This window comes from Streptomyces sp. NRRL B-24484, assembly GCF_000717715.1.
Classification (GTDB): Bacteria; Actinomycetota; Actinomycetes; order Streptomycetales; family Streptomycetaceae; genus Kitasatospora.
Map to the genome: position 1 here is coordinate 1 of NZ_JOAI01000053.1, position 43694 is coordinate 43694.

Sequence of the window (43694 nt, forward strand, 5' to 3'; positions counted from 1 at the left end):
AGAGTGCAGTCGCGAGGGTGTCCATCTCGGTCGTCACAAACTGAGCCTGGACACTCTCGCGCCATCTGCGCAGCTATCCCTTGGAATCAATCATCTAGGCTGGGCCGGGCCAGCACCAGCCCCCACCGGCCCTCTGGAGCCCCTCCCGTGCGCATCGACCTGCACGCCCACAGCAATGCCTCCGACGGCACCGACAGCCCGGCCGAGCTGGTCGCGGCGGCCGTCGCGGCCGGCCTGGACGTGGTCGCGCTCACCGACCACGACACGGTCGCCGGGCACGCCGAGGCGGCGGAGGCCGTCCGGGGCACCGGTCTGACCCTGGTGCCGGGCGCCGAACTCTCGTGCCACGTCGACGGCATCAGCATGCATCTGCTCGCCTACCTGTTCGACCCGGCCGAGCCCGCCTTCGCCGCGGAGCGGGAGCTCGTCCGCACCGACCGCTTCCGGCGCGGCCGGGCGATCGTCGAGCGCTGCCGCGAGCTGGGTGCGCCGATCAGCTGGGAGCAGGTGGAGCGGATCGCCGGGACGGGCTCGGTGGGCCGTCCGCACATCGCCAGCGCCCTGGTCGAGGCGGGCGTGGTGGAGACGGTCTCCGACGCGTTCACCGCCGAGTGGCTGGCCAACGGCGGCCGGGCGGACGTCCGCAAGCACGAGACCGACCCGGTCGTCGCCGTCCGGCTGGTGCGGGCGGCGGGCGGCGTCCCGGTGTTCGCGCACCCGGGCGCGGTCAAGCGCGGCCGGACGGTCTCCGACGCGGTGATCGCCGACCTGGCCGCGGCGGGGCTCGGCGGCCTGGAGGTCGACCACACCGACCACGACGGGCCGACCCGCGATCACCTGCGCGGCCTGGCGGCCGAACTGGGCCTGTTCACCACCGGATCCTCGGACTACCACGGCCACCGCAAGACCGTCCGGCTCGGCGAGTACACCACCGACCCGGCCGCGTACGAGCGGCTCGTCGGCCAGGCGACCGGGGCGGCCCCGATCGAGGGCTGACGCGGCGCCGGCAGGGGCCGCCCGCAGGCCACGGCGGTGTGCTTCTCGTCACATCCCGGTCCCGGTCCGGAGCGGTCGGCGCCGGCGGTGCGACCGGTCGGGAACGGCGTCCTCACCCCGTCGGGCCGCACGCCCGACCGCCCGTCGTCCGGGCCCCGGTCAGTCGAGCGGGACGGCCCTGCGGTTCGGGTCGCGCAGGTCGGTGCCGTGCCGCAGCCACCGCTCCTGGAGCTCGGCGGCGCCGTGCACGCGCTTGTGCCCGGCCTCGTTCGGGGTCATCGGCAGCAGCGGCAGGAAGCGCACCGGCTCGGCCGGTTCGGCGAGTTCGACGTCCTCGACCAGACCGCCCGGCTCGGCGACCAGCACGGAGGTGAAGGGTGCGCCCTCCCACAGCGGGGAACCCAGGTCGAGCGAGCCGCCCGGGGCCACCACCAGGCCCTCGACCTGCGGCGTCGCGGCCAGGGTGGCCAGCGCGCGGAGCACGTCGTCGCGCCCTCCGCGGACGGTGAGCACCAATTCGGCGCGGGGGCCGCGCACCGGGTCGGCGACCGCCGCGGTGGGGTCGGCCATCGGGCTCGCGGCCATCCCGAGGGTGGCGTAGCGGACGAGTCCCTCGGTGTCCGGGCCGAAGCGCAGCACCTCGATCCGCTCGGTGCCGAGGAAGGTGACCGAGGCCCGGCCGGTGCTCTCCCCGAAGGTGGTGAGCAGGCGCGCCTCGACGGCCGCCAGCACGGCCGTGCGGGAGAGTTCCGCGGAGCCGCCGGAGGGGTCGGAGAAGTCGCCGAACAGCGGGAAGTCGTGGGCCATGCACGCGACCTTAGCGCCCGGGGAGTTGTCGCTTCGCGCACACCCCGGCAGCGGCACGCCGGCAACTGTTAGTGTGGGGGGCTGGCTACCGGGGATGCTGACCCTTGGGGCCGCGGCATGAAGGAGGTGGTTGTGGTGGATACCAGCCGACCATGCAGTACCGGCAGCTCTGCCCGGCCTGACCTTCTCCGCCGCACCCGCCCCTGACGGGGTAGTTGAGGCGGCGTCACACCCGGCCGGGAGAGCACCTTCCCGGGCGCCGGGGCGCCCAAACCGAAGTCTTGCCGATTCCTTGGCGATTTCTTGGTGAGCCCCGTTCGACCTGGGCGTCCATCGGTGTTCCTCGCCGTCGCACCACGGCCGTCACCGCCTGCCGTGCGGCGGTTCCTGCCTTCAGGAGCCTGCCATGTCGATGATCAACAACATCCGTGCGGCCGTCCGTCCGCACCGCCGCCGCGACACCTCCTTCGACACCCTCCGTCCGGGCCACGCCCCTTCGGCCGTGGTCGACTGCGCCGTCTACCAGGACGGCAAGCGGGTCGGCGAGAGCTGCAGCCCCCGCGAGGCCGTGGCCCGGGTCAAGCTGTGCCGCCAGCAGGACGCCGGCTCGTTCAGCTGGATCGGTCTGCACGAGCCCACCGAGGCCGAGTTCGAGGGCATCGCCCAGCGCTTCGGCCTGCACCCGCTGGCCGTCGAGGACGCGGTGCACGCGCACCAGCGGCCCAAGGTCGAGCGGTACGACGACGTGCTGTTCGCCGTCTTCAAGACGATCCGCTACGTCGAGCACGACCAGCTCACCCCGACCAGCGAGGTCGTGGAGACGGGCGAGCTCATGGTCTTCGTCGGCCAGGACTTCGTCATCACCGTCCGGCACGGCGGGCACGGCGCGCTGCGCGAGCTGCGGCGCCGGCTGGAGGGCGACGCCGACGGCGCCGGCCTGCTCGCCAAGGGCCCGTCCGCGGTGCTGCACGCGATCGCCGACCACGTGGTCGACAACTACCTGCTGGTCGCCGAGCGCCTGCAGACCGACGTGGACGAGGTGGAGTTCGACGTCTTCGCGGGCAAGGCCGGCCGCGGCGCCGACGTCGGCCGGGTCTACCAGCTCAAGCGCGAGGTGCTGGAGTTCAAGCGGGCGGTGACGCCGCTGCTGCGCCCGATGCAGCTGCTCTCCGAGCCGATCCAGCGGCTGATCGACCCGGACATCCAGAAGTACTTCCGGGACGTCGCCGACCACCTGGCCCGGGTCACCGAGCAGGTGCACGGCTTCGACGAGCTGCTGAACTCGCTGCTCCAGGCCAACCTGGCGCAGGTGTCGGTGGCGCAGAACGAGGACATGCGCAAGATCACCGCCTGGGCGGCGATCTTCGCGGTGCCGACCATGATCACCGGCATCTACGGCATGAACTTCGACTACATGCCGGAGCTGCACCACAAGTACGGCTACCCGATGGTGCTGGGCAGCGTCGTGGTGATCTGCATCGCCATGTACCGCGGGTTCCGGCGCAACGGGTGGCTCTGACGCCCGGTCGGGCGGCGCGGCGACCCGTCAGCGTTCGTTCCGGCCGCCCCGGGCGACCAGCACCAGTCCGAGCAGGATCAGGCCGACCGCCGGGTACGCGGCCGCCGGCGGCCACTGGCCGAGCCACACGGCCGCGATCAGGGCCGCACCCGGGGTCTCCAGCAGGATCGCCGTCGAGGTGACCGAGGGGCCCAGGGTGCGGACCACCCGGTTGCTCAGCGAGTGGCCGAGCAGCTGGGCGGCCACCATCAGCAGCACAATCTGCCACCACACCCCGGCCGGCCAGCCCGACAGCGGGGAGTCCGCCACCAGGCAGACGCCGAACAGCACCGCGGCGGTGGTGGTGTAGCAGACCAGCGTGTAGGCGGTGGTGCTGACGGTCCGCCGGACTTCGGCGCCGAGCAGCACGTAGCCCGCGGCCGCCGCTCCCGCGCCCAGGGCGAGCGCGTCGCCCAGTAGCGCCCGCGGGGAGAGCGACAGGTCGACCCCGGTGAGCACCAGCACCCCGGCGAAGGCGACCGCCACACCGATCCGCACCAGGCGCGGTGCCCTCTCGCCCATCAGCCGCAGCAGCAGGATCGTCCACAGCGGGGTGGTGGTGACCAGCGCGGTCGCCGAGGCCACCGAGGTCATCCGCAGGCTGGGCATCCACAGCGCGAAGTGCACGGCCAGCAGCACCCCCGCGGCGACCGCCAGCAGCAGCGCCCGGCATCCGATGCCGCGCAGTTCGGCGCGGTGCCGCAGCAGCGCGTACGGGCCGAGCACGCCGACCGACATGAAGTTGCGCCAGAAGGCGATGGCCAGTGGCGGCGCGGCGGTGGCGCTGATCAGCGGGGCGGAGAGCGAGATGCCGGCGATGGAGACGGCGAGCAGCATCAGGTCGACCCGCGGCAGCGTCGGCCGGCCCGGTGCGGGGACGGCGGGACGGAGGTCCGCGGGGGCGGCGGCGGTGGCGGCGGGCCGGGCGGGCACGGCTCTCCTTGGGGCGGGTCGGGTGCGACCGTCCTACCGTAAGGCCTCAAACGCCCTCATGGCGCTGTCGTCCCGGGTGGTGGGACGAAGGCCGAGCGCCCGCGGACGGCCGGCCCGCCAGGCCGTACGCTGTGGGCCATGGAGCGTACGACGACCCCTGCCGAGGACTTCCTGGACCGCGCCCTGCTGGAGGAGGCGGCGAAGAAGTCCGGACTGCTCTGGGTCCGCCCGGAGGGTGCACCGGGCGGCCGGGCGCTCTGGCACGCCTGGCACGACGGCGCCGTGGTGGTCGTCGGCGACGGCGGCGAGCAGCCGCTGCACGGGCTGGCCGCGGGCGCCCGGGCCGAGGTGACCGTCCGCAGCAAGGACAAGGGGGGACGGCTCACCGGCTGGCTGGCCGCCGTCACCGAGCTCGCCCCGCGGAGCGAGGCCTGGCAGGGCGCCGTCGAGGAGCTGAAGTCCAAGCGCCTCAACGCCCCCGACACCGACACCATCGGCGACCGCTGGGCCCGCGAGTGCCGGGTGCTCCGGCTGGAGCCCGTGGGCGCGCTCACCGAGCGCCCCGGCGCCATGCCGGACGGCTCGCACGCGGCCGTGCCGATGCCGACCGGCGCCACCACCCGCCGCCCGATCCCGGCCGGCCTGCCCAAGCTGCTGCTGGGACGCCGCAGGGGCTGACGCGCCGGGCCGCGGCGGGCCACCGCGGGCTCCGGCCCACTCCCGCAGGTATCTTTGGCGCCGGAGGACGCGCCGGGCGCAGCCGTGCGGACGCAGCCGTGCGGACGCAGCCGTGCGGACGCAGCCGTGCGGGCGACGGCGCGACGGGCCGCGGGCCGTACCGCGGCCGCACCGTCACCAGTGCACCGGCCCGCACCCCGCGGGCCCCGTCCGGAGAGAGGGAGCCGATGGCAGGCGCAGGCAGCCGGGTCTTCATCTCGCACCTCTCCGGGCTCCCGGTCTTCGACCCCAACGGCGACCAGGTGGGCCGCGTCCGCGACGTGGTCGTCTCGCTGCGGATCGGCGGGCGCCCGCCCCGGGTGCTCGGCCTGGTGGTCGAGGTGATCGGCCGCCGCCGGATCTTCCTGCCGATGACCCGGGTGACCAGCCTGGAGTCCGGCCAGGTGCTCGCCACCGGCGTCATCAACCTGCGGCGCTTCGAGCAGCGCCCCTCGGAGACCCTCGTCCTCGCCGAACTGCTGGACCGCACCGTCGTCCGGACGAAGACCGGCGAGGAGGTCACCGTCCTCGACGTGGCCATGGTGCAGGCCCGGCTGCGCGAGTGGGAGATCCGCAAGGTCTTCGTCCAGGTCGGCCGGGTCGGCCGGCTGCGCAAGGCGCGCGGCGAGTCGCTGACCCTCGACTGGTCCGAGCTCACCGGCTTCTCCCTCACCGAGGAGGGCCAGGGCGCCGCCAACCTGCTCGCCACCTTCGAGCAGCTCCGCCCCGCCGACCTCGCCAACGTGATGCACCACCTGTCGGCGAAGCGCCGCGCCGAGGTCGCCGCCGCCCTCGACGACGACCGGCTCGCCGACGTCCTGGAGGAGCTGCCCGAGGACGACCAGGTCGAGATCATCGGCAAGCTCAAGGAGGAGCGGGCCGCGGACGTCCTGGAGGCGATGGACCCGGACGACGCCGCCGACCTGCTCTCCGACCTCCCCGCGGAGGACGCCGAGCGGCTGCTGCGGCTGATGGAGCCGGAGGACGCGGCCTCCGTCCGCCGTCTGCTCTCCTACGAGGAGGACACCGCCGGCGGTCTGATGACGACCGAGCCGATCGTGCTGGAGCCGGACGCGACCGTCGCGGAGGCGCTCGCCCGGGTGCGGATCGCCGAGAACAAGCCAGCCCTCGCCGCACAGGTCTACGTCTGCCGGCCGCCGAACGAGACCCCGACCGGCAAGTACCTGGGCACCGTGCACTTCCAGCGGCTGCTGCGCGAGCCCCCGTTCACCCTGGTCGGCTCGCTGGTCGACGACGACCTCGACCCGCTGCCGCCGGACACCCCGCTGCCGCTGGTCACCAGCTACCTGGCCGCCTACAACCTGGTCGCCGCACCGGTCGTGGACGAGGCCGACCACCTGGTGGGCGCCGTCACCGTCGACGACGTCCTGGACCACCTGCTGCCGGACGACTGGCGCGAGGCGTCCCTGCACGCGGCCGAGAGCGAGACCGTCCATGGATGACCGCAAGCGCGAGGACCGCAAGGGACGCCGCGACGACAGCCCGCGCCAGCGCATCCAGGGCGAGCTGCGGGAGCTGCGGCAGCTGCGCGAGCTGCGGACCCGCGAGGGCGGCCGCCCGCAGCGGCCCGAGGGCAGCACCGGACGCAGCCGGCTCGACCAGCCGCGCACCGTCCGCCGCGCCCTCATCCCGATGCCGACCTACGACCCGGAGGCCTTCGGCAAGCTCTCCGAGCGGATCGCGCGCTTCCTCGGCACCGGCCGCTTCATCGTCTGGATGTCGGTCGTCATCGTCGCCTGGGTGGTCTGGAACACCCTGCTGCCGACGACCGTCCGCTTCGACGAGTACCCCTTCATCTTCCTCACCCTGATGCTGTCGCTGCAGGCCTCGTACGCGGCGCCGCTGATCCTGCTCGCGCAGAACCGCCAGGACGACCGGGACCGCGTCAACATGGAGCAGGACCGCGCCCGGAGCGACCGCAACATCGCCGACACCGAGTACCTGACCCGGGAGGTCGCCGCGCTGCGGCAGGGCCTCGGCGAGGTCGCCACCCGCGACTTCGTGCGCTCCGAGCTGATGGCGCTGCTCAAGGAGCTGGACGACCGGCGGGAGAGCCGCGACCTGGTGTGAGGCGGGGTGCGCCGGGCACCCGCAGCGCCCGTGACCTCGTGTGACGGGCAGCACGCTACCGGCGAGTCGGGGGCCGCCCGCGGCGCCGTACCATCAAGGCATGGCCAACGAGACCGAGATTGCCGCAGGCGTGACGGAGGAGTCCGTCCGCAGGGCGCTGGCGACCGTCAACGACCCGGAGATCAACCGCCCGATCACCGAGATCGGCATGGTGAAATCCGTCGAGATCGCCGAGGGCGGCGCCGTGAAGGTCGGCGTGTACCTCACCGTCTCGGGCTGTCCGATGCGCGAGACGATCACCAACCGGGTGACCGACGCGGTCGCGAAGGTGCCCGGTGTCACCGGTGTCGAGGTCGAGCTCGACGTGATGAGCGACGAGCAGCGCAAGGAGCTCTCGCAGCTGCTGCGCGGCGGTGCGCCGGAGCGCGAGATCCCGTTCGCCAAGCCGGGCACGCTCACCCGCGTCTACGCCGTCGCGTCCGGCAAGGGCGGCGTCGGCAAGTCCTCGGTCACGGTCAACCTGGCGGCGGCGATGGCCGCGGACGGCCTGAAGGTCGCCGTGGTCGACGCCGACATCTACGGCCACAGCGTGCCCCGCATGCTCGGTGTCGAGGGCCGGCCCACCCAGGTCCAGGACATGATCATGCCGCCGTCGGCGAACGGCGTGAAGGTCATCTCGATCGGCATGTTCACCCCGGGCAACGCCCCGGTGGTGTGGCGCGGCCCGATGCTGCACCGCGCGCTGCAGCAGTTCCTGGCCGACGTGTACTGGGGCGACCTCGACGTCCTGCTGCTGGACCTGCCGCCCGGCACCGGCGACATCGCGATCTCGGTGGCCCAGCTGGTGCCCAACGCCGAGATCCTGATCGTCACCACCCCGCAGATGGCGGCCGCCGAGGTCGCCGAGCGGGCCGGCACCATCGCGCTGCAGACCCACCAGAAGATCGTCGGCGTCATCGAGAACATGTCGGGCATGCCCTGCCCGCACTGCGACGAGATGATCGACGTCTTCGGCACCGGCGGCGGCCAGACCGTCGCGGACGCCCTCACCCGGAGCGTCGGCGCCACCGTGCCGGTGCTCGGCTCGATCCCGATCGACGTCCGCCTGCGCGAGGGCGGCGACGACGGCCGGCCGGTCGTCCTCTCGAACCCCGAGTCCCCGGCCGGCGCCGCCCTGCGGGCCGTCGCGGGCAAGCTCGGCGGCCGCCAGCGCGGTCTGTCCGGCATGTCCCTGGGGCTCACCCCGAAGAACAAGTTCTAGCGAACGGCACGAGGGGCGCAGGGCCTGCGCACTGCGGAGGGGCACGCACCGTGCCCTCCCGTCGTGCGGGCCCCGCGCCCCTCTGCCGTACCCGGCCGGCCGCCGGTCAGCGGCCGTTGTAGGCGGTGAGGTCGGGGACGACGCCGAAGCCGACCCCGTAGGCGCTGATGCCGCGGCCGTAGGCGCCGAGCAGGACGCCCGGGGCCTCGCCGGCCAGCACCCAGCCGTACTCGGACTCGCGGTAGCGGAAGGGCTGCGGCAGGCCGTTCACCGGCAGGGTGAGGGCGGACCAGCCGGGGCCCTCCAGGTCGTCCGCGAGGTCCCAGGCGAGGGCGGTCTGCTGGTCGAGCCAGTCCTGCCGCAGCGAGCGGTCGAGCTGGCCCGGCGGCACGGTCGCGATCAGGCCGGAGCCGGCCAGCCAGGCCGCCGAGGAGGCGGAGGTGGCCTCCAGCGTGCCGGTGTTGTCGGCGCTGCGGCGGCCGGGACGGCGGGCGACGGTCACCACCACGGCGAAGCGGCCGGCCTCACGGGACTCGTACGGCCGGGCGGGCTCGTCGCCGTGGCCGAGCGAGCCGTAGTCGGTGCCGGCGCCCTGGCCGGCGCGGCCCGCCCCGACCGGGAACGGCCAGCGGCGGCCCGTCCAGCCCTCGTCGAGCCCGTACCAGGGGAAGTCGGCCTCCAGGTAGGGCGCCAGCGGGTCGGCGGTGCCGGCCTGGGCGCCCACCGCGGGCGTCGTCCGCCCGCCCGGGGCGACCGTGTCGCCCACTCGGCTCGTCACGTCCATCGCCGGCCTCCTCCATGCACCTGTCTTCTGCGGCGGCGTTCCATGGTGGCGCACCGGGCGCGCCGCCATGGTGCGGTCGGGCCGCCGACACGTCGTGGCGTGACCGACGGCACAGTGGATCCGGCGTGCGGTCAACCTGAACACCATAGCGGCGCGGACGCCGACGCCCCGCCCGGCGGAGCGGCCGGGCGGGGCGTGGGGAGCGTGCAGCGGCGCGCGGCCGCACCGGGTCGCGTCAGGTCGCGTCCAGGTCGAACGGCGGGCGCTCACCGGCGGCGAGCGGCGCGCCCGTCCCGGTGGGCGCGCTCTTGGTGAGGTCGGGGGCGGCCGCGACCCGCCGCGGCGGCTCGTGGTTGAGGGCGGACTTGAAGTCGAGGCCGTCCTTGAGCTCCTTGAAGCCCAGCGGGTCCTCGTTGCCGCCCATCAGCTGCTTGCGGACGAAGGTCTTCGGGTGCAGGTCGGTGAACTCGAAGTCCTGGAAGTCCGGGCCCAGCTCGCTGCGGATGTCGTCCTTCGCGCTGTCCGCGAAGGAGCGCACCTTGCGGATGAAGCCCATGGTGTCCTGGATGAGCTTCGGCAGCTTGTCGGGCCCGAAGATCACGATGGCCATCACGGCCAGCGCGACGACCTCCAGTGGGCCTATGTCACTGAACACGTACGCTCCCAGCTCCTGATGGACAACCCGACGAGCTCGGCGGCAGCCGTCGCCACCAGGGTAATGGCCACCGGCCCGTCTGTGACCCCGCCACCTGCGGATTGCGGTCCAGACCACCCGGCGGGCCGGTGCCTGCGTCCCGACGGCCCAGAGCCCGTGCCCCGGCGGCCCGGCGCGCGGGTGCGCTAACGGAGCAGGTTGTGCGGGCCGAGGCGGTTCGCACCGGCGTCGGCCGGGCCGGGCTGCGGCAGCGCACCGGGCGGCACCGAGGCCAGGGCCGGGACGGGGAAGTCGGCCGGCAGCTGCGCGTTGACCGGGACGGCGGCGCCGCCCGGGTTGCTCACCGGGCTCACCCGCGTGCCGTGCTGCTCCTCGCCGCCGACGGCCGAGGGGCCGCCGACACCCGCCAGGGTGACCGCGGCCACCGAGAAGGCACCGGCCGCGGCGAACACGAAGCGGCGGCCGAACGGCGTCGGGCCGGGCCGGGCCGCGGCCGCGGCGGGCTCGGGCAGCAGGCCCGTGCGTCCGCGGGAGGGCTGCTCGGCGCGGCGTCCGCGCGGCTCGGTGAGGCTGCGCAGCGCGGCCGCCGGACGAGCGGCGGAGGGCACCAGGGAGAGCCGGTTGCCGGGCGTCGGCAGCACCGGGCGGCCGGCCCGCGGGTCGACCCCGGGGATCGGTGTCTCGGCGCCGAGCGCACCGGAGCCGAACGAGGCGCCGGCGCCGCGGCCGAAGGAGCCGCCGGTGAGCCGGCTGCCGCCGAGGGTGCCGGGGACGGCGGGCAGGCCGCCGCCCGGACCGGAGCCGTCCTCGTCCTCGGGCAGGGCGGCGACGGCCATCAGCCGCGCCATCAGCGTCGAGGAGGGGCCCGGGGTGTCGGTACGGGTCAGCAGGTGCTTGACCGCGCGGCCCTCGTCGGCCTCGGCGAGGCAGTCGGGGCAGGTCGCCAGGTGGGCCTGGACGCGCTCGCGGGAGTCGTGGCCGAGTTCGCCGTCGAGGTAGGCGGAGAGGCGGTCCCCGAGATGGTGCTCCTCCGCGGGCTCGGCGGGGCGGACGGCCACGGCCCGCGGTGCGGCGGGCTCGGCGGCGGGGTGCTCCACCGGGGCGGCGGCGGGGGCCTGCGCGGCGTCGCCGCGGCGGCCGAGCTGGGGCCAGGAGGGGCCGCGCCGGGACCGGCCGGTCGGCTCGGGCCCGCCCTGGTGGGCTCCGGCGTTCACGAGCCCCTCCGGTCCAGACCGCCGGCGGAGCCGGGATCGGCGCCGACCGGGACAGGCTCCGCGGAACCGCCGCGGCGCAGCCGGCCCGGGGCCACGCCCGGCGCACGGTGCTTCAGGGCGGCGCGCAGGTGCGAGCGCCCGCGGTGGATCCGGCTGCGGACCGTCCCGAGCTTGACCCCGAGGGTGGCCGCGATCTCCTCGTAGGAGAGGCCCTCGATGTCGCACAGCACGACGGCGGCGCGGAACTCGGGGGCGAGGGTGTCGAGCGCCTGCTGGACGTCGGCGTCGAAGTGGGTGTCGCTGAAGTGCTGGGCCGGGCTGGGCTCGCGGCTGGGCAGGCGCTCGGCGGCGTCCTCGGCGAGGGCGTCGAAGCGGATCCGCTGGCGGCGGCGCACCATGTCCAGGAACAGGTTGGTGGTGATGCGGTGCAGCCAGCCCTCGAAGGTGCCGGGGGTGTAGGTGGAGAGCGAGCGGAAGACCCGGACGAAGACCTCCTGCGTGAGGTCCTCGGCGTCGTGCTGATTACCCGTCAGCCGGTAGGCCAGGCGGTAGACGCGGGCGCTGTGCGCCTCGACGATCTCCTCCCAGGTCGGCGGGGTCCAGCTCTGCGCGTCGGGGCCCTCGGCGAAGGTCGCGAGCGCGGCCGGCTCGGCCGCGGCCCCGGCCGCCTCGGTGGTCGCGTCCTGGGGGGAGTGCGCGGGCTGGTTCATCACGGGCTTCGGCGTACGGGCCGACGAGGTGCGGCGTGGATCGCGCTGCACAGGGACGTCGCCCTCGGCCACACCTCCTCGGTCGGCTCTTCTGCCCAGCAGGGCCACCACCATATCCACCTCGCCCGTCAGATCCGGATAAAGTGCACGACCCCCTCCGCCACCGGCCCGCCGGGCCGGCGCGGACGGCGTCGTGCGCACCCCGATCGCCAAGTCCTGTTCCCATCAACGGCCCGCCGCCGAACGCGGTTCCCGGTCGGCCAGTAATCTGTGGCTGAAAATGTCGACATCGGGTCGGCATCAGGCGCTCCGGAGAGGCAGCCATCACCGAGTTCGGGCCCGAGCGGGCGGCTCTCGCCGACACCTACGTCGGCGAGGACGCGGTGCTGACCTACGCCCGGGCCCAGTCGGCGCGGGCCGGAATACGCGCGATCGGGCCGAGCGGCGGCGCATTCCTGCGGTTGCTGGCGGCCGCGCTGGACGCCAAGTCGGTCGCCGAGATCGGCACCGGCACCGGCGTCTCGGGGGTCTACCTGCTGCGCGGGATGCGGCCGGACGGCGTACTGACGACCGTCGACACCGAGCCGGTGCGCCAGCAGTGCGCCCGGGAGGCGTACCTCGCGGCCGGCTTCGCCCCCAACCGGGCGCGGTTCATCCCGGGCCGGGCGCTGGACGTGCTGCCGCGGCTCGCGGACGGCCAGTACGACCTGGTGTTCTGCGACGGCGACCCGGCCGAGTCCCGCGCCTACCTCGCAGAATCGTTGCGGCTGCTGCGGCCGGGCGGGATCGTCTGCTTCGAAGGGGTCTTCCAGGAGGGCCGGCTGGCCGAACCGGACCTCGACGACCCGCAGACCCACGCGGTGCGCGAGCTCGTCCGGGACGTCCGGGAGAGCGACCGGCTGCTGCCCGCGCTGATGCCGGTCAGCGACGGCCTGCTCTGCGCCGTCAAGCGCTGACACGACGTCCGGCAGGCGGTGCCGGCCGGGCCCCTCGGGGCGGCCCTGGTGCGGGACCGGGCCGGCACAGGTGTCCGGGCACGGCACAGGGCCCGGATTCTGGCGCGAATCCGGGCCCTGTCGGCATCTCCAGGAGATGAGGGGAGCACCCGCTGCGGTCAGCCGCAGGCCTTCTTCAGGGCCTCGCCCAGGGCATCCGCCTCATCGGGCGTCAGCTCCACCACCAGGCGACCGCCGCCCTCGAGCGGAACTCGCATGATGATGCCCCGCCCCTCTTTGGTGACCTCGAGCGGGCCGTCACCCGTCCGCGGCTTCATGGCCGCCATGCTCGTTCCCCTTCCTGCAACCGCTCAGCTACGTACCGGAGGTCCGTCCACCGCCGGTATCGAACGCATTGATCGGAAGCCATTATCCCGCATCCCGCACCCCGATGACCAACATCACTCTCCGCGCAACCGTGCCCGCACCCGCCCAAACCGTCCGATCACCTGCCCAAAACCCCATTTCGCCGCCGGTCGACACGACATTCGAAGGTGCGGTACCTCACACTCCCCAGCCGGCCCCGGGCTCCGTCATGCTGAGTCCGTGGCCGCGGCCGCGAGCCGCGGCGCCGCCGTGCCACCCACCACGACCAGGGAGCCCTCACCCGATGTCCGACTCCGTGCTGTACGAGCTCGACGGCGGCCTGGCCGTCATCACCATCAACCGCCCGGACGCGATGAACGCGCTCGACACCGCGACCAAGGTGGCGCTGCGCGACACCGTCGTCGAGGCCGCGAACGACCCGGCGGTGCGGGCCGTGCTGCTGACCGGCGCGGGCGACAAGGCGTTCTGCGTCGGGCAGGACCTGAAGGAGCACCTGGGGCTGCTCAAGCGGGCCGAGGAGACCGGCGAGGGCGCACTGAAGACCGTCTCCGAGCACTACAACCCGCTGCTGCGGGCGCTCGCCGGGATGGCCAAGCCGACCGTGGCCGCGGTGAACGGGGTGGCCGCCGGTGCGGGCGCCGGGCTGGCCTTCGCCTGCGACTTCCGGATCGTCGCCGACACGGCCGGCTTCAACACGTCCTTCGTCGGCGTCGCGCTGACCGCCGACTCGGGCGTCTCCTGGACGCTGCCCCGGCTGGTCGGCCACGCCCGCGCCACCGAGCTGCTGATGCTGCCCCGCACGGTGAAGTCGGACGAGGCGCTCGGCCTGGGCCTGGCCACCAGGGTGGTGCCGGCCGCCGAACTCGCCGCCACCGCACGGGCCTTCGCGGCGCAGCTGGCGGCCGGCCCGACGGTGGCCTACGCCGCCGTCAAGGAGTCGCTGGCGTACGGCGCCTCGCACTCGTTCACCGAGCTGCTGGAGAAGGAGGACGAGCTGCAGACCCGGGCCGGCGAGAGCGAGGACCACCGGATCGCCGTCCGGGCCTTCGTCGCCAAGGAGAAGCCGGCCTACGTCGGGCGCTGACCTGCGGCGACCCCGCGCACGTGACAGTCCGCCAGGTGGTCGTCGACCAGGCCGCAGGCCTGCATCAGCGCGTAGGCGGTGGTCGGGCCGACGAAGCGGAAGCCGCGCTTCTTGAGCTCCTTGGCCAGTGCGGTGGACTCCGGCGTCACGGCCGGCACCTCGGCGAGCGTGCGGGGGGCCGGCCGGGCCGGGTCGGCGGCGAACCGCCAGACCAGCTCGTCCAGACCGCCGTCCAGGTCGAGGGCGGCGCGGGCGTTGGCCACCGTCGCCTCGATCTTGGCCCGGTTGCGGATGATGCCGGTGTCCTGCAGCAGCCGCTCGGTGTCGGCCGGGCCGAACGCGGCGACCGCGGCGATGTCGAAGCCGGCGAACGCGGCCCGGAAGCCCTCCCGGCGGCGCAGGATGGTGATCCAGGACAGCCCGGACTGGAAGGCCTCCAGGCTGATCCGTTCGAACAGGGCGCCGTCGCCGTGCACCGGCCGGCCCCACTCGGTGTCGTGGTAGAGGCGGTAGTCGTCGGCGGACTCGCCCCAGCCGCAGCGCAGCAGCCCGTCCGGGCCGGGGACGGCGCCGGTCACGACTGCTCCGGGTCGTGCTTCTTGAACAGGTCGGCGCGCGGGTCCGCGGGACGCTCCTGCGCGGCCCGCCCGTCCGCCGCCGGCTCCTGCGCGGGCTGCTCGGCCGGCGCCGGCTGCTCGGTCCGCTGCTCGGCCGGCACGGGGGCCGGCGCGGGTGCGGGCGCGGTCTCCGGCCCGACCACCGCGGCGAAGGCCTCCAGGCCCGGCAGCGGCTCGTCCTGCGGCTGCCCGGGGGCGAGCTCCACCGCGCCGCGGACGACCGCGGCGGCCTCAAGCTCGGCGATCCGGGCGTCGCGCAGCGCGAGCTCGGCGCCGAGCCGGTCGAGCACGTTGTCGACCTCGTCCATGCGGTAGCCGCGCAGCGCCATCGGCAGCCGCAGCTCGTCCACGTCGTGCCGGCCGAGCGGCCGGTCCTGCGGCAGCCGCGCGGCGATCCGGTCGGGCAGCGCCTCCGGAAGCGTGCCGCCGCCACCGAGCGCCACCAGCGCCGCACCGCCGACCACCACGGCCATCGCCGCCACGATCACCCAGAACACGAGCCGCCTCCGTCAGTCACCGGCCCGTCTCCGGCAATGGTGGGATCATGGTCCCCGGACAGGCCGGGGCCCATCATTGCACCCGGGCGAGCTGTGGAGGAGATTCCGGTGGCACTGCGCCTTGGCCCGCGCGAGTTCGGCGACGACGAGCTCGTGATCATGGCGATCGTCAACCGCACCCCGGACTCGTTCTTCGACCGCGGTGCGACCTTCGCCGACGAGGCCGCCTTCGCCGCCGCCGACCGCGCGATGGCCGAGGGGGCGGCGATCCTCGACATCGGCGGGGTGAAGGCCGGGCCCGGCGAGGAGGTCACCGTCGAGGAGGAGCTGCGCCGCACCGTGCCGTTCGTCGCCGAGCTGCGCAAGCGCCACCCGGACGCGGTGATCAGCGTGGACACCTGGCGGCACGAGGTCGGCGAGGCGGTCTGCGAGGTCGGCGCCGACCTGCTGAACGACGCCTGGGGCGGGGTCGACCCGAAGCTCGCCGAGGTGGCCGCCCGGTACGACGCGGGCCTGGTCTGCACCCACGCGGGCGGCGCCGAGCCGCGCACCCGGCCGCACCGGGTGGGCTACGAGGACGTGATGGCCGACATCCTGGCGGTCACCCTGGGCCTCGCGGAGCGGGCGGTGGAACTCGGCGTGCGGCGGGACGCCGTGGTCATCGACCCGGGCCACGACTTCGGCAAGAACACCCGGCACTCGCTGGAGGCCACCCGGCGGCTGCCGGAGATGACCGCGACCGGCTTCCCGGTGCTCGTCTCGCTCTCCAACAAGGACTTCGTCGGGGAGACCCTGGACCGGCCGGTGGACGAGCGGCTGCTCGGCACGCTCGCCACCACCGCCGTCTCGGCCTGGCTGGGCGCGCAGGTGTACCGGGTGCACCAGGTCGCGGAGACCCGGCAGGTGCTCGACATGGTGGCCTCGATCCGCGGCACCCGGCCCCCGGCGGTGGCCCGCCGGGGGCTCGCGTAGGCCCCCGGCACGCCCGTCAGATCCGGGTGCCGTTCGGGCGGCGGGTCTCCGCCAGGATCTTCAGGACGTCGTCGACCTCGTCCACCACGTGGAAGAGGTCGAGGTCCTGGGACGAGGCCTTGCCCTGGGCGATCAGGGTGTTCTTCAGCCAGTCGACCAGGCCGCCCCAGTAGGCGGTGCCGAAGAGGATCACCGGGAACTTGGTGACCTTCCGGGTCTGGACGAGGGTGAGCGCCTCGAACAGCTCGTCCAGCGTGCCGAGGCCGCCGGGCAGCACCACGAAGCCCTGCGCGTACTTCACGAACATCGTCTTGCGGACGAAGAAGTACCGGAAGTTCAGGCCCAGGTCGACGAATTCGTTGAGGCCCTGCTCGAAGGGCAGCTCGATGCCGAGCCCGACGGAGAGGCCGCCGGCCTCGGAGGCGCCGCGGTTGGCCGCCTCCATGGCGCCGGGGCCGCCGCCGGTGATGACGGCGTAGCCGGCCTCGGCCAGCGCCCGGCCGATGGCCACGCCCGCGGCGTACTCGGTGGAGTCGACCGGTGTCCGGGCCGACCCGAAGACGCTGACGGCGGCCGGGAGTTCGGCGAGCGCGCCGAAGCCCTCGACGAACTCCGAGGTGATCCGCAGCACCCGCCAGGGGTCGGTGTGCAGCCAGTCGGTCGGGCCGGTGGTGTCCAGCAGACGCTGGTCCGTGGTGCTGGTGCCGACCTGGTCGCGGCGGAGCAGCACCGGGCCCTTCTGCTTCTCGGGCCAGGGCTTCTTGGGCGCGGGCGCGTCGACTTCTTCCGGACCGTGCCCGTAGTGCTTTACGTCTCCAGTGCCTGTCATGACGAAACCCTACGCCCGCCGTCCACCGAAATCGGCGAACGGCGGGTGGCGGCAGGGTGGACGTCAGGCGCCGGTCAGCCAGGCGGCGAGGCGCAGTTCGACCTCGGCGATCGCGCTCAGCGAGCAGTGCTCGTCGCGCTTGTGGGCGAGGTTCGGGTCGCCCGGCCCGTAGTTGACGGCGGGCACGCCGAGGGCGCTGAACCGGGCGACGTCCGTCCAGCCGAACTTGGCCCGGGGCTCGCCGCCGACGGCGGCCAGGAAGGCCTGCGCGGCGGGCCGGTCGAGGCCGGGCAGCGCGCCGGGGGCGGTGTCGGTGACCCGGATCGGGTAGCCGGCGAAGACCTCGCGGACGTGGTCGGCGGCCTGCTGCTCGCTGCGGTCGGGCGCGTAGCGGAAGTTGACCTGCACGGTGCACTCGTCGGGGATCACGTTGCCCGCGACGCCGCCGTCGATCCGGGTGGCGTTGAGGCCCTCGCGGTACTCCAGGCCGTCGATCACCACCCGCCGCGGCTCGTACTCGGCGAGCCGGCGCAGCACCTCGACGGCCTTGTGGATGGCGTTGTCGCCGAGCCAGCTGCGGGCCGAGTGGGCGCGGGTGCCGGTGAGCACGATCTCGGCGCGCAGGGTGCCCTGGCAGCCGCCCTCGACGACGGCGCCGCTGGGCTCCATGAGCACCGCGAAGTCGGCGGCCAGCCAGTCGGGGTGCTCCGCGGCCAGGTGGCCGAGGCCGTTGCGGGAGGCCTCGACCTCCTCGCAGTCGTAGAAGACGAAGGTGAGGTCGTGGTTCGGCTCGGTGAGGGTGGCGGCGAGCCGCAGCTGCACGGCGACGCCGGACTTCATGTCGGAGGTGCCGCAGCCGTACAGCAGGTCGCCCTCGACGCGGGAGGGGAGGTTGTCGGCGATCGGCACGGTGTCCAGGTGGCCGGCGAGCAGCACCCGCTCGGCGCGGCCGAGGTTCGTCCGGGCGACGACGTTGTTGCCGTACCGGTCGACCGTGAGGTGGGGCAGTGCCCGCAGCGCCTCCTCGACGGCGTCGGCGAGGGCCTGCTCGTCGCCGCTGACGGACGGGAGGTCGACCAGCTGCGCGGTCAGCGCACCGCCGTCGAGGGACAGGTCGAGGGGCGTGTTCGGGCTGCTCATGGTGGTTTAGCGTATCGGTGCCGCGGCCCGCCACGACGGGCGGCGCAACCGCCCGGGGCCGGTCGGCCGTCGGAGTGGGTACGGTGTGCGCACAGCGAGCGAGAGGGGCACTGGTGGCCGGAATGGCGGAGGGCGGGGCGGACGGTTCCACGGCGTCGGGACGGCGCCGCCGTCGGCCGCGGCTGCTGCGCCGGCTGCTGATCGGGCTGGTGGCCGTGGCGCTGGTCGTGGGCCTGGTGCTGTACCTCAACCGGGACCGGCTGGTCGTGCCGCCGGAGGGCTGCCGGATCAACACGGCGGCCGGCAGCGGGACGCTCGACCTGGCACAGGCCGCCAACGCCTCCACGATCGCCGCGGTGGCGATGTCCCGCGGCCTGCCGGAGCGGGCGGTGACGATCGCGCTGGCCACGGCGATGCAGGAGTCCAAGATCCACAACCTCACCGGCGGCGACCGCGACTCGGTCGGCCTGTTCCAGCAGCGCCCGTCCCAGGGCTGGGGCACCGCGGAGCAGATCAAGGACCCGGTGTACGCCACCAACAAGTTCCTGGACGGCCTGGTGAAGGTGCCCGGCTACGCACGGATGCCGCTGACCGACGCCGCGCAGCAGGTGCAGAAGAGCGGCTTCCCGCAGGCGTACGCCAAGCACGAGTCCAACGCGATGCTGGTGACCTCGGCGCTGACCGGCCGCGAGCCGGCCGCGCTCAACTGCGTGGTGCACGACCTCGCCGAGCCGGTCGCCGCGGCCGCCTCCGCCTCCGGTTCGCCGTCCGCCTCGGCCGCGCCGTCGGGCCGGCCGCGTCCGGCGGACGTCGGCGAGCGGGTCCGCCGCGAGTTCGGGCGGGTGGTGGCGGTGTCCGACGCGCCGAAGGCCCCCAAGGACTCCCGGGCGGTGCTGGCGCTCACCCCGCAGGGCACCGCCTCGACCGACTCCGGCGCCGAGGGGCGGCGGCAGTCGGGCTGGGCGGTCGCCCAGTGGGCGGTGGCGCACGCGCAGGAGCTCGGCATCGGCGAGGTGTCCTTCGACGGGCGGCTGTGGCGCTTCGACCGGCCCACCGAGGGCTGGCGGACGAACGACGCGGCCGGCGGGACGGACCGGGTGCTGGTCACCCTCGGGGCGCCGTGAGCACGGTGACGGCACGTTGACGAACCCGTGAGCGGGTGTCGACCCGGCGGGTGACAGCGGTCAACCGCAGTGGACCTCCCGGCGCCCCGCCGCGGGCCGCAGAAGGAGGCCGGTCGGCGTACCGCCGGAACCCGGCCCGACAAGGGAAGTGACGGTTCTTCACTCACCCGCCCGAGGGGCGCGCGTCCGGGTGCGACGCAAAGACGATCGTCCGATCTTTGCCTGCCCTTTACCTTTGACGGGCGAAACCTTCCCGACTCCTGAGCGGTATTCACGTCGTCCGCCCGGCGGACGGCCATGTCCTCTCGTCTTAGGAGCACCATGTCTCACCCCCTCACGCGCCGGATCGCCCAGGCCGCACTGCTCGTCGCGGCCGGCGCGACGCCCCTGATCGCGGCCGGCTCCGCCTCGGCCGCCGACCTGGTGCCGCAGGGGACCGACCTGGGGTCCGGCCTCACCCAGCTCGACTCCCCCTCCGGCACCGTGCAGGGCGCCGCCCACGAGCTCGGCCAGTCCGCGGGGGCGACCGGCGCCGCCACGGTCGCCACCGGCGTCCCGGCCGCGGGCGACGCCGCCGGCCACACCGTCGCCTCCGCGCTGCCGGACGCCGACTCGGCCCTCGGCCCGGTGACCAACACCGCCGGCAAGACCACCGCCGCGACCGGCGCGCTCACCACCGTGGCCGGCCGGGTCGCCCCCGCCCTGGTCGACCGGGCCGGCCCCGCGGTCGCCGAGAAGGTGCTGCCCGCGGTGCCCGGCACCCGCAGCGCCCGCGCCGGCGGCCCGCTCGGCACCGTCACCGGCGCCCTGCCCACCAGCGGCCTGCCCACCGGCACCCTGACCAGCGCGCTGCCCACCGGCGGCATCCCGCAGGCGCTGCCCGGCGCGGACACCCTCGGCACCCTGACCGGCTCGCCGGCCGCGGCCAACCGCCTGGGCGGCGTTCCCTCGCTCGGCTCCAACCCGACCGACCTGCTCGGCGGCGTGCTCGGCGGCACCCCGCTCGGCGGCCTGCTCGGCGGTGTCGGCGGCCTCGGCGGCTGACCGGCACACCCGCCGCACGCCGAAGGGCCGGCCCCACCGGGGGCCGGCCCTTCGTCCGTCGGTCTCCGGCGTCAGCCGCCGAGCCGCGCCACGGCCGCGCGGACCCGCTCGTCGGTGGCGGTGAACGCCACCCGCACGTGCTGGGCGCCGGCCGGCCCGTAGAAGTCGCCGGGCGCCACCAGGACGCCCAGCTCCGCGAGCTCCGCCACCGTCTCCCAGCACGGCCGCCCCTGGGTCGCCCACAGGTAGAGGCTGGCCTCCGAGTGCTCGATGGTGAAGCCGTACGCCTCCAGGGCGCCGCGCAGCGCCGTGCGGCGGGCCGCGTAGCGGGCCCGCTGCTCGGCCACGTGCGCGTCGTCCGCGAGCGCCGCCACGGTCGCCGCCTGCACCGGGGCGGGCACGATCATGCCGCCGTGCTTGCGGATCTCCAGCAGCTCCCGGACGACCACCTCGTCGCCCGCCACGAAGGAGGCGCGGTAGCCGGCCAGGTTGGACCGCTTGGAGAGCGAGTGGACGGCCAGCAGGCCCTCGTGGGAGCCGCCGCAGACGTCCGGGCGGAGCACCGAGACCGGTTCGGCCTCCCAGCCGAGCTCCAGGTAGCACTCGTCGCTGACCAGCAGCGCGCCGTGCTCGCGGGCCCAGGCGACCGCGCGGCGCAGCTCGTCCGCGGTGAGCACCCGGCCGGTCGGGTTGGACGGCGAGTTCAGCCAGAGCAGCCGCACCCGGGAGCCGTCCAGCTCGTCGACGTCGTCGTACGCCACCGGCTCGGCGCCGCAGAGCCGGGCACCCACCTCGTACGTCGGATAGGCCAGGCGCGGGTAGGCCACCTGGTCGCCGGGGCCGAGGCCGAGCTGGCCGGGCAGCCAGGCCACCAGCTCCTTGGAGCCGACGGTCGGCAGGACGGCCCCGGGGCCGATCTCCGCGCCGCAGCGGCGGTTCAGCCAGCCGGCGACGGCCTCGCGCAGCTCCAGCGGGCCCCAGACGGTCGGATAGCCCGGGGTGTCGCTGCTGGCGGCCAGCGCCTTCTGGATCACCTCGGGCACCGGGTCGACCGGGGTGCCCACCGAGAAGTCGCACAGCCCGTCCGGGTGCGCGAGGGCGGTCCGCTTGTACGGCTCCAGCCGGTCCCACGGGAAGACCGGAAGCAGCTCGGATACGCGGCGCGCCGCCCCCGGGTGTCCCGGGAACGGCGCGCGCGCGGTGTGATGGGTGCTCACGACTCAGTTGTCACCGATCAGTGTCGTCAGTGGTCGGCGTTCTGCGGCGGCAGGGCCGCGATGAACGGGTGGTCCTTCTCGATCAGGCCGAGCTTCGAGGCACCACCGGGCGAACCGAGGTCGTCGAAGAACTCGACGTTCGCCTTGTAGTAGTCCTTCCACTCCTCGGGAGTGTCGTCCTCGTAGAAGATCGCCTCGACCGGGCAGACCGGCTCGCAAGCGCCGCAGTCGACACACTCATCCGGGTGGATGTAGAGGGAGCGCTCGCCCTCGTAGATGCAGTCAACCGGGCACTCTTCGATGCACGCCTTGTCCTTGACGTCGACACAAGGCTGCGCGATGACGTAGGTCACGCTGTCGTTCCTCCTCGGAAGGGCCGGCGGCCCAAACTGTTTGCTTGCGTGCGCGGGTGAGCGCGGCGTCGTCGATGCCCGCCCCTAGTATCGCGGGTCGGAGACCGCAAATGCACAGGAGGTGCCCTCGATGGCGGACAGAGCCCCCGCGACCGACCGTCCGGAGGTCCGTCTGAACCCCTCTGACGTGGGACGACGGGTGTCCGTGCGACGCATCTCGGAGCTGGTCGACGGCCGGCCCGTGTTCCGCGATGTGATCGGCGTGCTCGCATCCTGGGACGAGAACGGCCTCGCGGTGGTGCCCCGCAGCGGCGAGCCGGTGGTCTTCCCCGAGGAGCTGCTCGTCGCGGGCAAGCCGGTGCCGCCCTTCCCGGCCCGCCGGGCGCCGCAGCCCGCCGCCGACCCGGTCGCCCTGCAGCGGACGGCCGCCCGCGGCTGGCCCGCCGTCGAGGAGGAGCGGCTCGGCGCCTGGGTGCTGCGCGCCTCCGCCGGATTCACCCGGCGGGCCAACTCCGTCCAGGCCCTCGGCGACCCCGGCCGCCCGCTCGCAACGGCGCTGGACGAGGTCCGCGCCTGGTACGCGGCCCGTTCGCTGCCGGCGTACGTCGAGGTGCTCGAACCCGGCTCGCCCGACGACCTCGCCGCCGAACTCGCCCGGCTCGGCGCCGGGCAGGCCGAGACGCTGTTCCGCACCGCGCCGCTCGCCCCGCTCGCCCGGGCCGCCGCCGGACCGCACGACCGGGTCCGGCTCTCCCGCACGGCCGACGCCCGCTGGATGTCCCGCTACCGCCGGGTCGCCGCCGACACCGCCGTGGAGCGCGCCGCCGCCGACGTGCTGCACGGCGGCCCCTCGGTCTGGTTCGCGACCGTCCCCGACCCGGACGGCGGCGCGCCGCTGGCGATCGGCCGGGCCGTCGTCGACGGCCCGTGGGCCGGCTTCGCCGCGATAGAGGTCGACCCGTCGGCCCGCCGCTCCGGACTCGGCACCGCCGTGATGGCGGTGCTCGCGGCCCGGGCCGCCGAGGAGGGGGCGACCGGCGCGTACCTGCAGGTGGAGGCCGAGAACTCCGGTGCGATCGCGCTCTACGACCGGCTGGGCTTCACCACAAGTCACACTTACCACTACGCCCGGCTCCCCGAGCGGTAGCGTTCACCCCGCCACCTCTGTACCGACGAAGGCTGCTGTGACCGAGCAGAGCAGATCCCGCTTCCGCGCCGAGGCCCGGGCCGAACGCCCCGATCCCGTGCTGCTGTGCCTGCTCGCGGCCGCCGAGCACACCTTCGACGCGCCCGGGGATCCGGCGCCGCCGCCCACCCTGGACGAACTGCTGACGGGTTGTGGCGCCGCGCTGGACCGGCACGCGGCCGCCGTCCGGCGGGCGGTCGCCGAGCGGAGCCCGGCAGGTCCCGAGGAGACGGCGGCGCTGCTGGCCGCCGTGCTCGGCGGCCGTGAGCGGTTCCACGGCCGCAAGGCGGACTACCGGCGGCTGGAGTCCTCGCTGCTGCCCGAGGTGCTGAGGCGCCGCCGCGGCCTGCCGATCACGCTCTCGCTGGTGTGGATGGGCGTGGCCGCCCGGGCCGGCCTGGTCGTGCACGGCATCGCCCTGCCCGGCCACTTCATCGTCGCGGTCGCCGGCCCGTCCGGCGGCAACGACTACGTGCTCGCCGATCCCTTCCACGGCGGTCGGCTGCTCGACCTGTCGGACGCGGCCCGGCTGGTGACCGCCGCCGGGCACCACTTCGGCACCGAACTCCTCACCCCCGCACAGCCGTTGGACATCGTGCTGCGGGTGCTCGGCAACATCCGCGCCTGGGCCGCGGACCGCCCCGAGCACGCCCGCACCCAGCTGTGGGCCGCCGAACTCGCCCTGCTGCTCCCCCGCCACCCGGCCCAGCTGCGCCTGGAGCGCGCCGAACTCCTCGTCCGCACCGGCGACTTCCTGGCCGGCGCGCGCGAGATGGAGGAGTACGCGCGTGTCCTGGACGCCTTCGACCCGGACGCCGCGGCGAAGGCCCGGCAGGACGCCCGGGCCGCCCGGCACCGGCTCAACTGAGCGCGGCCGCCCGCCTCCTGGGCGGGCCGGCGGTCAGAGCCAGCCCTTCTCCTTCGCGACCCGCACCGCCTCCGTGCGGTTGCGGGCGCCGGTCTTCTGGATCGCCATCGACAGGTAGTTGCGGACGGTGCCCTCGGACAGGTGCAGCCGCCGCGCGATGTCGGCGTTGACCGAGCCGTCGGCCGCGGCCGCCAGCACGTCCAGCTCCCGCCCGGTCAGCGGGTTGGCGCCCTCGGCGAGCGCGGCGGCGGCCAGCGTCGGGTCGATCACCCGCTCGCCGCGCAGCACCCGGCGGATCGCCTCGGCCAGCTCGGCCGCCGGGGCGTCCTTGACCAGGAAGGCGTCCGCCCCGGACTCCATCGCCCGGCGCAGGTAGCCCGGCCGACCGAAGGTGGTGGCGATCACCACCTTGGTGCCGGGGCGGGTCCGGCGCAGCTCCCCCGCCGCCTCGATGCCGGTCATCCCGGGCATCTCGATGTCCAGCACGGCCACGTCCACGTCGTGGGCGGCGGCCGCGTCCACGACCTCGTCCCCCCGCCCGACCTGGGCGACCACGTCGATGTCCCCTTCGAGTCCCAGCAGGGCGGCGAGGGCCTCCCGCACCATCCCCTGGTCCTCGGCCAGCAGCACGCGAATCATTCGCGCACACTATCGGTCGCCGCGGCCGCCGGGACGGCCCTCAGCGGGACGCGGGCGCGGAGCCGGAAGCCGCGGCCGTGCGGGCCGGGGCCGGTCTCCAGCCGGCCGTCGACCAGGGCGAGGCGCTCGCCGAGGCCGGACAGCCCGTTGCCGGGGGACGACTTGCCGGGGCCGCGGCCGTTGTCGGTGACCTCCAGCACGGCGTAGCGCCGGCCGTCGTCCTCCCAGGTCTCGTCCACGGCGACGGTGCAGACGGTGGCGTCGGTGCCGTGCCGGACGATGTTGGTGACCGCCTCGCGCAGCGCCCAGGCGAGCGCGCCGGCCTCCTCGCCGTCCAGGCCGGGCCGGGCGTCGGTGAGACCGGGGGCGGCCTCCAGGGCGATCCGTGCAGTGCTGAGCGCGGTGCGGGCCGCGGCGAGCTCGACCGGCAGGGTGGGCCGGCGGAAGCCGCTGACCGCCTCCCGGACGTCGACCAGCGACTGCCGGGCGACGCTCTCGATGTCGGCGACCTGGCTGCGGGCCTGCTCCTGCTTGCCTGCGTCCATGAAGCGTCCGGCGAGCTCGCTCTTGATGGTGATCAGCGAGAGCGAGTGGCCGAGCAGGTCGTGCAGGTCGCGGGCGAGCCGCAGCCGTTCCTCGGACGCGGCGAGGTGGGCCACCGCGGCCCGGGCCTCGCGCAGCTCCTGCATGGTGGAGATCAGCCGCTGCAGGCCGGTCATCGCGAGGCCGGAGAGGAAGCACGGCACCACGATCGCGACCAGGGTGTCCCGGTCGGCCTGCACCAGCAGGCCGACCAGCAGGGCGGCCGCGGTGGCGGCGGCGACCCCGCCCACGCTGTACCGGGTCGGCACCACGACGGCGATGCAGACCGAGGCGTAGGTGAACAGGGTCAGCCAGGCCTCCCCCAGCACGAACGGGGTGACCAGGGCCAGCACGACCATCACCGCGACCAGCGCGTAGTGCCCGGACCAGGTGCCCGGCCGGATCGAGCGGAAGGCCACCAGCGACAGGTAGCAGGCCAGGTAGACGCCGAGCGCCGCCCAGCCGAACACCGTCGCCGCGGTGCCGTGGTGCCCGTCCAGCAGGTCCTTCACCGGGTAGACGAGGTAGATCGCCCACAGCGACATCCAGCAGAGCTTCACCAGCAGCTGCCGTCGGCTCTCCACCTTCGCGCCGGGGATGTTCCGGAAGGAGGTGCCGGGCTCCGCCGGGCCTGCGTGCGTGTCCTGGTCGACCATGCCGGCCATCATGCCGCGCGGGTGTCCCGGCGGTACAGGAAGGCCGCCGCCGCGACGAACAGGGCCAGGAAGCCGGCCAGGCCGGCCACCGCGACGGTGTCCAGGCCCTGACCGGGCTGCACGAAGGCGGCCAGCCGGTTGTAGAGGTAGACGGGGTCGAAGCGGGCGAAGACCACCAGCGAGTCGCCGACCGGGAACCAGGTGCCGCCGAACAGCGCCATCAGCATGTAGACGATCATCACGATCGGCTGCACCGCGTCCGGCGCCGCCGCGTAGCCGAGCGCCACGCCCAGCGCGGCGAAGACGAAGCTGCCGAGCCACAGCACCGCCGCGAGGCCCAGCCAGCCGCCCGCCGACAGCTGCACGCCCTCGACCGCGCCGATCGCGAAGACCACCAGGATCGCCGGCAGCGTGGTCACCGCGCAGGCGGCGATCTTGCCGACCGTGTACGCCCGCCCGGGCAGCGCGGTCAGCCGCAGCTGCCGCACCCAGCCGCTGCGCCGCTCCAGCGAGATCCGCTGCGCCGAGCCGGTCAGCACCGCGCCGACCGCGCCGAAGGTGGCCATCGACACCATGAAGTACGACTTCGCCGGGACGCCGCCCGCCACGTCGCCGCCGCTGTAGGCGCTGATGAAGAAGACGTACAGCAGCGCCGGGTAGAGCACCGTGAACATCAGGTACCGCTTGTTGCGCAGGGTGCGCAGGATCTCCAGCCGGATCAGGGTGGTCATCGCGCGATCTCCTTCGCGGGCGCCGCGGCCGCCTCGTCTGCGGCGGCCTGCTCGGTGATGGTCAGGAAGGCCTGCTCCAGGCCGAGGCCGGTGACCTCCAGGCCGCGCGGGTACAGCCCGGCGCGGTAGAGGGCGGCGACGCAGGCGTCCGCGTCGGTGGCGCGGATCCGCACGGTGCGCACCCCGCCGGCCCGCCCGCCGACCTCCAGGCCGGCGACGCCGGGCAGGGCGCGCAGCAGGGCCTCGTCGGCCTCGCCGTCGCCGGGGTGCAGTTCGAAGCCGACCCGGCGGGCACCGGCCCGGGCCTTGATCTCGGCGGAGGTGCCGTCGGCGATCAGCCGCCCCTTGTGCAGCACCAGCACCCGGTCGGCGACCGAGTCGGCCTCCTCCAGGTAGTGGGTGGCGAAGAGCACGGTGCGGCCGGCCGCGGCCTGGGCCCGCGTGGCGGCCCAGAAGGCCTGCCGGACGGAGACGTCCATGCCGGTGGTGGGCTCGTCGAGGACGATCAGGTCGTTGGCGCCGGCCACCGCGAGGGCGAAGCGGACGCGCTGCTCCTGGCCGCCGGAGAGCTTGTCGACCCGGCGGTCGGCGATCTCGGTGATGCCGGCCTCGGCGAGCACCGCGTCCACCGCGTGCCCGCGGGGGTGGATGCTGCAGGCGAGGGCCACCAGTTCGCGGACCTTGACCTCGGTCATCAGGCCGCCGCTCTGCAGCATGGCGCCGACCCGGCCGGCCTCGATCGCGGCCCGCGGCGGCCCGCCGAACAGCTCGACGCTGCCCGCGTCCGGTTCGCGCAGGCCCAGCAGCAGGTCGAGGCTGCTGGACTTGCCCGCGCCGTTCGGCCCGAGCAGCGCGACCGTCTCGCCCGGCCGCAGGACGAGGTCCAGCCCGTCCACCGCCGTGACGCGGCCGTAGCGCTTGCTGACGTTCCGGAAGGCCGCGACCTCCCCCGTACCCGTACCCATCCGTCCGCCGTCCTTCCGACGCCTTCTTCACCGACACCGTCAGGCTCGCGCGGAAGGGGGTGCGGGCGGCAGTGCGGGCCGTCGTGTCCTCGGCATGACGGATGTCATGCCGAGGACGGCGGCGCCGGTCAGAGCCCCAGCGAGCGCTTCAGGAAGTCGACCTGGAGCAGCAGCAGGTTCTCCGCGACCTGCTCCTGCGGGGTCATGTGGGTGACCCCGGAGAGCGGCAGCACGGTGTGCGGCCGGCCGGCGGCGAGCAGCGCGGAGGAGAGCCGCAGGGTGTGCGCGGCGACGACGTTGTCGTCGGCCAGCCCGTGCACGATCATCAGCGGCCGCTCCAGCTTGTGCGCGTCCGCGGTCAGCGAGTTGGCGTCGTACACCTCGGGCTGCTGCTCGGGGTGGCCGAGGTAGCGCTCGGTGTAGTGGGTGTCGTAGAGCCGCCAGTCGGTGACGGGCGCGCCGGCGACGGCCGCATGGAAGACGTCCGGGCGGCGCAGGACGGCCAGGGCGGAGAGGTAGCCGCCGTAGGACCAGCCGCGGATCGCGACCCGGCCGAGGTCGAGCGGGAACTCCTCGGCGAGCGCGTGCAGGGCGTGCACCTGGTCGTCGAGGGTGACGCCGGCGAAGTCGTGCCGGATCGACTTCTCCCAGTCGGGGCTGCGGCCGGGGGTGCCGCGGCCGTCCGCGACCACCACGGCGAAGCCCTGGTCGGCGAACCACTGCGAGGTCAGGTGCGGGTTGTGCGCCTGCACGACGCGCTGGCCGTGCGGCCCGCCGTACGGGTCCATGAGGACGGGCAGCGGCCCGTCCCGCTCGGGGTCGTGACCGGTGGGCAGCAGCACGGCGGCGGGGATCCGCCGGGTGCCGGCGAAGCGGAAGGCGGGGCGGGCGGTGAGCAGCGGCGTCTCGGCGTACGAGGCGACGGTGGCCACGGCGGCGCCGTCCCGCAGCACCTGCACGCGGGTGCCGGGGCGGTCCGGGGAGGCGCTGGAGAGCACGGTGGTGCCGCCGGCGTGGACGGCGGCCGAGGCTCCGTCGCCGTCCGGCCCGAACGGGGCGACGCCGTCCGCGCCGGCCCGGAAGAGGCCCGTCCAGCCGGGCGGGCGGCCGCTGCCGGAGACGCCCTCGGAGGCGGTGAAGAGCACCTGGTCGTCGCCGACCGCGAAGACCGAACGGACGTGCAGCGCGTCGTCGGTGACGGCCTGTTCGCCGATCAGCAGGACGCGGGCGCCGCCGGCGTCGGAGATCCGCACCAGTCGGCCGTCCGGGGTCCAGGCGGGGACGCCGTCGAAGAGCTCCAGCCAGGCGCCGTCCTCCTCCTCGACGAGCAGGGCAGTGCTGCCGTCGGCGGTGTCGACCGTCCGGATCTGCTGGCTGCGCTGGTCGCGGGCCTGGACGAGCAGCAGCGGGGCGCCGCCGGCCGACCAGTGCACCCGGGCCAGGTAGGGGAACACCTCGCGGTCCCAGACCACTTCGGTGCGGGTGCCGTCGAGGTCGACCAGCCAGAGTCCGACCTCGGCGTTGGGCGTGCCGGCGGCCGGGTAGGCGACCTCGGCGGGGGCGGTGGCGGGGTTCGCCGGGTCGGCGATCCACCAGCGCCGGACGGGCGCGTCGTCGACCCGGGCGACGAGCAGCCGGCGGCTGTCCGGCGACCACCAGAAGCCGCGGTCGCGGCCCATCTCCTCCTGGGCGGCGAACTCGGCCTGGCCCCAGGCGACTCCGTCGGCGCCGGACTCGGCGAGGGCCCGGTCGCCGCCGCCGTCGGTGCGGGTGACGCGCAGCGCCCCGGCGGTGGTGGCGTAGGCGACGTGGCTGCCGTCGGGGGCCGGCCGCGGGTCCAGCAGCGGGCCCTCGGCGGGCAGTTCGCGGGCGGTGCCGGCGGCGAGGTCGGCGGCGAAGAGCCGGCCGGAGAGGGCGAAGGCGGCGAGCGTGCCGGTGGCGTCGAGGGCGTAGCCGACGATGCCGGCCGAGCCTTCGCGGCTGCGCTCGCGGCGGGCCTTCTCGGCGGCCGAGAGGTGTTCCTCGCCGCCGCCGAGCAGGGCGGCCGGGTCGGCGGCGACCTGCTCGGCACCGGTGGCGGGGTCGAGGGTCCAGAGGCTGTTGGCGCGGTCGCGGCCGGAGCCGGAGCGCAGGAAGACGACCCGGCCGCCGTCGGGTGCGACGGCGAAGGAGCGGGGCGCGCCGACGGTGTAGCGCAGGGTCCGCGCGTACTGCCGGGGGAAGGTGTCCGCAGGGTTCTCGGTGGTCATGGCACCCGACCCTACGGCCTGCCCGCGCGGGTGATCACTCGTTCGGAGCAGCCCCGGGCAACCGCCCCCGACGGGCCCACGGCCCGTGTCCCAGCGGCCGTTCGGCCGTCCGGAGCACCCCCGCGCCACGCTCGCCCACCTCACGGTACGTAATACGGGGGTCACCGATCGGGTATGTGTTGCTCATCGCGATACGGAGCCGGACCGTCCCGTTCCCTCCCGGTTCCGGATCGAGAGTCCGTCCCGCACGACCCGCCGCCCGCCCGGGGCGGCGCACCCGAGAAGGGGTGTGAGCCCTCATGGCTTTGTCCGTCTCCGCAGCCGTGCTGATGCTGGTCATCGTGGTGGTCCTGGTCCGCCGGTCCGGCCTGAAACTGGCGCACGCGATCATCTGCGCGCTCCTCGGCTTCTACCTCGCCTCCACCTCGATCGCCCCGTCGATCCAGGAGGTCACCAGCAACGTGGCAGGGATGATCAATGGCCTGAAGCTCTGACGGACCGGCGGTCGCTAGGCTGGCGGCCATGACCGCAGCCTCCGACCGCCCGCCCCGCCGCCTGCTCCTGGTGCACGCGCACCCCGACGACGAGTCGATCGGCAACGGAGCCACCATGGCGCGGTACGCCGCCGAGGGTGCCCTGGTCACGCTGGTGACCTGCACCCTCGGCGAGGGCGGTGAGGTGATCCCGCCCGAGTCGGCCCACCTGACGGCCGATCGGGACGGCACCCTCGGCGAGCACCGGATCGGCGAGCTGTCCGCGGCGATGCGCGCGGTCGGCGTCGCCGACTTCCGCTTCCTCGGCGGCCCGGGCCGCTACCGCGACTCCGGGATGATGGGCGTCTCCGACAACGACCGGCCGGACTCCTTCTGGCGGGCCGACCTGGACGAGGCCGCCGACCACCTGGTGGCGGTGGTCCGCGAGGTCCGGCCGCAGGTGCTGGTCACCTACGACGAGAACGGCGGCTACGGCCACCCCGACCACATCCAGGCGCACCGGGTGGCCCTGCGGGCGTACGAGCTGGCCGCGGACCCGGCGCACCGCCCGGAGCTCGGTGCGGCCTGGCGGATCGCCAAGGTGTACTACAACCGGATGCCGCGGTCGGTGATCGAGCGGGGACTGGCGGAGACGGCCGGCGCCGCGGCCTTCCCCGGCACCGCCTCGACGGGCGACGTGCCCGGCGTGGTGGACGACGCGGTGGTGACGACGGTGCTGGACGGGGCGGCGTACGCCGGGGCGAAGGCGGCCGCGATGCGGGCGCACGCCACCCAGATCACCGTGACCGAGCCGTACTTCGCGCTCAGCAACGACCTGGGGCAGCCGCTGGTGGCCACCGAGTACTACCAGCTGGTGCACGGCGAGCCGGGCGCGGACCTGCCGGAGACGGACCTCTTCGCGGGGGTGACGCCGTGAAGCCGCTGCAGGTGCTGCTGGGCACCCGGTCGGAGCGCCTGGCCGAGTCGCCGCCGTCGCGCGGCTTCCGGGTGGCGGCCTACACGGTGCTGTTCTTCGTGGGGGCCGCGGTCTCGTTGTGCGGAGCGTTCGTGCAGGCCCTGTGGCCCCCGTTCGGCGTGCTGCTGGCGCTGGCCGCGACGGGCGGGCTGTTCTACGGCGGGCTGCGGCTGACGGGCACGAAGCTCGGTGCGGGCATCCCGCTGGCCGGCTGGTTCGCCGTGCTGATGGTCATGATGGCGCCCCGCCCGGAGGGCGACTTCGTCCTGGCGGCCGGTCTGACCTCGTACCTCTACCTGTTCGTCGGCGCGGTCGCGGGTGTCGTCTGCGCGACGCTGCCCACCACCGCGACCTTCGGATTCGGCGCGGTCGGCGGCGACCGGCAACGTCCCGTCAGGGACCCGCACGCATAGCCCGATAGCGGAATTATCGGACATATCGGGATCCTTCCGATCCGGGTCCCCGCCCGGCGCTTCCCAGTATGGTGGTGCCGGTGCGGGTGCCTCCGGTCCTATCGGCCCGGGGAACGACGGCCCCGGATGCCTCGGACGCAGGGCGGGAAGGTACCTTCAGCCCCAGTCGCGTGGCGGCGGCGCCGTCTCAGCCAACACGTGAAGAAGCTGGTGTCGGAGGGTCCGTCCGGTCCGCAGCGCGGTGCCGCACCGCACGCGGGGGGACGTCCCACTACCCGCGGCCGCCGCCCGTCGGCGCTGCCGCGAACCCGGAGCAGAGCAGCATTGAGCAGCCGCGAATCTGACAGCGCGTACCCGCCGCCCCGCGGGGCCACCCCCGGCCGCCGCACCGCGGACGGGGCTGACGCCTACCCCTCCGGCACCCCGCCGTACGGCACCGGACTGCCGGGCGCCGCGGCGTTCGCCCACGGCCGCAGCGACGATCCCTTCGGCACCGCGACCCAGGGCGCCGGCCTCGGCGGCCAGGAGGCCGCGGCCGACGACGTGCCCAAGACCGAGACCACCCTGACCACCCGGGTGCGGATCAACATCCCCGGCTCCCGGCCGATCCCGCCGGTCGTGGTGCGCAGCCCCGTCAAGAACGAGGAGCCCGGGCCCGGACCGGGCGCGCCCGGCCGGCGCACCGAGGGCAGCGGCTCGCCGGTCCTCGGCGTGATGGACGCCGGGACCGCGCAGGCCCCGGTCGACCTGTCGCCGGAGCGGCAGGAGGGCGGCCCCGCCGGCGGCCAGGGCCGTCCCGACGGCGCCAGCGAGTCGGAGTCGACCGGCGCCTGGTTCCGTCCGCGGCAGAAGTCCCGCGGCGACGGCGCCCCGGACGGGGCCCCGCAGCCGGCCCCGCAGACCGCCCAGGCCTCGGCGCAGGCCACCCCCCGGACCGCTCCGCAGGGGGCCCCGCGCCCCGCCGCGGGCGCACCCCGGCCCGCCCCTCAGGGTGGTCCGCAGGCGACCACCCCCGGCCCGCGCGGCCCGGTGCCGGGTGAGCGGCGCGGTGCGCCGCGGCCCACCGGTACCCCCGCCTCGCCGTTCGCAGGCGGCCCCGAGGGCGGCGCCCCGCAGGACCCCTTCGCGGCACCGCAGGACCCGTTCGCCGCACCGCCGCAGGCCCGTCCGGACGCCGGCGGCGGGCAGCGCCCGGCCGGCCGCTTCGCCGCGGACCCGTTCGCCGGGCCCGCGCAGGGCGCCCCGGGTGCCCCGGGCGCCGAGCCGCGTCGCGCGCCCGCCGATCCGTTCGGTCCCGCCCCGGTGCAGGAGAACCCGTTCCGCACCGGCCCGGCCGACCCGTTCGCCGCGGGCCGGGCGGCCGGTGCCGCACAGCCCGAGCCCGAGGACACCCAGGTCGGCGGTTTCGAGCCGATCCGTGACGACGCCCACCCGGGCGGTTCGATACCCGGTGTGCCGACCGCCAGCCTCTTCGGCTCGGCTCCCCCGGCTGCCGACCCGTTCGCCGGTCCGGCGGACCCCTTCGCCGCTCCCGGCGCAGCTCCAGCCGGCGGCCCCTTCGCCGCCCCCGCGGACCCGTTCGCGCCCGGGTCGGCCCCGGCCGCGGCCGACCCGTTCGGCGGTCCGTACGGCGGTGCGCCCGCGCAGGCCGATCCGTTCGGCGGTCCGTTCGGCGGCGCCGCTCCCGACCGGGGGCGCCCCGCCCCCGCCGCCGCGGAGCCCGCGCCCGCCCCGGCACCCGAGCCGGCGCCCCCGAAGGCCGAGTCCGCCGAGCCCGCGCCGAAGAGGCGCGGCAAGGCCCGCAAGCTGGCCGGTTACGCCGTCGGCGGCCTGATCTTCGCCGGCGCCGCCGCGTACGGCACCGGCCTGATGCTCAACCAGGCGGACATCCCCAAGGGCACCACCGTGCTCGGCACCGACATCGGCGGCGACACCCGCGACCAGGCGGTGAGCGCGCTCGACGAGTCGGTGGCCAAGACCGGCAAGGAGCCGATCAAGCTCAAGCTGGGCAGCCAGGCGCTGACCCTGGACCCGGCGACCGCCGGTCTGAGCTTCGACACCACGGGCACCGTCGACGGCCTGACCAAGCACAGCTACAACCCGGTCGAGGTGATCGGTTCGCTGGCGGGCGGCTCGAAGGCGGTCGCGCCGGAGGTGAAGGTCGACCAGTCGAAGCTCAAGGCGGCGCTGGACGAGCTGGCGGCGAAGTCCGGCCAGGGCCTCAAGGAGGGCTACGTCCGTTTCACGGAGACCGGCCAGACCGAGGTCGTCCCCGGCAAGCCCGGCCAGGGCCTGGACTCGGCGGCCGCCGCGGCCCAGGTCGAGCAGGCGTACCGCAACCGCGCGGCGGGCCTGCCCGAGGAGGATGTCGCGCTGACGCTGACCGCGGCCAAGCCGAAGGTCGGCGAGGACGCGCTCAAGGCGGCCGCGGCCTCGCTCGGCAAGCAGGTCCTCAACGGCAACGTGACGCTGAAGGCCGGCAAGCTGAAGTGGGACTTCGGCAAGCTGACGGCCAGCCGGGCGCTGACCCTGGCCCCGGACGCCTCCGGCAAGGTCGTCCTCACCTGGGACCTGGACAAGCTGGACGCCGCGCTGAACGGCGTCTTCGACAAGGCCAAGACCCGCAAGAACGGGGCGCTCGCCCCGATCACGCCGCAGGACGTCGCGGACGGCATCGCCTCGGTGCTCGACAAGAGCGGCAGGGACCGGGTGTTCACCTTCCCGGCCTGATCCACGTCCCCGCGTCCGGACGACCCGCGCACGGCTCAGGAGGCCGGGCCCGTCGGCACCCGCCGACCGGGCCCGGCCTCCGCCGCGTTCTGGCGGTTACTCGCCAGTGGCGGGGCAAAACCGGGCAAGACACCCGTCCGGGCCGCCTCCCGCCCCGCGTTACCAATCCTTGATCGGGACCCGGTCGACAATGCGCGCACCCGGTCAGCAGGATGTGCCCCCAGCCGAGCCGCCCCAACCCGCGCAGACGGCCACCCCCGCCGCACCGCTCCGCTGGGAGACCCTCGTGACCAGACCCAGGTTCCCGCTCGCCCTGACCGCGTCGGCGGCCGCCCTGGCGCTCGCCCTCTGCTCCTGCGCGAGCAGCGGCGATCCGCAGGCCGGATCCGACGGCGCCGCCCGGGTCGACGGCGGGACGCAGCGGATGACGCTGTCCGCCACCAACCCGCGGCCGCGGACGGCGCTGAAGAAGGGCGGCACCCTGCAGTGGGCGGTGGACCGCCTGCCCGCCCAGTGGAACCCGCTGCACGTGGACGGCGCCGAGCCGGCCACCACGGCGGTCATGAAGGCCCTGCTGCCGAGCTTCTGGCACTCCGACGCCGGTGGCACCCAGACGCCCAACAAGGCGTTCCTGCTGGACGCGGCGAGCGCGACCGACGGCGGCCGGCAGACGGTCACCTGGACGCTCAACCCCAAGGCGCACTGGTCCGACGGCACCCCGATCACCTGGCGCGACCTCGCCGCCACCTGGCGGGCGCTGAACGGCACCGACCCGAACTACCGCACGGCCTCCGCGGCGGGCTTCGACCGCGTCGAGTCGGTCGCCCGCGGCAAGGACGACTTCCAGGCCGTCATGGTCTTCCGCACCCGGTTCTCCGAGTGGCAGTCGATGTTCAACAACGCCTCGGACACCCCGCTGCTGCCCGCCCGGTACGCCGGCACCGCCGAGCAGTTCAACACCGGCTGGGCGGACCGCATCCCGGCCACCGCGGGCCCGTTCCGGCCCGCCGGGATCGACCGCGCCAAGGGCACGGTCACCCTGGAGGCCGACCCGGGCTGGTGGGGCGAGAAGCCGATGCTGGACCGGATCGTGTTCCGCGCGATGGAGCCGGGCGCTATGGCGGACGCCTTCGCCCGGGGCGGCGTGGACTACTTCGACATCGGCCCGGACGCGGCGGCCTACCGCCGCGCCGCGGCCGTCGGCGACGGCGAGATCCGCAAGGCCGGCGGCCCCAACGTCCGCGCCCTGGCGCTGAACGGCCGCAGCCCGCAGCTGACCGACCCCGCGGTGCGGCGGGCCGTGCTGCGGGCGATCGACCGGGAGTCCATCGCCCGCACCGGCCTCAAGGGCCTCGACTGGGCGTACACCCCGATGAACAACCACTTCCTGGTGCCCGGGCAGAACGGCTACCGCGACAACTCGGCCGGGCTGAGCCAGTACGACGTGGACACCGCGGACGCCGAGCTCGACAAGGCCGGCTGGGACCGGCCGGGCTTCGGGATGCGCAGCAAGGACGGCAAGCCGCTGACGCTCCGTCTGGTGGTGCCGCAGACCGGCCAGACGGCGGACGCTGAGAGCACGCAGGTGCTGGAGATGCTGGCGCTCGCGGGCATCCAGGTCACGGTGCAGAAGGTGCCGAACGCCGACTTCCTCGCGAAGTACGTGAACCGGCACGACTTCGACCTCACCCTGCTCGACATCACGGGGACCCCCTTCCCGGCGACCTCGTTGGCCAGTACCTTCCAGCAGGGGGCGGGCGGGAACGTCTCCCAGGTGGGCAGTGAGGCGCTCGACGCGGCCATCGCTGACGCCGCGTCGGGCGAGACCGCCAAGGAGGGCTACGAGGCCATCAACCGGGCCGACGAACAGGCGTGGCAGGTGGCCGGCCTCATCCCGCTGTACCAGCGGCCGGCGATCTACGCGGCGCGGCGGGCGGTCGCCAACCTGGGCGCGCCCGGACTGTCCGATCCGGTCTACGAGGACATCGGCTTCCAGAAGTAGCCGCGAAGAATGCACGGCGAATACTCGCCAGTGGCGTGAATTTGCCATCCAAGAGCGGGGGCGAATTGCTCGACGGCGCGCTCCGGGCATGCCCAAATATTCGGCCCGTCTACCGCAAAACACTAGTGTCCGATTATCGGACGGCACAACACCGTCGACAATTCGCCCGACAATGGCCAAAACGGACAACGAGTCTACGCGCATCGACCGTTGGCATCGAAGGATTCGGCGTCCACATAGCGGATGCCACCCCGGCACGTTACGGACGCGTGAACGCGCTATACCGCCGTATGTCCGCTTTTGACCGTCTCACGGAGAGCATGTCAAGCGATTCCGCACTACGAAGTGGTGGACATTGCAGCACGAAGCAAGAAATGGGCGTCCGCGAAGTGAGGAACTCTTGACGTTCGATTAACGACTTGCAAGAGTCCGTGCATCCAACTTTTTCTCCTTGCTGCACACAGACCACGGTCGGGAGCTTTAGCACCATGACGACGCCAACCGGGGCCACGACGGACGACGACAGCGTTCTGGTCGGGTCCACGTCGGACCTCGACGCCACCAGCACGGCCGACGCTCCGTCAGATCCTGGCTTCCGGGGCCTCTCCCCGGGCAAGCTCATGTGGCGGCGCTTCCTGCGCGACCGCACCGGCGTGGTCAGCGGCGTGATCGTGCTGGCCTTCGTGGTGATCGCCCTCCTCGCCCCCGTCATCTCGATGGTCTACGGCAAGGACCCGGTCACCCACTACGGCCAGAACACGCCCGACCTGCTGACCGACTCCGGTCTGCCGACGGGCCCCAACGGCGGTATGAGCGGCGACTTCTGGTTCGGCCTCGAGCCCGGCCTGGGCCGCGACCTGTTCACCCTGCTGATCTACGGCATCCGCACCTCGCTGCTGATCGCCTTCGCGGTCTCCCTGCTCACCACCGTCATCGGTGTGGCGCTGGGCATCGCGGCCGGTTACCTCGGCGGCAAGACGGACTACCTGATCGGCCGGGTCATCGACGTCCTGATGTCCTTCCCGTCGCAGATCTTCCTGATCGCCACCATGCCGGTGGTCAGCGGCCTGCTGGTCGCCAACAACGAGGCGCAGCCGACCTGGCTGTCCTTCACCGCGGTGACGATCGTCCTCTCGCTGCTCGGCTGGATGTCGCTGGCCCGCATCCTGCGTGCCACCACCCTGTCGCTGCGCGAGCGCGAGTTCGTCGAGGCGGCGAAGGTGACCGGCGCCTCGCCGGCGCGGATCATCTTCAAGGAGCTCCTCCCCAACCTGTGGACGCCGATCCTGGTGCAGTCGACGCTGGCGCTCCCCGCCTTCGTCACGGCCGAGGCCGGCCTGTCCTACCTGGGCGTCGGTGTCACCGAGCCCACCCCCGACTGGGGCCGCATGATCGCCGACGCGGCCCAGTACCTGCGAACCGACATCACCTTCCTGATCTTCCCGGGTCTGGCGATGGTGCTGTTCGTCCTCGCGTTCAACCTGCTCGGCGACTCCGTCCGGGACGCATTCGACCCGAAGGCCAACCGCTGACCCCACCAGCGGGCACCGAGCAGCCCCAAAGACTCCGGGGGGATGGGCACCCCAGCCCCGGGCACCCAACTGAAATGCAGACACCTTCCACAGGCAGGATGAAGATGAACGCTCGCAAGTCGCGGCGGCTCGCCGCCGCCATCATGGTGGCCGGGGCCCTGACCGTCACCACCGCGTGCTCCAGCGGCCACTCCAACAGCGACGGTGCCGGCTCCGGCGCCTCCAAGGAGCCGGTGAAGGCCGCCAGCATCTCGGTCGGCACGGCCGAGGACTCCAAGGGCCCTGCGGCCGCGGAGCCGAACGCGAAGAAGGGCGGCACGGTCAACATGATCGACCGCGACGACTTCTCGCACCTCGACCCGGCGCAGATCTACCTGAACTACAACAGCGAGGTCTCGCTGCTGCTCACCCGTCAGCTGACGGGCTACAAGTACCTGCCGGACGGCACCCAGAAGCTGGTCGGCGACCTCGCCACCGACACGGGCACCACCACCGACGGCGGCAAGACCTGGAAGTTCACGCTGAAGGACGGCGTGAAGTGGCAGGACGGCACCCCGATCACCTCGGCCGACGTCAAGTACTCGATCGAGCGCACCTTCGCCTCCTTCGTGAAGTCGGGCCCGACCTACGTCCAGACCTGGCTCGCCGGTGACAAGTACCGCGAGGCGTACGCCGGTCCGTACGACGGCAAGAGCCTGGACGCGGTGCAGGCGCCCGACGCCAAGACCGTCGTCTTCACCTTCAAGGACGCCCACCCGGACGCCAACTTCACCCTGGCGATGACCGGCTACGGCGTGGTGCCGAAGGCCCAGGACACCAAGGACGCCTACGACAAGAAGCCGTTCTCCTCGGGCCCGTACCAGATCGTCGAGCACGTCACCGACAAGTCGCTCGACCTGGTCCGCAACCCCAACTGGGACCCGGCCACCGACCCGATCCGGAACGCCTACCCGGACAAGTGGCACATGGAGTTCGGCGTCCAGGCGCAGCAGTCCACCGAGCGCTTCATGGCGGACAACGGTGCCGACAAGCTCGCCTTCAGCTTCCACAACCAGGTCCACCCCAGCTTCATCGACCAGGTGAAGGCCGACGAGAAGCTCAAGCCCCGCACGCTCGAGGGCCTGTCGCCGTACGTCGACTACTACTTCATCAACAACACCCGCATCAAGGACCAGAAGGTCCGCGAGGCGCTCATCCGGGCCTTCCCGCACCAGCAGACCCGTCAGCTCCAGGGCGGCACCAGCTACGGCGACTACGCCACCACCTACATGAGCCCGACCGTCCTGGGCTACGAGAAGAGCGACGTCTACGACACGCTCAAGAAGCCGCAGGGTGACCCGGAGGCGGCCAAGAAGCTGCTGACCGAGGCCAACGCGATGGGTCAGACCATCGTCTACGCGTACAACAACACCCCGCTGCAGCAGAAGGTCACCGAGGCGATCCGCGTCGCCCTGGAGGCGGCCGGCTTCAAGTTCGTTCCGAAGCCGCTCGACGCCAAGACCTACTACGACGCCATCGGCCTCACCAACAACGAGTACGACCTGTACTGGGGCGGCTGGGGCGCCGACTGGCCGACCGGCTACACCTCGCTGCAGCCGGTGTGGGACGGCCGCGCGATCGCGGACGGTGCCTCCAACTACGCGCACCTGAACGACCCGGAGGTCAACTCCGCGATCGACGCCGCGGTCAAGATCGCCGACCCGGTCGAGCAGGGCAAGGCGTGGGCGGCCCTGGACAAGAAGCTCCAGCAGAAGGCCGTGTCCATCCCGGACGTCTACCAGCGCTCGCTGAGCCTGTACGGCTCCGGCCTGGGCGGCGTGAAGTACGACACGCTGTTCGGTCTGCAGTCGCCGCTGAACATCTACGTCAAGTAGTCACCGGCACCACGCAGTAGCCGCGGTGGGGCACCGGCCGAACGGTCGGTGCCCCACCGGTCGGCCCCCCTCAGCCCTACCTCGCCCCTGCAAGCCACCGCACCCGCAGCCGGCGCCCCGATCAGGAGAGCCCGACCCCATGCTCCGATTCCTAGTCCGCCGATCCCTCGGCGCCCTCGTCATCCTGCTGATCATCAGCATGATCACCTTCGCGCTCTTCTTCGCCATCCCGGCGGACCCGGCGCGGCTGTACTGCGGCAAGGTCTGTTCACCCGAGAACCTCGTCCTGATCAAGCACAGCATGGGACTGGACCAGTCCGTCCCCATGCAGTACTGGAACTGGCTGTCGGGCATCTTCGTGGGCCACACGTACCCCGGCGGTGACGTCCCGCACTGTGACGCGCCGTGCTTCGGCTGGTCCTTCGTCAAGAAGGACATGGTCCTCGACACCCTGATGGACCGCTTCCCGACCACGCTGTCGCTGACCGTCGGCTCGGCCGTGGTCTTCCTGGTCTTCGGCATCGGCACCGGCATGCTGGCCGCCCACAAGCAGGGCAAGGCGGCGGACAAGATCGCCAGTGCCGCTTCGCTGGTGGCCACCTCGATGCAGATCTACGTCGCAGGCCCGCTGGCCCTCTGGGCGCTGGTCTACAGCACCGACCTGCTGGACCTGCCCACCTACGTGCCGATCACCGAGGACCCGATCGGCTGGTTCACCGGCCTGCTCGTCCCGTGGATCGTGCTCTCGCTGATCTGGACGGCCAACTACACCCGTATGACCCGCTCCTCGATGGTGGAGCAGCTCACCGAGGACTACGTCCGCACCGCCCGGGCCAAGGGCATGTCCGGCACCTCGGTCTTCATGCGGTACGCCTGGCGCGGCGCGATGGGCACCATCGTCACCGTCTTCGGCATCGACCTGGGCGTCCTGCTCGGCGGCGCGATCATCACGGAGAGCACGTTCGGCCTGCACGGCCTCGGTGAGCTCGCGATCCGGTCGTTCATCGACTCCGACCTGTCGATGCTGGTCGGCGTGACCATGGTGGCCGCCACCTTCATCGTGATCTTCAACATCGTGGTCGACGCCGTCTACGCCCTGATCGACCCGCGCATCCGCCTGGCCTGACGGCCGCACCCCTGGCCGCAACCGCAGTTCCCACCTCACGTACCGCACCGAGGAGCCCAGTCCATGACCACCCAGGCCAAGCCCGAGGAGGCGGCCGCCGGCGGCGGCAGCAGCACCGCCTTCCTCTCAGTCCGCGACCTCTCGGTCCGCTTCAGCACCGAGGACGGCGTGGTCCGGGCCGTGGACAACCTCTCCTTCGACGTGGAGCCGGGCACCACCCTCGGCATCGTCGGTGAGTCCGGGTCCGGCAAGTCCGTCACCAACCTGGCGATCCTCGGCCTCCACAACCCGGAGAAGACCGAGATCAGCGGCTCGATCAAGCTGGCCGGCCAGGAGCTGGTGGGCGCGCCCACCAGGGAGCTGGAGAAGCTCCGCGGCAAGACGATGTCGATGATCTTCCAGGACCCGCTGACCGCCCTGTCGCCGTTCCACACGATCGGCAAGCAGATCGGCGAGACCTACCGCAAGCACACCGGCGCCTCCAAGAAGGAGGCCCGGGACCGGGCGATCGAGATGCTGACCAAGGTCGGCATCCCGCAGCCGAACGTGCGCGTGGACGACTACCCGCACCAGTTCTCCGGCGGCATGCGCCAGCGCGCGATGATCGCGATGTCGCTGGTCTGCAACCCGAAGCTGGTCATCGCGGACGAGCCGACCACCGCGCTGGACGTCACCGTGCAGGCGCAGATCCTCGACCTGCTGAAGGACCTGCAGCAGGAGATGGGCACCGCCATCATCCTGATCACCCACGACCTCGGCGTGGTCGCCAACACCGCGCAGAAGATCATGGTGATGTACGCGGGCCGCGCGGTGGAGCGGGGCACGGTGCGCGAGGTCCTCAAGACCCCGCAGCACCCGTACACCTGGGGTCTGCTCTCCTCGATGCCGAACCTCACCGGCCCGGTCGACGTCCCGCTGCGGCCGGTCCGGGGCACCCCGCCGAGCCTGATCCACCTGCCGTCCGGTTGCCCGTTCAACCCGCGCTGCGACTTCCGCGAGAAGGTCGTCGGCGGCGGCTGCACCACCGAGCGCCCGGCCCTCCTCCCGGAGGCCGGCCACGCCACCGCCTGCCACCTGACGGCGGCCCAGAAGCAGGACATCTTCATCGATCAGATCCAGCCGCGGCTCGGCTGACAGGACGGGCAGAGACACCATGAGCAACGAGCTGACCCTCGACAAGTCCGCGTCGGGCACCCCGGCCTCGACCGACCCGCTGCTGAGCATCTCCGGGCTGCAGAAGCACTTCCCGGTGATGGACGGCTTCCTGTTCAAGCGCAAGGTGGGCGCCGTCCACGCGGTCGACGGCATCGACCTGACCGTGCACGCCGGCGAGTCGGTCGGCCTGGTCGGCGAGTCCGGCTGCGGCAAGTCGACCACCGGCCGGCTGGTCACCCGCCTGCTGGAGCCCACCGCCGGTTCGATCTCCTACGCGGGCCGCGACATCACGCACGCCTCGCGCAAGGAGCTCGCGCCGATCCGGTCCGAGATCCAGATGATCTTCCAGGACCCGTACTCCTCGCTGAACCCGCGGCACACCGTCGGTTCGATCATCTCCGCACCGATGGAGATCAACGGGATCAACCCGCCCGGCGGCATCCAGCGGCGCGTCCAGGAGCTGCTGGAGACGGTCGGCCTCAACCCGGAGCACTACAACCGCTTCCCGCACGAGTTCTCCGGCGGTCAGCGCCAGCGCATCGGCGTCGCCCGCGCGCTGTCGCTGAACCCGAAGCTGATCGTGGCCGACGAGCCGGTCTCCGCGCTGGACGTCTCCATCCAGGCCCAGGTCGTCAACCTGCTGCAGCAGCTGCAGAAGGACCTCGGCATCGCGTTCCTGTTCATCGCCCACGACCTCGCCGTCGTGCGGCACTTCTCGCAGCGCGTCGCGGTGATGTACCTCGGCAAGATCGTCGAGGTCGCCGACCGCCAGTCGCTGTACGAGGCGCCGCGGCACCCGTACACCCACGCCCTGCTCTCCGCCGTGCCGGAGCCGGACCCGGACGACGCCCGTGAGCGGATCCGCCTGGTCGGCGACGTCCCGTCGCCGATCAACCCGCCGTCGGGCTGCCGCTTCCGCACCCGGTGCTGGAAGGCGCAGGACAAGTGCGCGACCGAGGAGCCGCCGCTGGTGCAGCTCTCCGGCAGCCGCGAGGGCCACCTGACGGCCTGCCACTTCCCCGAGGAGGGCACCACCCTCGCCGCCGACGTCCCGGCACAGCGGGAGACGGCCAAGGAGCTCTGACAGTCCCGCAGCGACGGCGAAGGGCCCCTCCACCGCGGTGGAGGGGCCCTTCGCCGTCGTCCGCCGTCACACCGGCGGGGGCGGGGGCGGCGGCCCGTCCTGCCCGGTGCCCCCGGTGCCCGTCCCGCCCTCGGTCGCGCCCGGCCCGGTGCCCCGGGTGTCCGGGTCCTGGTGCACGGCGTCCGGGCCCGCCGTGTCCCGCTCCACGATGTCCTGGTCCGACGCGTCGCGCTCCGAGGCGAAGTGACACGCGGACTCGTGCGCGGCCCATCCCTCCAGCCACGGGCGGACGACGAGCAGCGGGACCTCGACCGCGCACTTCTCCTGCGCCTTCCAGCAGCGGGTGCGGAAGCGGCAGCCGGACGGCGGGTTCGCCGGCGAGGGCACGTCGCCGGTGAGGACGATCCGGTCCCGGTCGTCGCGGGCGGACGGGTCGGGCACCGGGACGGCCGAGAGCAGCGCCTGGGTGTACGGGTGGGTGGCGTGCTCGTAGATCTCCTCGTCGGAGCCGATCTCGACCATCCGGCC

General features: G+C 73.7%; 42 protein-coding genes. 23 read left to right on the plus strand and 19 right to left on the minus strand.

The features are described from left to right. Positions 1–147 precede the first annotated feature (147 nt). Complete coding sequence (locus tag IE98_RS0135225) at positions 148–996, plus strand: PHP domain-containing protein (RefSeq protein WP_030275873.1); 849 nt, start codon at positions 148–150, stop codon at positions 994–996. Between the two features lie 159 nt (positions 997–1155). On the opposite strand, the gene IE98_RS0135230 is transcribed toward IE98_RS0135225, so the two are convergent. Further along, on the minus strand, positions 1156–1803 hold the full coding sequence (locus IE98_RS0135230; protein WP_078661556.1) for a suppressor of fused domain protein: 648 nt from the start codon (positions 1801–1803) through the stop codon (positions 1156–1158). A 406-nt stretch (positions 1804–2209) separates the two neighbouring features. Here IE98_RS0135230 and corA point away from each other — a divergent pair, with 406 nt between their 5' ends. Further along, complete coding sequence (gene corA / locus IE98_RS0135235) at positions 2210–3322, plus strand: magnesium/cobalt transporter CorA (protein WP_030275877.1); 1113 nt, start codon at positions 2210–2212, stop codon at positions 3320–3322. 27 nt (positions 3323–3349) lie between these two features. On the opposite strand, the gene IE98_RS0135240 is transcribed toward corA, so the two are convergent. Further along, positions 3350–4294, minus strand: a complete 945-nt coding sequence (locus IE98_RS0135240; protein WP_420706254.1) for a DMT family transporter — start codon at positions 4292–4294, stop codon at positions 3350–3352. Between the two features lie 138 nt (positions 4295–4432). Between IE98_RS0135240 and IE98_RS0135245 the strand changes: the two genes are divergently transcribed. The 4 genes from IE98_RS0135245 (at position 4433) to IE98_RS0135260 (ending at position 8363) form a co-directional block, all read left to right on the plus strand. Then, positions 4433–4972: a hypothetical protein gene (locus IE98_RS0135245; protein WP_030275881.1), complete on the plus strand. Its 540-nt coding sequence runs from the start codon at positions 4433–4435 to the stop codon at positions 4970–4972. 227 nt (positions 4973–5199) lie between these two features. Next, the gene (locus tag IE98_RS0135250; RefSeq protein ID WP_030275883.1) at positions 5200–6474 is read left to right on the plus strand and encodes a magnesium transporter MgtE N-terminal domain-containing protein; all 1275 of its coding nucleotides are present in this window, start codon (positions 5200–5202) and stop codon (positions 6472–6474) included. Continuing rightward, entirely contained in the window at positions 6467–7102 is a 636-nt protein-coding gene (locus tag IE98_RS43595) for a DUF1003 domain-containing protein (protein WP_030275885.1), read from the plus strand. Before IE98_RS0135250 ends, IE98_RS43595 begins: the two co-directional genes overlap by 8 nt. A 100-nt stretch (positions 7103–7202) precedes the next feature. After that, positions 7203–8363 (plus strand): Mrp/NBP35 family ATP-binding protein, encoded by a 1161-nt coding sequence (locus IE98_RS0135260; protein ID WP_030275887.1) that lies wholly within the window; start codon positions 7203–7205, stop codon positions 8361–8363. Between the two features lie 106 nt (positions 8364–8469). On the opposite strand, the gene IE98_RS0135265 is transcribed toward IE98_RS0135260, so the two are convergent. From IE98_RS0135265 to sigE, 4 genes are all read right to left on the minus strand, one after another. Beyond that, positions 8470–9147 carry a hypothetical protein gene (locus IE98_RS0135265; protein ID WP_030275889.1) on the minus strand — a complete coding sequence of 226 codons (678 nt, stop codon included), beginning with the start codon at positions 9145–9147 and terminating at the stop codon, positions 8470–8472. Between the two features lie 235 nt (positions 9148–9382). Continuing rightward, entirely contained in the window at positions 9383–9802 is a 420-nt protein-coding gene (locus tag IE98_RS0135270) for a sec-independent translocase (protein ID WP_030275891.1), read from the minus strand. A gap of 185 nt (positions 9803–9987) precedes the next feature. Next, on the minus strand, positions 9988–11016 hold the full coding sequence (locus IE98_RS45390; RefSeq protein ID WP_052391409.1) for a zf-HC2 domain-containing protein: 1029 nt from the start codon (positions 11014–11016) through the stop codon (positions 9988–9990). Further along, a complete protein-coding gene (gene sigE, locus IE98_RS0135280) occupies positions 11013–11726 on the minus strand; it encodes an RNA polymerase sigma factor SigE (protein ID WP_052391410.1) in 714 nt (237 codons plus the stop codon). The genes IE98_RS45390 and sigE overlap by 4 nt, the downstream gene beginning before the upstream one ends. Before the next feature lie 299 nt (positions 11727–12025). Between sigE and IE98_RS0135285 the strand changes: the two genes are divergently transcribed. Further along, on the plus strand, positions 12026–12682 hold the full coding sequence (locus IE98_RS0135285) for an O-methyltransferase (protein WP_078661557.1): 657 nt from the start codon (positions 12026–12028) through the stop codon (positions 12680–12682). A 158-nt stretch (positions 12683–12840) separates the two neighbouring features. Here the strand turns inward: IE98_RS0135285 and IE98_RS47195 are convergent, their stop codons facing one another. Beyond that, complete coding sequence (locus IE98_RS47195) at positions 12841–13008, minus strand: DUF3117 domain-containing protein (protein ID WP_014137929.1); 168 nt, start codon at positions 13006–13008, stop codon at positions 12841–12843. A gap of 323 nt (positions 13009–13331) precedes the next feature. Between IE98_RS47195 and IE98_RS0135295 the strand changes: the two genes are divergently transcribed. Beyond that, positions 13332–14132: an enoyl-CoA hydratase-related protein gene (locus tag IE98_RS0135295; RefSeq protein WP_030275900.1), complete on the plus strand. Its 801-nt coding sequence runs from the start codon at positions 13332–13334 to the stop codon at positions 14130–14132. Here IE98_RS0135295 and IE98_RS0135300 read toward each other — a convergent pair. Together IE98_RS0135300 and IE98_RS52385 are read right to left on the minus strand one after the other, a co-directional pair. Beyond that, a complete protein-coding gene (locus IE98_RS0135300) occupies positions 14117–14710 on the minus strand; it encodes a DNA-3-methyladenine glycosylase I (RefSeq protein WP_030275903.1) in 594 nt (197 codons plus the stop codon). The genes IE98_RS0135295 and IE98_RS0135300 overlap by 16 nt on opposite strands. Beyond that, a complete protein-coding gene (locus IE98_RS52385) occupies positions 14707–15246 on the minus strand; it encodes a DivIVA domain-containing protein (protein WP_063749058.1) in 540 nt (179 codons plus the stop codon). Before IE98_RS52385 ends, IE98_RS0135300 begins: the two co-directional genes overlap by 4 nt. A gap of 159 nt (positions 15247–15405) precedes the next feature. Here IE98_RS52385 and folP point away from each other — a divergent pair, with 159 nt between their 5' ends. After that, positions 15406–16218: a dihydropteroate synthase gene (folP, locus tag IE98_RS0135310; protein WP_052391416.1), complete on the plus strand. Its 813-nt coding sequence runs from the start codon at positions 15406–15408 to the stop codon at positions 16216–16218. Between the two features lie 16 nt (positions 16219–16234). Here the strand turns inward: folP and IE98_RS0135315 are convergent, their stop codons facing one another. Further along, positions 16235–17047 carry a TIGR00730 family Rossman fold protein gene (locus tag IE98_RS0135315; protein WP_078661558.1) on the minus strand — a complete coding sequence of 271 codons (813 nt, stop codon included), beginning with the start codon at positions 17045–17047 and terminating at the stop codon, positions 16235–16237. Between the two features lie 63 nt (positions 17048–17110). Then, positions 17111–18187, minus strand: a complete 1077-nt coding sequence (dapE, locus tag IE98_RS0135320) for a succinyl-diaminopimelate desuccinylase (RefSeq protein ID WP_030275910.1) — start codon at positions 18185–18187, stop codon at positions 17111–17113. Between the two features lie 122 nt (positions 18188–18309). On the opposite strand from dapE, the gene IE98_RS0135325 reads away from it, so the two are divergent. Both IE98_RS0135325 and IE98_RS52390 read left to right on the plus strand, forming a co-directional pair. Then, a complete protein-coding gene (locus IE98_RS0135325; protein ID WP_030275912.1) occupies positions 18310–19311 on the plus strand; it encodes a hypothetical protein in 1002 nt (333 codons plus the stop codon). Positions 19312–19632: 321 nt separating this feature from the next. Then, on the plus strand, positions 19633–20355 hold the full coding sequence (locus IE98_RS52390) for a hypothetical protein (RefSeq protein ID WP_052391412.1): 723 nt from the start codon (positions 19633–19635) through the stop codon (positions 20353–20355). A 71-nt stretch (positions 20356–20426) separates the two neighbouring features. Here the strand turns inward: IE98_RS52390 and dapC are convergent, their stop codons facing one another. Both dapC and fdxA read right to left on the minus strand, forming a co-directional pair. Then, positions 20427–21572: a succinyldiaminopimelate transaminase gene (gene dapC / locus IE98_RS0135335; RefSeq protein WP_052391413.1), complete on the minus strand. Its 1146-nt coding sequence runs from the start codon at positions 21570–21572 to the stop codon at positions 20427–20429. Between the two features lie 26 nt (positions 21573–21598). Further along, positions 21599–21925, minus strand: a complete 327-nt coding sequence (fdxA, locus tag IE98_RS0135340) for a ferredoxin (RefSeq protein ID WP_030275917.1) — start codon at positions 21923–21925, stop codon at positions 21599–21601. Between the two features lie 130 nt (positions 21926–22055). On the opposite strand from fdxA, the gene IE98_RS0135345 reads away from it, so the two are divergent. Together IE98_RS0135345 and IE98_RS0135350 are read left to right on the plus strand one after the other, a co-directional pair. Continuing rightward, positions 22056–23072, plus strand: coding sequence for a GNAT family N-acetyltransferase (locus IE98_RS0135345; RefSeq protein ID WP_030275920.1), 1017 nt, complete (start codon positions 22056–22058; stop codon positions 23070–23072). A gap of 37 nt (positions 23073–23109) precedes the next feature. Continuing rightward, entirely contained in the window at positions 23110–23979 is an 870-nt protein-coding gene (locus IE98_RS0135350) for a transglutaminase-like domain-containing protein (RefSeq protein WP_030275922.1), read from the plus strand. Between the two features lie 33 nt (positions 23980–24012). Here IE98_RS0135350 and IE98_RS0135355 read toward each other — a convergent pair whose 3' ends face one another. From IE98_RS0135355 to IE98_RS0135375, 5 genes are all read right to left on the minus strand, one after another. After that, positions 24013–24618, minus strand: coding sequence for a response regulator transcription factor (locus IE98_RS0135355; RefSeq protein WP_030275924.1), 606 nt, complete (start codon positions 24616–24618; stop codon positions 24013–24015). After that, entirely contained in the window at positions 24615–25856 is a 1242-nt protein-coding gene (locus IE98_RS0135360; protein WP_043175886.1) for a sensor histidine kinase, read from the minus strand. The genes IE98_RS0135355 and IE98_RS0135360 overlap by 4 nt, the downstream gene beginning before the upstream one ends. Positions 25857–25864: 8 nt before the next feature. Then, complete coding sequence (locus IE98_RS0135365; protein WP_030275929.1) at positions 25865–26587, minus strand: ABC transporter permease; 723 nt, start codon at positions 26585–26587, stop codon at positions 25865–25867. Further along, positions 26584–27552, minus strand: coding sequence for an ABC transporter ATP-binding protein (locus tag IE98_RS0135370; protein ID WP_043175873.1), 969 nt, complete (start codon positions 27550–27552; stop codon positions 26584–26586). The genes IE98_RS0135365 and IE98_RS0135370 overlap by 4 nt, the downstream gene beginning before the upstream one ends. A 128-nt stretch (positions 27553–27680) precedes the next feature. Next, the gene (locus IE98_RS0135375) at positions 27681–29801 is read right to left on the minus strand and encodes a S9 family peptidase (protein ID WP_030275933.1); all 2121 of its coding nucleotides are present in this window, start codon (positions 29799–29801) and stop codon (positions 27681–27683) included. Positions 29802–30100: 299 nt separating this feature from the next. Between IE98_RS0135375 and IE98_RS0135380 the strand changes: the two genes are divergently transcribed. The 10 genes from IE98_RS0135380 (at position 30101) to IE98_RS0135425 (ending at position 43166) form a co-directional block, all read left to right on the plus strand. Further along, positions 30101–30295 (plus strand): DUF2304 family protein, encoded by a 195-nt coding sequence (locus IE98_RS0135380; RefSeq protein WP_030275935.1) that lies wholly within the window; start codon positions 30101–30103, stop codon positions 30293–30295. A gap of 28 nt (positions 30296–30323) precedes the next feature. Next, on the plus strand, positions 30324–31211 hold the full coding sequence (gene mshB / locus IE98_RS0135385) for an N-acetyl-1-D-myo-inositol-2-amino-2-deoxy-alpha-D-glucopyranoside deacetylase (protein ID WP_030275937.1): 888 nt from the start codon (positions 30324–30326) through the stop codon (positions 31209–31211). Then, a complete protein-coding gene (locus IE98_RS0135390; RefSeq protein WP_063749059.1) occupies positions 31208–31663 on the plus strand; it encodes a DUF6113 family protein in 456 nt (151 codons plus the stop codon). The genes mshB and IE98_RS0135390 overlap by 4 nt, the downstream gene beginning before the upstream one ends. Positions 31664–31987: 324 nt before the next feature. Beyond that, positions 31988–34393: a peptidoglycan binding domain-containing protein gene (locus IE98_RS0135395; RefSeq protein WP_030275942.1), complete on the plus strand. Its 2406-nt coding sequence runs from the start codon at positions 31988–31990 to the stop codon at positions 34391–34393. Positions 34394–34679: 286 nt separating this feature from the next. Then, positions 34680–36395, plus strand: coding sequence for an ABC transporter family substrate-binding protein (locus tag IE98_RS0135400; protein ID WP_052391414.1), 1716 nt, complete (start codon positions 34680–34682; stop codon positions 36393–36395). A 488-nt stretch (positions 36396–36883) separates the two neighbouring features. Then, positions 36884–37927 carry an ABC transporter permease gene (locus IE98_RS0135405; protein ID WP_030275945.1) on the plus strand — a complete coding sequence of 348 codons (1044 nt, stop codon included), beginning with the start codon at positions 36884–36886 and terminating at the stop codon, positions 37925–37927. Between the two features lie 104 nt (positions 37928–38031). After that, the gene (locus IE98_RS0135410) at positions 38032–39801 is read left to right on the plus strand and encodes an ABC transporter substrate-binding protein (RefSeq protein ID WP_043175874.1); all 1770 of its coding nucleotides are present in this window, start codon (positions 38032–38034) and stop codon (positions 39799–39801) included. 139 nt (positions 39802–39940) lie between these two features. Further along, the gene (locus tag IE98_RS0135415) at positions 39941–40927 is read left to right on the plus strand and encodes an ABC transporter permease (RefSeq protein WP_030275949.1); all 987 of its coding nucleotides are present in this window, start codon (positions 39941–39943) and stop codon (positions 40925–40927) included. Positions 40928–40990: 63 nt separating this feature from the next. Continuing rightward, entirely contained in the window at positions 40991–42061 is a 1071-nt protein-coding gene (locus IE98_RS0135420) for an ABC transporter ATP-binding protein (protein ID WP_030275951.1), read from the plus strand. 19 nt (positions 42062–42080) lie between these two features. Next, positions 42081–43166, plus strand: coding sequence for an ABC transporter ATP-binding protein (locus IE98_RS0135425; protein WP_030275952.1), 1086 nt, complete (start codon positions 42081–42083; stop codon positions 43164–43166). Positions 43167–43232: 66 nt separating this feature from the next. Here the strand turns inward: IE98_RS0135425 and IE98_RS0135430 are convergent. Then, positions 43233–43694: oligopeptide/dipeptide ABC transporter ATP-binding protein (locus IE98_RS0135430; protein WP_199923015.1), on the minus strand; the 462-nt coding region annotated here is incomplete at its 5' end.

Coding starts and splice junctions, on each gene's coding strand:
- IE98_RS0135230 (WP_078661556.1), bottom strand. CDS start 1,803: ATGGCCCACGACTTCCCGCTGTTCGGCGACTTCTCCGACCCCTCCGGC.
- corA (WP_030275877.1), top strand. CDS start 2,210: ATGTCGATGATCAACAACATCCGTGCGGCCGTCCGTCCGCACCGCCGC.
- IE98_RS0135245 (WP_030275881.1), top strand. CDS start 4,433: ATGGAGCGTACGACGACCCCTGCCGAGGACTTCCTGGACCGCGCCCTG.
- IE98_RS0135250 (WP_030275883.1), top strand. CDS start 5,200: ATGGCAGGCGCAGGCAGCCGGGTCTTCATCTCGCACCTCTCCGGGCTC.
- IE98_RS43595 (WP_030275885.1), top strand. CDS start 6,467: ATGGATGACCGCAAGCGCGAGGACCGCAAGGGACGCCGCGACGACAGC.
- IE98_RS0135260 (WP_030275887.1), top strand. CDS start 7,203: ATGGCCAACGAGACCGAGATTGCCGCAGGCGTGACGGAGGAGTCCGTC.
- IE98_RS0135265 (WP_030275889.1), bottom strand. CDS start 9,147: ATGGACGTGACGAGCCGAGTGGGCGACACGGTCGCCCCGGGCGGGCGG.
- sigE (WP_052391410.1), bottom strand. CDS start 11,726: ATGAACCAGCCCGCGCACTCCCCCCAGGACGCGACCACCGAGGCGGCC.
- IE98_RS47195 (WP_014137929.1), bottom strand. CDS start 13,008: ATGGCGGCCATGAAGCCGCGGACGGGTGACGGCCCGCTCGAGGTCACC.
- IE98_RS0135295 (WP_030275900.1), top strand. CDS start 13,332: ATGTCCGACTCCGTGCTGTACGAGCTCGACGGCGGCCTGGCCGTCATC.
- folP (WP_052391416.1), top strand. CDS start 15,406: ATGGCGATCGTCAACCGCACCCCGGACTCGTTCTTCGACCGCGGTGCG.
- IE98_RS0135315 (WP_078661558.1), bottom strand. CDS start 17,047: ATGACAGGCACTGGAGACGTAAAGCACTACGGGCACGGTCCGGAAGAA.
- dapE (WP_030275910.1), bottom strand. CDS start 18,187: ATGAGCAGCCCGAACACGCCCCTCGACCTGTCCCTCGACGGCGGTGCG.
- IE98_RS0135325 (WP_030275912.1), top strand. CDS start 18,310: ATGGCGGAGGGCGGGGCGGACGGTTCCACGGCGTCGGGACGGCGCCGC.
- IE98_RS52390 (WP_052391412.1), top strand. CDS start 19,633: ATGTCTCACCCCCTCACGCGCCGGATCGCCCAGGCCGCACTGCTCGTC.
- IE98_RS0135345 (WP_030275920.1), top strand. CDS start 22,056: ATGGCGGACAGAGCCCCCGCGACCGACCGTCCGGAGGTCCGTCTGAAC.
- IE98_RS0135355 (WP_030275924.1), bottom strand. CDS start 24,618: ATGATTCGCGTGCTGCTGGCCGAGGACCAGGGGATGGTGCGGGAGGCC.
- IE98_RS0135360 (WP_043175886.1), bottom strand. CDS start 25,856: ATGGTCGACCAGGACACGCACGCAGGCCCGGCGGAGCCCGGCACCTCC.
- IE98_RS0135365 (WP_030275929.1), bottom strand. CDS start 26,587: ATGACCACCCTGATCCGGCTGGAGATCCTGCGCACCCTGCGCAACAAG.
- IE98_RS0135370 (WP_043175873.1), bottom strand. CDS start 27,552: ATGGGTACGGGTACGGGGGAGGTCGCGGCCTTCCGGAACGTCAGCAAG.
- IE98_RS0135375 (WP_030275933.1), bottom strand. CDS start 29,801: ATGACCACCGAGAACCCTGCGGACACCTTCCCCCGGCAGTACGCGCGG.
- IE98_RS0135380 (WP_030275935.1), top strand. CDS start 30,101: ATGGCTTTGTCCGTCTCCGCAGCCGTGCTGATGCTGGTCATCGTGGTG.
- mshB (WP_030275937.1), top strand. CDS start 30,324: ATGACCGCAGCCTCCGACCGCCCGCCCCGCCGCCTGCTCCTGGTGCAC.
- IE98_RS0135405 (WP_030275945.1), top strand. CDS start 36,884: ATGACGACGCCAACCGGGGCCACGACGGACGACGACAGCGTTCTGGTC.
- IE98_RS0135410 (WP_043175874.1), top strand. CDS start 38,032: ATGAACGCTCGCAAGTCGCGGCGGCTCGCCGCCGCCATCATGGTGGCC.
- IE98_RS0135415 (WP_030275949.1), top strand. CDS start 39,941: ATGCTCCGATTCCTAGTCCGCCGATCCCTCGGCGCCCTCGTCATCCTG.
- IE98_RS0135420 (WP_030275951.1), top strand. CDS start 40,991: ATGACCACCCAGGCCAAGCCCGAGGAGGCGGCCGCCGGCGGCGGCAGC.
- IE98_RS0135425 (WP_030275952.1), top strand. CDS start 42,081: ATGAGCAACGAGCTGACCCTCGACAAGTCCGCGTCGGGCACCCCGGCC.